Consider the following 43,829-nt stretch of genomic DNA (forward strand, 5'->3'; position numbering starts at 1 on the left):
CCCGGTTCGCCTTCAACAGCGTTTCCAGCTCCTCCTGCGACTGCGCAATCGCGGGAAAGCGTTCGCTCATCGGCCAACTCCGGTTGAGGTTGGCTCACAAAGATAAGCTAAGTGAACAATCCGTCAAGGGAATTGGTATGACCCCCAAGCATCGCAGGGTCTCACGCGGAGACGCGGAGACGCAGAGGAACTCCGTGCGGCGATGAGTTCTCTGCGTCTCCGCGTGAGATTGCGGTTAAGAAAGCGTGACACTCACGGCGGCGGCGGCTCCACGTGCGCGTTGCGGCGCGTGAGGCGCACCACGGTGCTGTCGCCCTTGCGCGCGGTGACGGGCACCTGCCACTCGAGCACCGCGTCCGGCAGCACGTAGCGCGACACCGCCCACCATTTCCCCGCGTCCACGCCGAAGCTGGCGCGGCCGGAGGTGTCGGTGGTGTCGGCGTGCTCGTCGCCGCTCCCCTTCACCGCCTCCTGGAAATCCTTGTCCACGTCGTGCAGCCACCTGTCGCGCGCGCGCCGGATGCTGTCGATCTGCGCGAGCAGCGCGCGGCGCTCGGCCTCGATCCTGCCTGTGGCGGTGTCGCCCCTCGCCTTGACGGCCGCTTCCTCGGCCTGCAAAGTGCGCAGGCGCTGCACCGAGGCGCCCGGGATCTTCGGCTCGGGCGTTCCGCTTTCGGTGGCGATTGAATCGAGCACGGCCTGGCGGTCGTACGGAAGCAGGCGGACGGGAAGGTCGCCCACGGGCTGGCCGTCGAGCGAGGCGCGCACCACCACGTTGTCGCCGCCGCCGCACGCACCGGCCGCGAGCAGGGCTGCCACCCACACGGATCGCTTCATCGCGAGTCTGAACCTGACGGGTCTGGAGGCTGGACTGAACCGGAGCACCGAACGTACCGGCGCCCCACGCGGCGCACAACGCATGCGAATCGCGCGCCGCCGGGGCCGGACCGCGCTCGCCGCGGCCATCGCCATCGCGGGCGTCGGCCTGCGCGCGCCTGCGGCCGCGCAGGGGCTGCAGCTGCCGCAGCCGGTGGGGTACGTGAACGACTTCGCCAACATCATCACCCCCGCCTACCGCGACAGCATCGACGCGGTGGTGCAGGACGTGGTGCAGAAGAGCGGCGGCGAGATCGTGGTGGTCACCCTTCCCTCGCTGCAGGGGCGCAGCCGCGACGAGGTGGCGCTGCAGATCGGGCGCGAGTGGAAGATCGGGCAGAAGGGCGGCCCCACCGACCGCAACCGCAACACGGGCACGGTGGTGCTGGTTTCCACGCAGGACCGCGAGTGGAAGGTGGAGACCGGCACCAACACCATGACCTTCATCCCCGCGGCCGAGGCCACCCGCCTGGGCCGCGAGCTGATGGTCCCCGAGCTCCGGGCCGGGAACGCGGGGCGCGGCATCTACCTGCTTGTCTCCGCGCTGGCGCAGGCGTACGCCGAGCACTTCGGCTTCCAGCTCTCGCCGGTGGTGGCCACGCCGGCGCCGCAGGCGGAGCGAGATCCGTACGCGGGCCAGCCGAGCGGCGAGTCGGGTGCCACCTTCTGGTTCACCATCGCCCTGATCGTCGTCTTCTTCGTCCTGTCGGGGATGGGCGGGCGGCGGCGCGGGTGCGGCGGCGGCGGGTGCATCCCCATCTTCCTCCCGTTCCCCATGGGCGGCGGCGGACGGCGCGGCGGCGGCTGGGGCGGCGGGGGATGGGGAGGCGGCGGCGGATTCGGGGGCGGCGGCGGGGGCGGGTTCGGGGGATTCGGGGGCGGCGGCGGGTTCAGCGGGGGCGGAGGAGGAGGCAGCTGGTGAGCACCCGAACCGGAGCGAGCATGGGGAAGGAAACCGAGCGGGCGCAGGCGTTCGCGCGCGACCTGGCGTCCGCGTACGGTGACGCGCTGCGCGGGGTGGTGCTGTACGGATCGGCCGCGCGCGGCGAGTACCGCGACGGGGTGAGCGACCTGAACCTGCTGGTGCTGCTGGCCGACACGCGCGCCGCCACGCTGCGCCGCGGCACGGCGCTGGCGCGCGCCTGGGCGGCGGAGAACAATCCGCCGCCGCTGGTGATGAGCGAGGCGGAGTTCCGCGACAGCGTGGACACCTTTCCCATCGAGCTCTCCGACATCCGCGACGCGCACGTGCTGCTGCACGGCGCCGACCCGTTCGCGGGGCTGCAGATCCGCCCGGCGGACCTGCGGCTGCAATTGGAGCGCGAGCTGAAGGGGGCGCAGATCCGGCTGCGCACGCACTACCTCACCCAGTCGGGCGAGGCGGCGAGGTTCGAGCCGGTGCTGCTGAAGTCGCTTTCCACCTTCCTGGTGATGTTCCGCACCGTCCTGCGCCTTTCCGGCGTGGAGGTTGCGCGGGACCCCGAGGCGGCCGTGCGCGCCACGGCCGAGCGGGTGGGGTTCGACCCGGCGCCGCTGCTGGAGATCCTGGCGGCGCGCGCGGGGCGGACGAAGCTGGACGTGCGGCCGGACTCGGCCGTGGTCACGGGGTACCTGGACGCGGTGGCGCGGGTGGTGGAGTTCGTGGACCGGTTCGAGGCGCGGGCCTGACCCCATCGTCGGGCACGCTTTTCCTGGACAAGACGGAGGATACGAGATGCGGCAGAAGCGGATGGCGGTTGCGGCGGCGGCCCTGTCGCTGGCCCTGGGCGGGTGCGGCTACAACCAGATCCAGCAGCTGGACGAGACGGCCGAGCAGGCCAAGTCCAACATCGGCGTGGAATTGACCGCGCGGAACCAGCTGATCCCCAACCTGGTGGCCACGGTGAAGGGCGCGGCGGGCTTCGAGCGCGGCACCTACACCGACGTGGCGCGCGCGCGGGCCGGGCAGCTGGCCAACGCCGAGGCGGGGCTGAACCAGGCCCGGGCGCAGACCCAGACCGCCGTGGAGAGCAAGGACGTGAACCAGCTGCAGCAGGCCGAGCAGGCGCAGACGCGGGCGATCGGCACCTACCTGAACATCGCGGTGGAGGCGTACCCCAACCTGCGGGCCACGCAGAACTTCACCGCGCTGCAGGACCAGCTGGCCGAGAGCGAGAACCGCATCGCCGTGGCCCGGCGCGACTACAACGAGGCGGTGCGCAACTACAACACGTACATCCGCCAGTTCCCGCAGGCCATCACGGCCAAGGTCACCGGCGCGCAGCGCAAGGTGCCGTACCAGGCTCCGGCAGGCAGCGAGCAGGCGCCCACCGTTAACTTCGGCGACAGCGCGAAGTAGCGCGGATCGGCCCGTCGGGGCGATCATGGACGGAGAACGACAGCGGGGCCGCATCTCGAACGAGGGGGTGCGGCCCCCGCTGCATTCCACCCCCGACTGGAAGTCGAGGGCAACAACAGCACAAAGTCCCTGCGGGACTGCGGCCTCACCATCGCCGTGACTCCGAGCGAATGGTGCTGGCAGGATGCTGCTCCTTCGCGCTGATGCATCTCTCCGCACGGAGTGCTCCCCTTCTCCTGCTGTCGGGAGAAGGGGGCCGGGGGAATGAGGGCTCCCGGCGCGCAGCGCCCCCGCCGTCGCACGAAAATGCACCGAGCCCCATCTCCCGTTTCAGGGAGATGGGGCTCGATCGGTGATAATCGTTCCTCTTGCGCTCACCCTCCGGCGCTGACGCCGACGCCAGATCCCATCCTCAATCCCACCAGCAGTACAGGATGCGCCGCTGCCGCATCTCCTCCGCCAGCGCGCGGACGCTGCCGGTGCCCTGCGACACCACGTCGGGGCAGAAGCGGGCGACGCGCGCCGCCAGCTCCATCGCCTCGTCGGCCGAGAGCGGGCGGCGGAAGCGCCCCTCCACGTAGTCGAAGCCCGCGCTGGTGAGTGTGAAGGGGTGATCGCGGTCCGTCTCCCGCAGCCAGTCCGCGATCTCCTTGGGGCCGATGCCGTAGTTGCCGCCGTTGGTGTTCAGCTTCAGCACCAGGCTGAACGGGTCGCGCGACGGGTACACGGCCAGCGCGTCGGGCTCGCCGTGCACGCCGTCGAACTCCTGCGTGTGGAAGAGCACGAACCCGTTCGCCGCGAACCAGGGCTGGGCGGCGGCGAGCAGCGCCTGCACCCGAGCGGTGTCCATCGGCACCATCATCGCGTCCGACGGCCCGCCGGAGAACCCGTCGTCCACCGTCAGCGGGCGCGCCCGCGCGCCGGCGAGCCGCTCCAGCGCCCGCACCGCGCCGGGAAAGTCGCCCGGCACCGCGAACCCGTCGGGGAGCCGCGCGGGCACGATGCTGTCCGCCCGCGCCGCGGCCATCACCGGGAGCATCGCCCCCAGCCCGCCGCGGCTGGCCAGCGCCGGCCACGCCAGCCCCAGCACCAGCAGCGCGGCCGCCCATGCCACGTTCATCCCCCCGAACGACAGCCACCACCCCACCGGCCCCGGCTCGGGTTCGCGCGGCGGAAGCGGAAGCCCCAGCCGCTCCAGCTCGCGGTCCTGCTCGCGGCGGCCGGCGCGCGCGTAGACCTGCCGCAGCGGGAACACGTGTTGCCAGGAGGAGAGCACGGCGCCGCGCGGCGTGTAGCGATATCCGTCGCCGGCGCGGCGGTACCACCCCGCGGCCACGAGCTGCTCCGCGGCCTCGCGCGCGCCGCGGGCGGTGATCTCCGCCGCCGTGGTGCCGGGGGGAAGCGAGCGCCGCTCCGCTCCCGGGGTGGTGCGGAGCAGCTTCCAGAACGCCGCCAGCACCCGAACAGGGTCGCGCACGTCCGGCAGCCGCAGGGCGACGACGCCGGGCATCCCGCGGAGGCCGCGCGTGCCGCCGCCGTTGCCGGCCACCACCCGCCTCCCGTCCGCCAGCACGGTCTGGAAGGTGACCTCGCCGTCCGCGGGCTCCAGCGCCGTGGCGGTTCCCGCCAGCACCACCGCGCGGACCGACTCGCCCGCGTGGTCCATCACCACCACCCGCAGGCTCCGGCCGCCGGCGGAGCGCATCGCCACGTCGTCCACGCGCGCGAAGCCCTCCGCCTCCAGCGCCTCCACCGTCCGCACGGCCCACTGCACGGTGCCCCGGGCCAGCGGGTGCCGCGCCGGATCGTACGGCTCGGACGGCGCCGCCGCTCCGGATACCGGCCTGCGCAGCGAAAGGAGCGGGCTCATCACCCACGGCCCCACCGCGACGGCCGCCAGCGGCAGCAGCAGCGCCCACCGCCACGGCGACGCGCCCAGGGTGACGAAGTACAGGTCGTTCCACAGCACCACCGCCAGCGCCGCGGCAAGCGCGGTGGGAACGCGCCTGCGCTTCAGCACCGGCGCGAACAGGAACCCCAGCAGCGCCACGAACAGGACCGGCAGCATGCGCGTGGCCTGCAGGATGAGCAGGATGAAGGATTCGAACATGGAGCGGGGAGGATGGACGCAGGCAGAGCAACCACGAAGAACGACGGGAGATGCGAAAAAGCTCGCCCCGCGCACGCATCCCGTCAACCCGGAGTGCACCCGGCCCCGCGGAAGGCCGAGATGCCACTCCTCACGCGGAGTGCTCCCCTTCTACGCGCGCGCTTCAAGAGCGGGTCCAGAAGTGTCACCGATGTCCCCGAACACTGGTAGATGCACCGAGCCCCATCTCCAGCGGTCAGAGATGGGGCTCGCATCGGTATCCATCACGCTACGGATCTAGGGGATGAGATGAGATCACCCCCGTCGACGCCATCACCGGCACGCCTTCCCTTCCCATACCTTCTGCCATCCCTTGTTGCGGTCGGCGGAGATGGCCTCGTACCACGAGTCGGTGGCGCCGAACACCTGGATCAGCAGCTCGTTGCCGCCCTTGCCGTCCCAGTTCAGGTAGTCCACCGCCTTGGGCGCGCGCTTGGGCGCCCGGCGGTAGTCCGCCACCTCGCTGTAGATGGGGTTGTAGCCGGTGCGCTGCTCGTAGCCCGCCACGTAGAACACGCTCCACCCCTCCTTGTCGCCCGCCCCCACCGCCAGGTTGTCGCCCGACAGGAAGGTGGTGGCCATCTCGGGGTTGCCGCCGCGCACCAGGTCCAGCGCCTGCAGGTCGCGCTGCGAGCGCGGCCAGCTTCCCGGCCGCGGCAGCCCCGAGGCCAGCACCTGCCGCTCGGCCACCAGCGGCGCGTAGCGGCGGATGGGCCCGTCGATCTGCGGCGGGCTGAACTCGCCCACCACCGGCGGCTCCAGCCCCTTGCGGAAGGCCAGGAACTCCTGGTCCGCCGCCGCGGCCGCCACCGTGGTGGCCTGGCCCGTGCCCATGGGAATGCCGCAGCTGGTGAGCCCCGCCGGCCCGGCCAGCGTGAACGTTCCCACGTTGGCGCCGCGGCGGAAGAGCACGAATTGCGCGTTGGGCGGGAGCACCGCCTGCCGGAAGCGCTGCTCGAAGGCCTGCGGCGACACGCCCGCCGGTCGCGAGAGCGAGCGCAGCGAATCGCCCGAGACCTCGGCCACGGGCACGATGCGGTCCTGCCCCTGGCTGCGCACCACGTGGAAGAGCACGGTGCCGCGGGGAAGGCCCAGGTTGGTCTGGTCCACCGCCGTGGGTGTGGCGGCGGCCACCCCCTCGGGCGGCGGCGGCTTCACCACGCGGACCTCGGCGCCGCCCCATTGTACCTTTTCGCAGGCGGAGAGACCGGTTAGAATCAGGGCGGCCGCGGCGCAAGCGGCGCGGGCTGGCTGAGCGCGCATGGACAATCCCGAAACGTGTTGGAGCGGACCGGGGCCGCGGGTGCGGCGCCGGTCCGCCGTATGCGTGGCCCGCACCAGCAAGGAACCGGCCAGCAACGGCGCCGATGGGCGTGTGGCCGAAGCTTACGGAAAATCCCCGATCCCTGCCAGATGATCGACACCAGCGAGTTCCGCCGCGTGATCGGCCACTTCGCCTCGGGCGTGACGGTGGTCACCACGCGGCGGCCCGACGGCGGCCCCTGCGGGCTGACCGCCAGCGCCGTCGCGAGCCTTTCGCTGGACCCCACGCTCCTGCTGGTGTGCGTGGAGAAGAGCGCCGACACGCACGACTGCATCGACGCCAGCGGCTTCTTCGCGGTGAACGTGCTGGCCGAGGGAAAGGGCGAGACGCTGGCGCGCCGCTTCGCCGCCAGCGACGCCGACGCCGAGACCAAGTTCACGGGGATCGCCTACCGCCCCGAGCGCACGGGCGCGCCGGTGCTCGACGAGTCGCTGGCGTGGCTGGACTGCGCCATCGTGCAGCGGGTGGACGCGGGCGACCACACCATCTTCATGGGCGAGGTGATGGCGGCGGAGGTGGCCGAGGGCACGCCGCTGCTGTACTACCGGGGAGGATACGGCCGCTTTGTCTCGTGACCTCCTGCGCCGGCTGAGCGCGTACCTGCGCCCGGTGCTGCTGGGCGCCGCGCTGGCCGTGGTCGCCTTCACCGGCGGCACCCTGATGCTGTACGAGGCCCGCGGCGCCCTTCCCGCGGCCGGCGGGCTGCTGGCCACCTTCGCCGCCGCGCTCGCGGCCGGGCTGTGGGCCGGCGCGGGTGCCGACGAGGGGGATGACGAGCCCGATCGCGCCCCGGCCGGGCGGTGGATCCTGGTCGGCATCGCCCTCGGCGTCGCGGGCGTCATCGCCACCGTCTGGCGCGTGTACGAGGGCGAGCGGATGGGCGGCGCGGCGCGCGCGCTGGGGCTCCTGTTCATCGTCGGCATCCCCGTCTACGCCATGGGATACCTCCTTCCCGGGCTGCAGGCGTGGGAGTCGCTGGCCGACGAGGACGCGGTTGACGGCGAGGCGGGGATGCCGGCCGCCTCGTTCGTGGTCGCCGTCCTGGCGGGGATCACGATCGGCGCGGCGCTGGCCGGGCTGGTGCTCCTCCCCCGCTTCTCGCCGGGGATCCTGCTGCTGGGCACGGCGGCGGTGGTCACCTTCCCGCTCGCCTATCCCCGCCGGGGGCAGGCCGCCGCGACCGAGCGGACCCTGCTGATGGAGGAGCAGACGCCCTTCGGCACGCTGCGGGTGGAGGAGATCGCGTATCCCGGCAAGCGCCAGCCCGAGCGGCGCCTCTCGCAGAACGGCGAGATCGAGTCCGGCGAGCTGGTGCGCACCGGCGCGCCGACCTTTGCCTACATCGCCGCGGCGGAATGGCTGTTCGGGCAGATGGAGGCGCCGGGGCTGGCGTACCTCTGCCTGGGCGGCGGCGCGTACACCCTTCCCCGCCGCATCGCCGAGCGCGATCCGCGGGCGCGGATCACCGTGGTGGAGCTGGACCCCGAGGTCACCCGCGCCGCCTACCGCTGGTTCGGGCTGCGGCCGGAGCACGGCGTGCACTCCATCCACGGCGACGCGCGGATGGTGGCCCAGGGGCTTCCCGACGCCGCGTTCGACCGCGTGTTCCTGGACGTGTACGACGGCACCGAGTCGGTCCCATACACCTTGGTGACGCTGGAGGCGCTGCGAGGCTTCAGCCGTCTCCTGCGCCCCGGCGGCGTGGTGGTGATGAACGTGATCGGCGTGGCCGAGGGCGAGGGTGACCGCCGCTTCTGGTCCACGGTGCGGACGGCGCGCGAGGCGTTCGGGAGCGTGCGGCTGTACCAGCACCTGGGGCGCGACTTTCCGGACCGGCAGAACTTCCTCATCGCCGCGTCGCCGGAAGCGGGGGTGCAGTTCCCGCCGGCCGCGGGCGTCTTCGAGCGCTGGGACGAGGCGGAGTGGCCGCGCCTGGCCGGCACCACCGTGTTCCGCGACCGCTACGCCGACCCGCAGGAGCGTCGCGCCCCCCTCCCCTCCGGCGACGGTCCCCGCCCCGCGCTCGCCGCCGACCGCGAGCCGCTGCAGGCCGAGGCCCGCCCGGCGGATACCCATCCGGCGGAAGCTCGCGAGCCGGGGGATTGATCCCGGATCCGCCCGAACCGTGGAGTGGATTCGACGATCGGAAAAGATGGGTATCATGAAGAGAAGCAGAGGAGCAGAGAGGAATTCTCTGTTTCTCTGCTTCTCTGCGTGAATCAGGTCGGGCGCAGGCTACGATGACAGGTGCGGCCTGCTCACGCCGCGGCGGGCTTCTCGTCCCCGGTGCCGCCGTACTTGGGAGTGAGGCGGCCATCCGCGGTGTAGATGCCCGCGCGGATGGCGAGTGCCCAGAGCTCGTCGTCCGTCATGCGGTTGATCGAATCCATCACCCGGTGAAAGGCCTCGACCCCGGGATTTTCGGGCGGAGGTGGTACGAGCGGGTATTTACGCATCACTGCCTCCTGAAGATGCGCCGGAGATGGGGCTGAATACGCCCACGATGCACTGCGCGTTCCGTACGGCGATCTGGATGTGCGTCTCCATGTGCAGACCCGATCCGGGATAGATGGGCTCACCCTCCACGAACGCCGCGCGGACCGAGTCGTAGACGATCCCCATCTCCTCCGCGTAAACCACCATCCCCTCGATTACCGAGCGATCCCTGAACCGCGCCTTTCCGCGGTTCTCGGGCACCCGGTCGCCGCGCGACTGCAGAAGCCACAACCACCGCGCGTAGTAGTCCTGCAGCTGGGCCGTGAACCGGGTGTCCAGCAGGTCGAAGCAGAGGCCCAGCTGGATCACCGCGCCGACCACGGCGGGCTTCCGCGCGTGCTGCATCTCCGCCCAGCGGAGCGCGCGGTCCGGTCCGTACTCCCAGAAGTATATCCCGCTGCCGAGCCAATCCCAAAGGTTCGAGCTCGGCACGAACCCCTCGCCGGCCAGGACGCGCGCGGCGACGGCATGGCTGCAGCCGTGGTATCCGTGGACCTGCCTGCTGTAGGCGGAGAGCGGCATCTCCTCCCGCGAGTCTGCGGGGTCTCGCGGGAGTTTCGGGCTCACGGGCGCTCCATGTCCGGGTCCGCGAACGATCGCGTGCGCAACGGGTGATCTGTACAGAGTGGGGGACAGGATGATATTCTCGTACTCCGTTTACGTCAAGATCATCTCAGGCCCTCGAATACCGAAGCCCCCGCCGAACGAATCAGCGAGGGCTTCGATCACTTCTTCCGGACGCAGTCGGCGTCAGCGTGCCTTGCCGGGACCTCCGCCGCCGCGCTTCTGCTGGCGCTTCTGCATCTTGCGCAGCTCGCCCTGCATGTAGTCCGCGGCCTTCTGGCGCTGCTCCAGGTGGCGCTTCATCTGCTCGCTCTGCTTCAGCTTGGCGCCCTCGGTGCCCTTGTAGCGCGTGCGGTTCATCAGCTTGTTGATGAAGCGCAGCACCGGGCCGGTCAGGTACTTCACGATGAACGCCTGCGTGCGCTTGCCCTCCTTCTGCAGGTGCTGCACGGCGTACGGCAGCGCCTGGACCTGGTCCTGCACGGTGCGGTGCATCTCGGCGGCGCTGCGCTTCTTCTTCTTTTTCTTCGGCTCGGCCATCTTTCCTGTTCCGTCGGGGCGAAGGTTCCGCCAGGGGTGCGGGCACACGCGCGGGAGGAGGATGGGTACCCCCGCCCGCGATCTCCGTTCTCCCCGTTGCCGGGGGCGCGCGCCGGAGGTACGATTCACCGCTCGCGCTCCCGATTGATCTAGCCGGTCGCGGTCCCGCGCGCCAGTTCCAACGCGGGGCCGCACCTCGTTTGCTTTCCCGGGTACAGGGGGAAAGCCCGCGACCGGGCGTCCGTTCATCCGCAGTCCCCGTTCCTGCAGCGACTCACGTGAAAATCGCCCATCTGGCCGACCTGCACCTGGGCTACCGTGCCTACCACCGCGTAACCAGCCGCGGCGTGAACCAGCGCGAGGCCGACGTGGCCGAAGCGTTCCGCCGCGCCGTGGCCCGCGTGGTGGAGATCCGGCCGGACCTGGTGGTGGTAGCCGGCGACGTGTTCCACACCGTGCGCCCGTCCAACACGGCCATCGCCGAGGCGTTCCGCCAGTTCTCGGTGCTCAGCGAGCGGCTGCCCGGCACGCCGGTGGTGATGATCGCCGGGAACCACGACTCGCCGCGCTCGGCCGACACGGGCAACATCCTCTCGCTCTTCCGCGAGATCGAGACGATGCACGTGGTCCACGAGGAGTGCCGCACCGTCTCCCTCCCGGCGATCGAGACCTCGGTCCTCTGCATGCCGCACGTTTCCCTCGCCGCCGACCACCAGACGTCGATGGAGCCGGACGCGAAGGCCAAGCACAACGTGCTGGTCCTCCACGCCGAGGTGATGGGGAACGACGGCGAGCCGCGCTACCGCACCGAGTTCGGCGGCGCGCAGGTGCCCGAGAGCGCCATCCGCCCGCGCGCGTGGAGCTACGTGGCCCTCGGCCACCACCACATCGCCGCGCCGCTGGCGCCCAACGTCTGGTACGCGGGGGCCACGGAGCGGACCAGCGCCTTCATCTGGCAGGAGAAGAGCGCGAAGGGCTTCCTGGTCTACGATACGGAGACGAAGCAGGCCGAGTTCGAGGCGGTGGAGACGCGGGCCATCCTCGATCTCCCGCGCATCGAAGCCAAGGGCCTGAGCCCCACGGAGATCGACGAGCGCATCCTGGCCGCCGTCGGCCGCATCGACGACGGGATCCGCAGCAAGATCATCCGCCTGGTGGTGCAGGACGTTCCCCGCGCGGTGGTCCGCGAGCTGAACCACCGCCGCATCCGCGAGTGGAAGGCCGAGGCGCTGCACTTCCACCTGGACGTGCGCCCCCCCGAGGTACGCCGCCGCGCGTCGTCGGGCGCGCCGGCGCGGCGCCTGACGCTGAAGGAGCAGGTGGAGAACCACCTGGGCCGCTGGAAGCCCACGCGCGCCGGCATCCAGCCCGAGCGGCTGGTGGAGATGGGCGGCGACTACATCGACCGCACGGCGGAAGGGAGCTGAGATGAAGCTCGTCTCGCTCCGGCTGCGGAACTTCCGCCAGCACGCCGACACGGAGATCCACTTCCGCGCCGGCCTGACGGGCATCATCGGCCCCAACGGCTCGGGGAAGTCCACCATCCTCGAGGCCATCGCCTGGGCCATCTACGGCTCGCAGGCGGCGCGGGGAACCAACGACACCATCCGCTTCGCCCGCGCGCAGCCGCGCTCGCGCGTGGAGGTGGAGCTGCGCTTCGCGCTGGGCGAGCAGGAGTACCGCGTCGTCCGCTCGCTGCACAGCGCGGAAGTCTATCTGGACGGCGGCGCGCAGCCGGTGGCGGCCACCCTCGCGGGCGCCAGCGTGTACCTCCAGCAGCGGCTGGGGATGACGCGCGAGGAGTTCTTCAACACCTACTTCACCGGGCAGAAGGAGCTGCAGTTCCTGGCGGCGATGGGCCCGGCCGAGCGCGGGCGCTTCCTCTCCCAGGTCCTGGGCTACGAGCGCCTGCGCCGCGCGCAGGACCTGGTGCGCGAGCGCAAGTCCGAGCTGCGCGCCGAGATCCGCGGGCTCAAGTCCTCCCTGGGCGACCTGACCGAGCTGGTGGACGCGCGCATCGGCGCCCAGCAGCGCAGCCAGGCGGCGCTGGACGGCTGGAAGGCGGCGAAGGACGAGACGGCCCGGGCCGAGGTCGAGCGCAAGGCGTTCGAGCCGAAGTGGAAGGCCGCGCAGGAGGCGCGCGACCGCCACCGCGAGCTGGCGCACGCGCTGGACGGCGCCGAGCGCGACCGGGCCGCCGCCCGCCGCGACGTGGACCGCGCAGACACGGGGCTGCAGTCCGTGGCCACGGCCGAGGCCGAGCTGGAGCCGCTGCGCGCGCAGCTGGAGCCGCTCCCCGCGATGGACGACGAGTGCAAGCGGTGGGAGCAGCTGGCGCGGGAAGAGGAGAAGCGGAAGGCGCTCGCCCGGCAGCTGAAGGAGGCCGACGCGGAGCTGGAGCGCGGCCGCGAGCGGATGGAGAAGCTGGAGAGCGCGCCGGAGCTGGAGAAGAAGTTCGCGTCCGAGCTGGAGCAGCTGCGCGCCGCGCGCGACGAGGCGGCCGCCGAGGCGGACGAGAAGAAGACGTCGTGGCTGGCCGACCGGCAGGACGCCTTCACCAAGCTGCAGAGCTACCGCGACCGCGCGCGCGAGCTGAAGGAGCAGATCGACAACATCGAGGAGCTGGGCCCCGAGGGCACCTGCCCCACCTGCGGCCGCCCCGTGGGCGCCGACTACGAGCGGCTGCTGGAGGAGCTCAAGGACCAGTGGATCACGCTGGTGCAGGACGGGAAGTGGTGGGCCAGCCGCCACGAGCAGCTGGAGGAGAAGCCCGAGGACGTGGCGTCTCTCGAAGAGCGCGAGAAGCAGCTCGCGGCGGCGATCGACGACCGCGCGAACAAGCACACCCGCTGCCAGGCCGCGGTGCAGGAGCTGGAGACGATGCGCGCCGAGCGCACCCGCCGCGAACGTGCGCGCGACGTGCTTGCCGGGGAGCTGGCGGCCATCCCCGGCGGGTACGACCGCGAGCTGCACCGCCAGGTCGAGGCCGCGCTCCGCCACCTGCGCGGGCTGGAGAAGCAGGCCGCGCGGCTGGAAGAGACGGTGGGCCGCCGCGAGGCGTGGGAGGCCGAGCTGGCCGAGGCGACGGCGCGCGAGGCCGCGGCGATGGAACGCCACGCCGGAGTCGCGGCGGAGATCGCGAAGCTTGGCTTCAGCGATGCCGACTTCGCGGGGGTGAAGGCGGAGTACGACGCGGTGGTGGAGCGCCACCGCTCCTTCGAGCTGCGCGAGACGGAGATGAAGGGCGGGGTGCAGATCGCCGAGCAGGCGCTGCAGGCCGCCCAGCGCGCCGAGGCGCAGTACCACGAGCGCGCGAAGGCGCTGGGCGAGCAGCAGGGCGAGCTGGACCACCTGGACGAGCTCGACGAGGCATACACCGAGCTCCGCACCGAGCTGAACGACCAGGTACGTCCCGAGCTGTCGGAGATCGCGTCGATGTTCCTGGCGCAGCTCACCGACGGGCGCTACACGGCCATGGAGATCGACGAGGGCTACAACATCCTGGTGCTGGACGAGGGCGAGGAGAAGCCGGTGATCTCGGGGGGCGAGGAGGACGTGGCCAATCTCGTCCTCCGCCTCTCGCTCTCGCAGATGATCGCGGAGCGCGCCGGGCACCCGCTCTCGCTGCTGATCCTGGACGAGGTGTTCGGCTCGCTGGACGTGGCGCGGCGCGACAACGTGGTCCAGCTCCTCCACAACCTGGAGGACCGCTTCGAGCAGGTGATCCTCATCACCCACATCGAAGGCATCCGCGAGAGCCTGGACCAGGTGCTGCGCGTGGAGTACGACGAGCGCACCGGCACCAGCATGGTCCGCGAGGAAGACGTCACCAGCGACGCGCCGACGCCTCTCCTGGCCGCCTGACGAAGAGAGCAGTTTCACCCAGAGACGCAGAGCCGCGGAGAACGACGGTCGTTCTCCGCGGCTCTGTGTCTCTGCGTAAACCCGCTGTTTTCAGCCTGCGCGCTTGCGGAAGCGCAGCCACACGCCGCCGGCGATCACGACGCCCATCCCCAGGATCCACGGCGCTTGGCGGCCCTGCTGCTCGGGCGTCTGGAGCGGGTTCAGCACCCACGGGTCTAACGCGAGCTTCACCCCCTGCTCCTCCATGTAGCGCCGCACCGGCGCCTCCATCGACCGCCACACCAGCCCGCGGATGGTCACCGAGCCGTCCATGTTCCGGCGCACCCGGTCCGCCAGCTCCTCCGGCCGCCCCTCGACGAAGACGGGGACCAGCGCGTCGTCCGCCGCGTCGCGCGCCGAGCGCAGGCCGAAGTACACGTGCTCGTCGCCGTTCTTGGTCTCGGTTACGCTGCGGGTGTCGGGCCAGCCGGTGATCTCCACCCAGCGGCTGGCGACGGGGCCGGCCATGTCGTCGGCCGTAACCTGCCGCAGCACGCCGTACGACGCCGCCTCGTTGCGGACGTGCAGCGCCAGCCCCGCGAACAGCAGGAAGATCGCCGCGGCGCCGGCCTTCGCACCCAGCAGTCCGTCGAAGCGCTCCACCAGCGTCCGCGCGCCCGCCGATGCGTCGCCCGCGTGGAGGCGCGCGGGAAGGACCCGGCGCAGCACCAGCGCGGTCGCGCCCCATCCCGCCAGCAGCGGCACGCCCATCGACACGAACTGCAGGTAGTGGCCGAATTGCCGCATCTGCCATTCCGAAAGCCAGCGGTACGGCCCGGAGTAGGTGATCGCCCAGTACAGCGTGACCGCCATCCACACCACGAGGGCGGCGGCTTCCGGCCAGCTGAGCTTGTGATCGGGCCTCGGCGAGACCGCGGAAGGAACGGGCGTGCTCATGCTGGGATCCGGGGGGATGGAGATCGGGGGAACGCGAAGCGAGGTGCAGCGAGCGGGCTGCGATGCATCAACCGCTGAATTGCCGTGTGGACTCGAACATTATCTCCATCCTCCATTTCCGACAACAGTTTCCTTCGCGGCGGTTTATCATCTCCACCCGCTGCTGTTCGTGATCCGGTGGACGGGCGCGCGACGAACGGCATTGATCCGCACCACCCTCGCGCGAACGGCGGGCGGCGAGCACTATTCGGGAAACGGGGAGATGCGCGGGCGCGCTCACGAACCAGCGAAGGGACGGGGGATGACCAAGGGGCGGATGGAGGCGTTCAGCGATGGGGTGATCGCGATCCTCATCACCATCATGGTGCTGGAGCTGAAGGTGCCGGAGGGGGCCGACGCGCACGCGCTGCGGGGGATGCTGCCGGGGTTCCTGAGCTACCTGCTCAGCTTCATCTACCTCGGCATCTACTGGGTGAACCACCACCACATGGTGCATACCGCCGACCACATCAACGGCAGGATCCTGTGGGCCAACCTGCACCTGCTGTTCTGGCTGTCGCTGGTGCCGTCGGCCACCGCGTGGATGGGCGACAACCACACCCTGCCGATCCCCACCGCGGTGTACGGCGCCGTGCTGCTGATGCCGGCCATCGCGTACTACGTGCTGCAGCAGTCGATCATCGCCGCGCAGGGGCCGCACTCCCGGCTGCACGACGCCATCGGCCGCGACTACAAGGGGAAGCTCTCGCCCGTGCTCTACGCGTCGTCCATCGGCCTGGCGTTCGTCCGCCCCTGGATGGCCGACGTGATCTTCGTCCTGGTCGCGCTCATGTGGCTGGTCCCCGACCCGCGCATCGAGTCGCGGCTGGGGTAGCACCCCGGCGTCGCGTGCGGCTGACGGCGCGCCGCGCTACCGGCCCGGCGGACGGGATGGCGGCGTGCCGCGAAGCTGCCGGAGCGCCTGCTCGGCGTGCGCCGCGGCCGTGGTCCCCGCGTGGCGGACGCGCATCCGCTCCAACTCGCTCGCGGCGCGCGCGGGATCGTCCAGCGCGCCCATGTACAGGTCGATGAGCCGGTTCGTGGCCGTGTAGTCCTGCGCCGGCGAGACGCCGCGAATCTCCCGCACGTGCAGGTACAGCCGCTCGGCCTTCGCGGCGTCGCCCGCCTCGCGCGCGTACACGTCCGCCGCGAACAGGCAGAGCGCCGCGTCGTGGGGCCGGTTCGCCAGGCGCGCCTCGATCTCCGCCAGCGCCGTCTCGACATCGCCGCGCGCGATCAGCGCCTTCTCGCGCGAGTAGTCGTCCGCCGACGGCGTGCTGGATCCCGACGGCGCCACGAAGCTGGCCGCGCCGCGCGCCGCCGAGTCCGCGGTCCACAGGATGGCCAGCGGCAGCAGGAACAGCGTCCCCCCGAACGCCAGCAGCGCGCCCAGGATGGCCACCAGCGTCCCGTACCCGCGCAGCGCCGATCCCGCGAACCCGCCCGCCACGACCGCCACCGCGAACGACGTCGTGAACGCCCGGATGTTGCGCGGATTGTCGAAGTCGAACAGCTGCGCGAAATGGATCTTGATGTTGATCTTCATGAATGGGACTGATGGACGGGATGGCTGAGAGCGGCGGACAACTCTAAACGAATACGAAGTTGCTGCCAACTGCTTACGTCGTTGGTGGATGCACACGCCAAGGCCCGTCGCCTGAGCGGCAGCCGGGCCTCTGTAATCCACGGAGAAGCTACTCCAGATCAGCAGTCCTCCGTCACCTCGCCGCACATCTCCGGTTCCGAGCAGTCGAAGGTGTCGCAGTCGGGAGCGGCGGTTTCGCAGTCGGGCGGACCGCTCTCGGTGTCGCAGTCCGCGTCGTCGGTGTCGGCGGCGAGGCGGAACGGCTGGATGCCGCGAAGAGGAGCGGTGGTGAACGTCTCCACCTCGAGCATGTCCGGGTTCAGCGTGAGCATCCGCATGGGATTGACCGCCTTTCGGTAAGATGATCGGCCTGCGCTACATTGAAGTCCGCGAAGGCGGACTGCGTGCCGTTGTAGCCGCCACTTCAGTGGCATTTTTCCCAATCTCGAATCGGATCGCCCTCACAACGTGAGCACATTCGAACGCGCACGCCAGCTTCTTCGCCGGCGTGCGCGTCTGTCGTGGGAGCGGTCCGGATTTCCGCCCTACGCCGCCACCGCCTGCGTGACGTACGCCTCCAGCTCCTCCGCGCGGTGCTCGGCCGTGTGCGCGGCCAGGATGCGGGCGCGGGCGGCGGCGCCGATGGCGCGGCGATCGTCGGCGTGCGTGGCGCGCAGGATCTCGACGACTTCCTCCGTCGACTCCGGGAGCAGGATCTCGGTGCCGGGGGTGAAGAAGTGGTCCAGGCCGTCCCACCGGTCGCTGATCATGGCCGCGCCGCACGCCGCCGCCTCGAACAGCCGCACGCTGGGCGACCAGCCCGCCGCCACCATGTCGGCCCGCGTGGCGTTCAGCTGCCAGGCCGCGCTGCTGTAGAACGTGGGATGCCGCTGCGGCGGGAGATGGTGGATGTGGCGCACGTTTCCCGGCCAGAGCGTCTCCGCCGGATACTGCGGCCCGGCCACGATGAAGCGCTTCCCCGGCATCCGCCCGGCGACGTCCAGCAGGAATCTTTCTACTACCGGCTGCCGGTCCGCCGCGTAGGTGCCCATGTACGCCAGCTCGCAGGCCAGATCGAGATCGGGCGCCGTGGGATGGTAGCGCTCCCCATCCACCGAGCAGTACAGCGGCACCGCCTCGCGCGCGCCCAGCTCGCCCTCCACCACCTCGCACAGGAACGGGCCGCCGGTGAACGACAGGTAGCGGGTGAAGAGCGGCACCTGGTCGGTGCGCAGGTACTCCGCGCCGCCGCCGCGCAGCGCGGCCACGGTCACCGGCGTGTCGATGTCGTAGAAGAACAGCGGGTCCACGCCGGCCCCGGCCAGGTCGTCGATCACCCGCGGGCCGCCGTTCACGTAGCTCCCCACGATGGTCGCGTCCGCCTCACGCGCCTCGGCCAGGGCCTCGGCGCGGACGTCCTCCCACTCGTTCCACAGCTTCAGGGTAACGTAGCCCGGCGCGGGGTGGTCGCGGTTGTCGGCGTACCAGGGCGCGTTCCACTCGTAGAACACCACGTCGTGGCCGCGCGCCGCGAAGGCGCGGAGGAGGGCGCGATACGTCGTCGCGTGCCCGTTCCCCCAGCTGGACGAGATGGAGAGGCCGAAGACGACCAGCTTCATGCGACGCTCCCCACCGCGGCGTTCAGCACGGCGTCCATCCGCTCGGCGCGCTGGGCGTAGGTGTGGTCGGCCAGCGCCCGCCGCCGCCCCGCCTCGCCGATGCGGCGCGCGTCGGCGTCGGTCGTCTCGGCGACGATGCGGGCGACCGCGGCGCCGTCGCCGGCCACCAGGATCTCCGTCCCGGGCGTGAAGAAGTCCTCGATCCCGCGCATGGCGTCCGTCACCTGGCAGCTGCCGGCGCCCGCGGCCTCGAACATCCGCGTGGCCGGGCTCCACCCGTTCTCGATCATCGATTCGCGGTGGATGTTCAGAACGAGCCGGGCCGAGGCGTTCACCGCGTTGTGCCGGTGCGTGGGCACGTGGCCCAGGTAGGTGACGTTCGCCGGCATCGCCTTGTCCCCCCACCCCTCGCCGCCCAGGACGAACTTGCGATCGGGCGACAGCGACGCGGCGCGGAAGAAGAACTCGTCCACGCGCGCCTCGCGGTCCGGCAGGCGGTTGCCCATGAACAGCAGGTCGAACTCGGGGTGCGCGGCCATCTCCAGCGGCCGGTGCTCCTCGGGATCGAGGCCGTTGTAGATGCAGGTGCACCCCTGCGAACCCCACGCCGCGTAGGCGTCGATCACCGGCGGTCCGCCGCCGTAGGTGAACACGTGGTCGTAGCGGGGGATGTGCGCGCGGAACGGGTCGCCCGCGTCGGCGGCGATGCGGGCCAGCGTGGCGGGCGCGTCCACGTCCAGGAACGCGGTGCGCGCGCCGCCGCCGGAGCGTTCGGCCACGGCAGCTTCGAGCTCCGCGTCCCACACGCCCACGCCGCTGCACTTGATCACCCAGTCGCTCTCCGCGAACGCCTGCTCGAGCAGCGCGTCGCGCTCCTCGGGCGTGCGGTAGACGATGACGCGCGCGTAGTCCGGATCTTCCGCCATGTCGCGGTTCTGCTGGCGGTTGTACGCGTCCGGCTCGCAGAAGGTGATGCTGTGGCCGCGCGCGTGCAGGGCGCGGATCAGCCCGCGGTAGTAGGTCGCCGCGCCGTTCCAGTAGCTGGAAACGAGGGACGATCCGAAGAAGGTCAGCTCCACGCGGCCTCCTCAGCCGTGGGGGTGATGTGGATCCTGCGCATCCGAAGACACCCGAAAATGCCACTGAAGTGGCGGCTACAACGGCACGCAGTCCGCGTTCGCGGACTTCCCGCACGGCTATTTCCGCTCGTGAGAGAGACGTCATCCTGAGGCCGGCCACGCCGTCGGCGCGGAGTGCGCCATCATCGGCAGGCCGAAGGATCCATAGCCCGCACTCGGTAGTCAGCCGGGGTGGCGCGCCGAATCCCCGCGCGTCCATCCGGCAGACGTGCGGGTCAGGCTATCGATCCTTCGGCCTGCGACCACTCGTGTGCGGCCGAGCTCGGTGTGGGCGGCCTCAGGATGACGTCTTCCTGTCTCGCGGCAGATCCGAAAGCGCTTCCCGCGGCGCCGAGCCCGGCGATGATGTCCAGCAGCTGCGCGGCGCGGTGGTCGCAGGTGTGGCGGGCCAGGATCGTCTCCAGGCCGCGCTCGGCCTGCGCGCGCGCGGCATCTTCATCTCTCGAAAGCCGCAGGAGCGCGTCGCGCATCTCCGCCGGGGTTTCGGCGACAGCGTAGTCGCCGGCGCGGAACAGGCCCTCGGCGTCGCTCCACGGCGCGGAGACCAGGGGGATGCCGCAGGCCAGCGCCTCGAACACGCGGATCGTGGGGATCCCCGCCAGCGCCTGCACGTACGCGCGCCGCGGCACGTGCAGCGTCACCCGGCTGCGCGCGAACACCTCGGGCACCTGCACCGACGGCGCCCAGCCGCGGAACTCCACCCCCGCGTCCGCCAGCTCGGCCAGCGCGTACTCCGGGTACCGCACGCCGTGGGCGACGAACCTCAACTCCGGCAGCGCGCGCGCCGAATCCAGCCAGAAGCCGCGCAGCTCCTGCGTCCGCTCCTCGTCGCCCCAGTTGCCGATCCACACCACGTCCTGCTCCTTCGGCCGGTCCAGCGGGCGGAAGCGGACGTGGTCGGCGGCCTCGTGGAAGGTCCACGCGCGCCGCACCCCGAAGCGCGTGCGATAGATCTCCGTCAGCACCTCGCCGAAGGCCAGCACGCCGTCGTACGCGCGCAGGTCGAAGCGGGCGATGGCCTCGGGCTGGCTCCACGGGCGGTGGTGCGTGTCGTGGAAGATGGCCAGCGCGCCGACCCGTCTCGCGACGGACGGGAGGAGATTCACGACGTGGGGATCGTTCCACTCGTGCACCATCACCACGTCCGCGCCCGCGCAGGCCGCCGCGAGGTCGTCCGCCAGCGAGGGAGACGCGGGGTCGTAGGAGCGGACGTCGATCTCGGGGTACGCGCGGGCGAACGCCACGATCGGCGCCACGCCGTGGTCGGCCAGCAGGTTCTGCAGCGACCAGGCATCGCGCGGCTCGTACGACGCGACCGCGTGGCCGCCGCGCACCAGCGCGCTCATCAGCCCGCGGATGAAGTGCGCGTTTCCGTGGTTCCAGTCGCTGACGGCGCTGTGGATGAAGAAGACGAAGCGCATCTCAGGCCACCGAGCGGTTGGTTTCGGGCGCCGCCACGACGTCGCGGTACAGGGCCACGTACTCCTCCGCCATCCGCCGGGCCGTGTAGCGCCGCAGCGCCCGCTTGCGCGCGCCCTCGGCCAGCCGCTGGACGCGCACGGGGTCGCGCGCCAGGCGATCGAGCACCGCCGCCAGCGCCTCCGCGTCGCCGCTGGGAAAGAAATCCGCGCACCCGTTCCACAGCTCGCCGAAGGTGCCGATGTCGCTGAGCAACAGCGCGCAGCCGTGCAGCGCGGCCTCCAGCGGCGCCAGCCCGAACGGCTCGTAGCGCGACGGGGCGACGTAGATCGTCGCGCGCCGCATCCACGCATCGACTTCCGCGCGCTCCACGCGGCCGTGCATCGCCAGGTTGCGCGCCCGGAAGACGCTGCCGTGCGGCGCCACCGTCTCGCCCAGCACGTGCACGGGCGGCGCATCCGCGCCCAGCATCCCCACCGCCTCGTCGAGCACGTCCACGCCCTTCCCCTGGTCCCACGCGCGGCCGACGCAGAGCACCAGCGGCTCCGTGCGCGCCGGCGGCTCATCTCCCGACGTTTCCACGCCGTTGTGGATGACGTGGGTGGCGTGCAGGCCGTAGTGCCGCCAGAGGAGCGCGGACTGGTACTGCGTGGGCGTCACCACCGCGTCGGAGGCGCGGATGCCGTCGCTCACCCAGCGCGCGTACGGCGCCCACTCCGGCGGCGCCTCGCACTCGTGGATGTGCGTCCACCAGCTCAGCACGTCGCTGTGCACGGCGGTCACCACGGGGCAGGGGAAGCCGAACGCCGCGTAGGCCAGCTGGTTGAGATGGACCACGTCCGCCGCCCAGAGCTGCGCCAGCTCGCGCAGCCACTTCGCGGCGGCGCGCACGTCCTCTTCCGCGCCGGCCATCCACTCCAGCCGGTACGTCCGCCACGTCACCTGCACGCCGGCGGGGATGCGCGCCAGCCGCTCGTCGCGCGGCTCGCCGATGGCGGCGATCAGCACCTCGCACCCCATGGCGTCCAGCTGCCGCGCCAGCGTCACGGTGTAGTCCCACACGCCGCCGACGGTGTCGGTGCTCAGGAGGATCTTCATCGCCCGTAGATGCGGTCCAGGACCCGCGCGACCTCCACCAGCCGCTCGCAGGCGGGGTCGAACCGCTCGCCCTCGGCCAGCCGCCGCGCCCAGTCCGCCGCCGCGCGCCCGCCCCACGCGTCCGGCGGGCTGGCCAGCGTCTCGCGCGCGGTGCCGTGGTACAGCTCGGCGGTGAAGTCGTAGAACGAGCCGCCCACGTTCCTCAGCGCCGCGCCGCCGCCGGTGCCGTAGAACGCGGCCCCGATCACCGCGTCCTGCCCGGCCGAGACGCGCCACGAGCAGGTGAGGTTCACCGCCGCCCCGCCGTCCACCCCCACCGCCGCCGTCGCGTAGTCCTCGCAGACGTCGGGAGATGCGGGGAGCGCGGTGCCCTCCCGGAACAGGCGGCTGGAGACGGACTCGACCGTCGGCCAGCCGAGCGTCCACAGCGCGAGGTCGACGAGATGGACGCCCAGGTCCATCACGCACCCGCCGCCGGAGAGCGCGGGATCGTAGAACCACGGCTTGTCGGGGCCATAGGCGTTGTGGAAGACGAGATCGACCGCGAACACCTTCCCCAGCTCGCCGGCGCGTATGCGCTCGCGGATCTCCCGCATCCCCTCGGTGAAGCGGTAGCTGAAGTCGACGGACAGGAGACGGTCGGCCGCGCGCGCGGCGTCCACCACCCGGCGGGCCTCGGCGGCGGTGCGGCCGAGCGGCTTCTGGCAAAACACCGCGGCGCCGCTCTCCAGCGCGCGCACCGACTGCTCGGCGTGCAGCGCGCTGGGCGTGGCGATGACGATGCCGTCCAGCCCCATCGCCAGCAGCTCGTCCAGCCCGGAGGCGACCTCGGCCGCGGGCGCCGCCTCCTTCGCGGCTGCGATCATCCCGGGTGAGGTGTCGGCGATGGCGGCGATCTCGGCCACGCCGGTGTTGGCGATGGCCTCCATGCGGTGGCGGCCGATCCACCCCACGCCCAGGAAGCCCAGGCGCGGCGTGGACAGCTCGGTGGCGCCGGAGTGGGCCAGCTCGTCCGCGGAAGTCGGCGCGGTCAGAAGGTCGGTCACGGGTCGATTCGGTGCGTGTATTCAGCTCTCATGGATCTTCACGCAGAGGCACGGAGCCACGGAGGCACGGAGAACTGCGAACGGTCAACCGGATTCCTCTGTGGCTCCGCGTCTCTGTGCCTCTGTGTGAAATCTTCTTTTTCCTTCCTACATCGTGATCAGCGCCTTCAGGAAGCCGTCGGGCCGGTCGCGGGTGGCGTCCAGCGCGTCGCCCAGGCGGTCGAGCGGGAAGGTGTGCGTGTAGAGCGGCGTGGGATCGAGACGCCCGCTGGCGACCGCGTCCACCGCGGCGCGGATGCCGTCCACGTACACCCGCGGGTCGCGCTCGTGGGCGTTGATCACGTCCAGCCCGCGCCAGTTCCACATCTGCATGTTCACCTGGCGCGGCCCGTCCTGATGGTACCCGGCGATCACCAGCCGCCCCCGCTCGCGCGTCAGCTCGGCCGAGAGGTCCAGCGGCCACTGCTTGCCGACGGCCTCGATCACCCGGTCGCAGAACACGCCGCCGGTCAGCTCCTTCACCCGCTCGATGATCCGCCAGTGGTCGTCCATGGGGACCAGCTCGTCGGCCCCCATCTCCCGCGCCACCTCCAGCGAAAAGGGGCGCCGGGAGATGGCGATCACGCGCGCCCCGGCCTCCTTCGCCAGCCGCGTCAGCAGCGCGCCCAAGAACCCGATGCCCACGATCGCGACCGTCTGCCCGGACGAGATGCCGCTCCTGCGGTAGATGTTCATCGCGCACCCCAGCGGCTCGCCGGGAAACGGCTTCCCCTCGAGCGACGCGGGGAGCGGCACCACCGCGGAGGCGTCGGCCAGGTCGTACTGCGCGTAGGCGTTGTACGTCAGCGCGGCGACCCGCATCCCCTCCACCAAGCCCTCGACGCCCTCGCCCACGGCGTCGATCACCCCCCATCCCTCGTGCCCCAGCGCGCCGGGGTCGGTGGGGTACTTCATCCACTCCGCCCCGCCCCAGGGGGTCAGGTTGCTGGCGCAGACGCCGCATCCCTCCAGCCGGATGCGCACCTGCCCGGCGCCGGGCTCCGGCAGCGGAACGTCCTCCAGCACCACCTGCCCCGGGCCCGCCAGGCGGGCGGCCTTCATCGTGTCGGTCGCGGTCAGCATCCGTGCGTCGTGTCGGTCGGAAAAGGAATGGGGGAGATGGAGATTCAGTCGCCGGCCGAGGCCTCGGCGAGCACCGCCACCGATGGCCCGGGGACCGCGGAGCGCGGCACGGCGGGGGTGTCGAGGTTGGCCTCGTGCAGCCACCCGGCCAGCTTCTCCAAGCCCTCCTGCCAGCTCGTCTCCGCGCGCCACCCCAGCACCGCCTCGGCGTGGCGGGTGTCGGAGACGTAGACCTTCTGGTCGCCCGGGCGCCAGTCGGCGTAGGTCACGGGCACGCTCGCGCCGGTGATCTCGCGCAGGCGGTCGATGACCCCCGTCACCGACACCGCGTTGCGATGCCCGCCGCCCACGTTGAACACCTCGCCCGCCACCGTGTCGATCCGGTCGGTCGCCAGCCGCATGGCGCGCACGAGGTCGTCGATCCACAGGATGTCGCGCACCTGGCAGCCGTCGCCGTAGATGGTCAGCGGCTCGCCGCGCAGCAGGGCGCGGCCGAAGTGTGCCACCCACCCCTGGTCCTCGGTGCCGAACTGCCGCGTCCCGTAGATGCAGCTCATGCGGAAGACCACCGTGGGCAGCCCGTAGATGCGGGCGTAGTCGTGCACGTACTGGTCGGCCGCGCCCTTGCTGCACCCGTAGGGCGAGTGGAAGTCCAGCCGCGCGTCCTCGCCGATCCCCCGGCGCCCGTCGCCGTACACGTAGCGGTCGCCGTCCAGCGCCACCGGCACCTCCTCCATCTCGCCGTAGACCTTGTTGGTCGAGGTGAAGAGGACCGACGGGGGGTTCAGCATCGCCCGCGCGGCCTCGAGCACGTTGAAGGTGCCCAGGATGTTCGTCTCCAGGTCCGTGGCCGGGTCGGTGAGCGAGGTCGTGACCGCGACCTGCGCCGCCAGGTGGAACACGTGCCTGCTCTCGCGCACCAGCGGGCCGATGCGGGCGCCGTCGCGCACGTCCACCGTCTCGATGCGCACCCGCTCGCCGTGGCGCCGCTTCAGCCAGGCGGCGTTCATGCGCACCCCCTCGCGGCTGAAGTTGTCGGCCACGATCACCCTGTGGCCGTCGCGCAGCAGCGCGTCGGCCAGGTTGGAGCCGACGAACCCGGCGCCCCCGGTCACCAGCACGTAATCGCGCTTGCCCATCATCGTCGTCCCCTCCCTCACAGCGTCAGTCCGCGTGCGGCAAGCTCGGCGGCGTGCGCCTCGACCGTGCTCTCGGGCCGCTCCTGTTCGCGCAGCCACCCCACCAGCTCCTCCATCCCCTCCCGGAACGACACCCGCGGCTCGTAGCCCAGCACCTCGCGGGCGAGCGAGATGTCCGCGTAGCAGTTCCGGATGTCGCCCACCCGGTACTTCCCCGTCACCTCGGGCTTCACCTCGCTCCCCAGCACCGAGGCCAGCGTCCCGGCCACCTCGCGCACCGTCACCGCCCGGCCCGAGCCCACGTTGAAGGCCTTCCCCACCGCCGCCTCCTCCTCGGCCGAGAGCAGCAGCGCCTGCACGATGTCGTGCACGCTCACGAAGTCGCGCCGCTGCTCACCGTCCTCGTAGACCAGCGGCGGCTGGCCGTTCAGCAGGCGCGACGAGAAGATGGCCGCCACGCCGGTATAGGGGTTGGAAAGGGCCTGCCGCGGCCCGTAGATGTTGAAGAAGCGCAGCGCCACGCTGGGGATGCCGTACGCGGCGCCGATCATCAGCACCATGCGCTCCTGGTCGGCCTTGGTCAGCGCGTAGATGCTGGTGGAGTCCAGCGCCTTCCCCTCGTCGGTGGGCACGGGGGAAAGCTCCACGCCGTCGGGGTCGCACAGCTCCCACTCGTGCTGCCTGAGCTGCTCCAGCGAGCGGGTGCTCACGCGCGGCTCGCGCCCGTCGGGGCGGGTGTAGCGCCCTTCGCCGTAGATGGACATCGACGAGGCCACCACCAGCCGCTCCACCGCGCCGCGCTCGTCCACCAGCGCCTGCAGGAGGTTGGCGGTGCCCAGCGTGTTCACGGCCGTGTAGTCGGCCACCTGGTACATCGACTGGCCCACACCCACCGCGGCGGCCAGGTGGTAGACGGTGTCGATGCCGGCCAGCGAGCGGCGGACGGCGTCGGCGTCGCGCACGTCGGCCTGCACGAACTCGGCGTCGGCGGCCAGCCACGCGGGCCTGCGCCGCGCGGGGCCGTGCACCTGCGGGTCCAGGTTGTCGAAGATGCGCACCGTGTCGCCCCGGGCGAGCAGCGCGTCCACCAGGTGGCTCCCCACGAACCCCGCACCCCCCGTCACCAGAACTCTGCGAGCCACTGAAGCTCCTCCGCTGTTCACGTAAAACGTGCCCGCCCACCGGGCGCGTCCCGCCCAACCCTACCCGGATCCCCTCAAGAAAAGGCGGCTTCGCATCGCACCCGAATTCGCTTTCACTCCTCGCTCCCCGGGATAAAAGGGAGCAAGGTGATGGCGAGAATCGGACCAGACGTGTAGCACACCGTCCCACAACGACTTCGGTCACCTTCCGTGGCTTGGCGGGGGCGCCGTGCACCCGACGGCCAAGCCCCGGCGGCGCGATTACCCCGCGGCGGCGGCCGGCGGCGGTGCCAGCCGGGCGTCGTACTCCGCCGCCCAGCGCTGCAGCCGCAGGTTCACCTCGTCGGCCCACACGCCGGCCACCAGGCGCTGGGCCAGCCGCACGCCCAGACGCTGCTCCTGCACCCGCCCCGCCTGCTCCCCGCGCCCGCGCTCCAGCAGCTCCGCGGCCTCCATCTCCAGGGCGAAGGCCAGCCTGTCCAGGTCCGTGAAGATCCGCCCTCGGAGGTCCGCCGCTTCCGGGGCCTCTACGGGTGGAGGGGTGCTGAGCATTTGCAGGAGCCGCGGGTGCGGGGCGATCTACCCTCCGTACGCTTCCGTCCGGAATCGCCCGCGTACCTGGCGCAACATGTATGCCGTGTACTCATTCCCGTTACGACGCGGATCGGCTCGGAATTCGCGGCCTGTTCATCCAAGTACCGCACCCACAGAAGTTTGCAGGTGCCGATGGAAGTGGACGGACGGATGGAGAAGAGGATTTGCAGAAGGCGTACAGAGAGATGCGCCGGAGCGCGAACGGTCCGCGCGGGCTCCGGTAGATTCAGAGCCGTCGGACGACGGAGGCGGGCGACGCCACCGGAACCGCGACCCCGGCGAAGTCTTTCTCGTCGCGCGTAACGATGAAGTCGGCTTCCGCCTTCAGGGCGCATGCGGCCTGCACCCCGTCTTCGTAGTCGCGCAGCCCGAGCGCCAGCGCGCGGACGAGATCGCCCTTCTCGACGGGTACGATCTCGACGATCGGAAGCAGGTCCGAGATCACCTCGGCGGCCGTGACGCGGCCCATCTGTTTCGCCGCCAAGTAATGGATGGTCGTGATCGTATGCCCCGCCACGAGCACGATCGCGCGCCCGTGGGCTGCGGCCGCGAGAATCTCACCCGCATCGTCGGCCCATGGAGCCCGGTCGAGGATCGCGTCCAGGAGCACGTTGATGTCCAGGAGCAGCCTCACCGGAGGTACTTCTCCTCAAGGTGCCTGTGATAGTCCTCGATGTCGACATCGCCCTTCACGGAGCCCATCAGCCGCTGCACGACGGGCGGGAAGTGCTCGCGCCGCGGCCGGTCGAGCGGCAACGAGGCGAGAAACTCGTCCACCAGCTTCGAGATGCTGGTGCCGTGCTGCTCGCTGTAGCGCCGCGCCCGCTCGATCGATGCGCGCTCGACCGACAGGTTCAGGCTTTCCTTGGGCATGACTTCCTTCCGAGTAATGCGCATGCTTCTTGGAGAAGTATGCGCATACACTGGGCGGGCGTCAACTGCTCCAGCCTCGCGCGAAGCGCGGCCAGCTTCGTTTCCTGTTCTCGACATTGTGACAGGCTGAGGTTGGAGTGTGTGTCGGGATCTCTTGTGGTTGTGCGCCGCCCTCGGCAGAGGCGAATCTGCGGAGCGGTGAGTTCGTTACGGCGCGCATCGGGAACGCCGCCAACCATAAAGTGAGCGCGGATCGTTGTCCAGATGCTTCCGTCCACGGCGGGTTGAATACGCCACCGGTCTAACGTTTTGTTCGAGCGGTGCCCGTCCACTTGCGTGGGGGCGGCCCTTGGATCGTGTTGTAGACAACTCACTGGACACGATGATCCTGCGTGCGGATCGGCGTCGCGTGGGGGATGAGGCGAGAGTAGATTGCGGCCCGCGCGGCGCTCGTGACCGGCCACGAATCCGGCGTTTCCGATGTATCCGCCGCGTAGCAAAATGACGAGCGCTGAAACTTCCCCGGCCGGTTCGGCGTGGAGCATGCGTGATTCCTGAACGCGCAGGCTGACCGGGAGAGAGCCCGAACGTGACCGAACCCAGCTTCCACCGACGCCACGACGATCCGTCCCTGCTCGCCGACGAGCCGGAGCTGGAGCGCTGGCAGCAGGAAGTGGCCGAGGCCGAGGAAGAGGCCAAGTCCGCCAAGCCGCTGGCGTGGGTGCGCTGGCTGGTGGTGCTGGCGCTGCTCGCGCTGGCCGTGCACCTCATCATCCCGCAGCTGGGAAGCCTGCAGGAATCGGCCAAGGTGCTGAAGACCATGCGCCCGTGGGCGGTGGCGCTGGCCATCCTTTCCGAGATCCTGAGCTACGTGGCGCTGGGCTACATGATGAAGCGCATCGTGGGCCTTACCGGGCAGGTGCTGACGCTGAACCGCGCCTTCGCGGTCACGCTGGCGTCCGGCAGCGTGGGGCTGATCGCGGGCGGGCTGGTGGGGATCGGCGGGAGCAGCTTCCGCTGGCTGCGCGACGCCGGGATCCGCGCGGAGGGCGCGCTGCTGGCCGGGTGGCTGCCCACGCTGCTGAACGCCGCGACCATCGCCGTGTTCGCGCTGATCGGGATGGTGGAGCTGGTCATCTTCCAGGACCTGTCGCCGGCGCTGTGGATCGCGTTCAGTCTGTCGCTGGCGCTGCTGATCGTCGTGGCGGTGGCGCTCTTCTGGGGGTCGAGCCACCGCGAGGCGGCCAAGGACAAGCTTTGCCGGCTGCAGGCGCGGTGGGCCCGGCTGCGGAAGAAGGAGCCCACTCCCGAGAAGCTGATGGGCACGGTGGACCGCCTGTTCGACGCCTTCCACATCCTGAAGACGCGTGGGTGGAAGGCACCGGTGGCGGCGGCGGCGCTGGGCGTGGTGCTGGACATGGGCGCCATGTTCTGGCTCTTCATCGCCGCCGGGCGGCCGGTGACGCCGGGGAAGCTGCTTTCCGGCTACGCGCTGCCGCTGCTGATCGGCAAGGTGGCGGTGATCCCCGGCGGCATCGGGCTGGTGGAGGGGACGATGATCGCGCTGTACCACGGCTTCGCGGTGCCGACGGCCACGGCGGTGCTGGTGGTGCTGGCCTACCGCGTGATCGCGTTCTGGATGCCGAACCTGATCGGCCTGGGGATGATCCCCCTGCTGCACATCCCCACCAAGCGCAGCGGGCGCGACCTCCAGCATCCCCACTGGAGGCGGCGCCAGACGGACAAGGAGCGCGCCGAGGGAACGCCCGCGGCGGATTGATCGCGATCTTCCCATCCCTCATCGCGAAATCCACATCTCCAATCTCCCATCCACTACCGGATTCGGAGATCGATCGTGCGATCCGGAAGCGCACCGGTCACCGGCGACTGAAGTCGCAGCGTCGCAGCAACAACTACGGGAAGCCTCGCAAACTGCGCGAGGCTGATCCGCTCATTCCCTGGCGTCGGCGCTCACGATCCCATCTCCCCAGGGTACTTCGTTCGGATCGCCGGCTGGAACGCCGCCGGGCCCGGGCCACAGGGCTTCTTCCTGCGGCGGGCCACCGCTGGAGCGCGGCGGCGAGATCGCCAACTACGTCATCGGAAGATGGTGGGGCGCAGACGGGCGTTGGCGTGCGCCCGCCGATATCGCACCGCGACGGTGTGATGGCCCTCTCATTCGTCCCAATCGATATGTCGGAAATTTCCGACATATCGATCCGGCGCCAGAATGGAAGCCCGCTCTCTCTCCGCGATTGGATCAGCGGTTTTGGCCTCTGGCGCGGGTACGCACTGGCGGCTCGTCGCTCACCAGATCCATCTGATAAACGCAGTTGAGAGCGTATCCACCCGCGCTGCAGCTGCGGGGCTGAACGTGGACAGTCTCACCGCTGGCTGAATAGATAGACAAATACGGGAGCATCATCCCATCGCCAATCTCCTCATCTTCCATCTCCCCCTTCCTTCTTTCATCGTCTGCTCATCGTAAGTCGTTCTGCCGCAACGGTCGTGGCCGCGCGGTGGCACGGGGCTGGCGCTGGCGCGGGTAGCCCGCCGACCCTCGGCGGCATCCACCGCCCGCGCCTTCCGGATCCGTTGCAGCAGCCCGCGCTCGACCCCGAAGCCGTCCTTCCCCCGCTGACGCCGCCGGGCGCCGCGACCGGCGCGGAGCTGGCGCACGAGGCGCAGGAGCTGGCGCGCGCGGCGGAGAAGCCGAAGCGCCGGCCGTGGCTGCGCTACCTGCTGATGGCAGCGTTCCTGGCGCTGGCGGTGAAGCTGGTGCTGCCGCAGCTGGGGCCGCTGCAGGACTCGGCGGTGCTGCTGCGGACCATGGTGCCGGGGTTTCTGGCGCTCGCAGCGCTGGTGCAGGTAGGGAGCTACGTGTGGAGCGGGGTGATGCTGCGCGACATCGTGCGGCTGACGGGCGACGAGCTGTCGGTGGGGCGGGGGACGGCGGTGTCGGTGGCGTCGGGGAGCGTGGGGCTGGTCGCCGCGGGGGCGATCGGGACGGCGGGGTCGACGTTTCGCTGGCTGCGCGACGCGGGGGTGAGCCCCGAGGGCGCGCTGCTGGCCAGCTGGCTGCCGACGATGCTGAACGCGGCGGTGATGGTGGCGTTCGGGCTGGTGGGGACGGCGGAGCTGCTGCTGCAGGGCGGGATGTCGGTGGCGGAGGGAACGGCGCTGGCGGTGGCGTTCTCGCTCGTCGCCGCCGCGTGCGGGTTCCTGTGGTGGGCGGCGGGGCACCCCGCGCCGGCGGAGCGGAGGATCGTGGCGCTGGAGGCGCGGTGGGCGCGGCTGCGGAAGCGGCCCGCGCGCGAGGCCGCGGTGCGCGACCGCGTGCAGGCGACCTACGCCGCGCTGGAGCTGCTGAAGCGGAAGGGGTGGAAGCGCCCCGCGCTGGACTCGGCGCTGATGATCGCCTTCGACGCGCTGACGCTGTGGCTGGTGTTCGTGGCCATGCTGGACGTGGTGAGCCCGCACGTGTTCTTCGCGGGGTACGCCATCCCCCTGCTGATCAGCAAGTTCGGGGTGGTGCCGGGCGGGGTGGGGCTGGTGGAGGGGATGATGGTGGCCGTCTTCCACCACGTGGGCGAGCAGACCTCCGTCGCCGCGCTCGCAGTGGTGGGATACCGGCTGCTGGCGTTCTGGCTGCCGAACCTGATCGGCTTCGGCGTGGTGCCCTTCCTCCAGGCCGGGCCGCGCGGCGCGAGACGGAAGAGCTCACCCATAGACGCGTAAGAAAAAGCCGGTCTGTGGACGCTCAGGCGGTGGGGACGGGCGACGGCGCTTCGGTCTCGACGGGACGGCCCTCGCGCGACCAGCCGGCGAAGTCGCCCTGGAGGTGGACGACGTCGCTGAAGCCGCGGGCCTTGAGGAGGGAGATGGCCACGCCGGCGCGGGCCCCGCCCTGGCAGTGGACGACGAGGGTGCGGTCGCGCGGGAGCTCGCCCAGGTGCTCGGCCAGGCGCCCCAGCGGGACATTGGCCGCGCCGGGAAGGTGCCCCGCGGTGTACTCGGACGAGTTGCGCACGTCCACCGTCTCCACCGCGCCGGCCAGGGCGCGCCCGGCCAGCTCGTCGGCGGTGACGCCGTCCACCGAGCCGGCGCGCCCCGTCGCCCGCACGGCGGCGTCCACCGCCTCGGGGGGGAAGCAGCCCGCGACGTCGTCCAGCCCGATCATCGCCAGGTCGCGAATGGTGCCTGCGGCGCACTCCTCCTCCACGACCAGCCAGAGCGGGCGCCCGTAGGGGACGATGGAGCCCGCCCAGGTGAGGAACGAGCGGCCGAGCGGAACGCTGAGCGTGCCGGGAACGTGCCGCGCGGCGAAGGCGTCGCCGCGGCGGGTGTCGACCACCGTTTCGCCGGAGGCGGCGAGCGCGGCCAGCTGCTCGGACGGAAGGCGGCGGGGTGCGCGGAAGCCGCCCAGCACGCGCGGGCCGTCGCGGTTCACCCGCTTCATCTCCGCGAAGTACATGGGCGGCTCGGGCTGCCCCGCCAGCACGTCGCGCACGAAGGCGTCCTCGTCGCCCTCCGCCAGTCCCCGGTTGAACAGCTTCTCGTAGCCCAGCGTGGTGGACGGCACCGCGCCGAGCGACTTGCCGCACGCCGAGCCGGCGCCGTGCGCGGGCCAGAGCTGCACCCAGTCGGGGAGCGCGGCCTTGAAGCGCTGCAGCGAGCGGAAAAGGGCGCGCGCTCCGGCCTCCATCGTCCCCGCGTACTGGGCGGCGCGCTCCAGCAGGTCGGGGCGGCCCACGTCGCCCACGAACACGAAGTCGCCGGTGAACACGCCCATGGGGCGATCCGCGCCGGCGGTGTCGGTGACGATGAAGCAGACGTGCTCGGGGGTGTGCCCCGGCGTGTGCATCACGTCGACGCGCACGTTGCCAACCATGAAGCGGCTGCCGTCCTTCACCCGCACGGCCCCCGCCTCGTCCGCCCATCCGTATCGCCACTCGTCGCCCCCCTCGTCCGAGAGGTACGGCATGGCGCCGGTGCGCTGGGCCAGCTCGCGCGCGCCGGAGACGAAGTCGGCGTGGATGTGCGTCTCGGCCACGTGGGTGATGCGCAGCCCCTCGCGGGCCGCGGCGTCGACGTAGGGCTCGGCGTCGCGGTTGGGGTCCACCACCAGCGCCTCGCCCGTGGCGGCGCACCCCACCAGCCAGCTCGCGTGGGCCAGCTTGTCGTCGTAAAAGCGTTTCAGGATCATGGGATGGAAAGCTTCTCAAGCGGGCGGACGGCGTCAAGGGAGGGGGGTAAAAAAAGTGCGAAGGTGCGAAGGTGCGAAGGTGCGTGAGTGCGTGAGTGGTTCGCTGTTACTCTCGCACTTTCGCACTCTCGCACTTCGCCCCTGTCACGTCATCGCGAACGCCCGCTCCACCGCCACCTTCGGCACGGCGACGGCGGCGCGCGGAACCACCAGCACGTTGCAGCCGGCGCCGCGCAGCGTGGCCGCCGCGGTGCTCCCCAGCGCCAGGCGCGAGAAGCCGGAGCGGCCGTGCGTGCCCAGCACGAGCAGGTCGGCGGGCCACTCCTCGGCCTCGCGCACCACCTCGCGCGGCACCTCGCCGAAGCGCACGCGCGGCTGGATGCGGTCCGCGCGCGGGCGCTGGGCGACGAACTCGCGCAGCTCGCCCGCGGCCGCCTCGCGGAGCCCCTCTTCGCTCAGCGGCGGGGGAAGGAGCACGTCGAACCACACCACCATCAGCGTGCGCAGCTCCAGCGCGCCGCCGAAGAGCGCGGCGGCGGTGTCGGCGCCGCGGTCGTGCAGCCGCGCGCTCTCGTGCGACAGGTCGGTGGTCAGCAGCACGCGGCGCACGGGCGCGCCGAACGGCTGGTGCAGAACGAGGACGGGCACCGGCGAGCCGCGGATCACCCGGTCGGCCGTGGTGCCCAGCAGGTTGCGCCAGAAGCGGCCGCGGCGGGTGGCGCCCACCACCACCACCTGCGCCTTCTCGCGCGCGGCGACCTCCACCAGCGTGCGCCCGGCCGAGCCCTCGGCCGCGTGGCAGCGGATGCGCTCGTAGCCGAATCGCGTGACCTGCTGCCGCAGCCGGTCCAGCAGGTCGTGGCCGTACCGCGCACAGAGCCCGCCACCGGCATACGGCATGGACTGCGCGTACGCGGCCAGCACCGGCGCGGGCTTCTCGTACACGTGCACCACGTGCAGCGTGGCGCCCAGGCCGCGCGCCAGCTCCACCGCGGGCGCAAGCACCGGGTCTTCGCCCGCGTGCGGCTGGGCCGGGTCGTCGTGCGCCAGCGTGGCAACGCCCACCACGAGGGTGCGGATGGGTTCGGTCATGGGTCCTCCCGCGTGCGGCGGTCCGGACGGGCGCGCGCGGCACCCGCCTCCACCGGAAGCATGCGCGCGAGGGGAGGATGGGAATGTCGGGGGGACGGCGCCTGTCGTGTCGGGGAGCTCCCCATCCAATCAAAGTGCGAAAGTGCGTTGGTTCACTCTCGCACTTTCGCACTTTCGCACCATTCCCTTCAGGGAGAGAGCGGGAGGGTCAGCGAAAAGACGGAGCCCTTCCCCTCGGTGCTCACGGCCGTCAGGTCGCCGCCCATGCCGCGCGCCAGGTCGCGGGAGATGGCGAGGCCGAGGCCGGTGCCCTCGGCGGGGTGCGTGAGGGAGCGGCCCACCTGCACGAACGGCTCGAACACCGCCTCCAGCTTGTCGGCGGGAATGCCGATGCCGGTGTCGCGCACGCGGATGGCCACGCGGCCGTCCTCCACGCCGTGCTCCAGCGTCACGCGGCCGCCGGGCTCGGTGAACTTGATGGCGTTGGAGAGCAGGTTCAGCAGGATCTGGTCGAGCTTGGGGCGGTCGCCCAGCACGGTGGCCGGGGCGCCGGGGCGCACCTCCAGCGCGACCCCCCGCGTCTTCGCGGAAACGGCCACGATCTCCGAGGCCGCCTCGACCGCGTCCTGCACGGGGATGGGGTCGGCGGCGTAGGTGACCTCGCCCGCCTCCATCCGGCTGAAGTTCAGGATGTCGTTGATCAGCCCCAGCAGGTGCTGCTGGCTGCGCTGGATGCGGTGGAGCGCGGCCTCCTGCTCCTCGTTCACGGGGCCCTGGATCCCCATCGCCAGGAGCTGGGCGTAGCCGCCGATGGCGTTCAGCGGCGTGCGCAGCTCGTGCGACATGGCGGCCAGGAACTCGCTCTTCACCCGGTTGGCCTGCTCGGCCTCGCGGCGGCGCTGCTCCAGCTCCTCGGCCTGGGTGCGGAGCTGCTCGTTCAGCGCGCCCAGCTCCTGCGCGCGCGACTCGGCCATGGCGCGCGCGGTCTCCTCGGCGGCAAGGCGGCGCGCGTCGGCCAGCTCGCGCTGCATGGAGGCGCGGCGCTCGGTGAGGTCGCGGGTGACCTTGGTGAAGCCGAGCAGCTCGCCGCCGGGGGCCCGCAGCGCGGTGATCACCACGTTGGCCCAGAAGCGCTCGCCGTTCTTGCGGATGCGCCACCCCTCCTCCTCGAAGCGGCCCTCGCTCGTGGCCACCTCCAGCTCCCAGGGCGGCTTCCCCCAGCCGATGTCTTCGTCGGGGTAGAAGATGGAGAAGTGGCGCCCCAGGATCTCGGCTTCGCTGTAGCCGTTGATGTGCTGGGCGCCCTCGTTCCAGCTGATGATGTGGCCGCCGGGGTCCAGCATGAAGATGGCGTAGTCGCGCACGTTCTGAACGAGCAGCCGGAAGCGCTGCTCGCTCTGGCGCAGCTCCTCCTCGGCGGCGCGGCGCTCGGTCAGGTCGCGCGTGACCTTGGCGAAGCCCACCAGCTCGCCCATCTCATCGCGCAGCGCGGTGATCACCACGTTGGCCCAGAAGCGCGAGCCGTCCTTGCGGAGGCGCCACCCCTCGTCCTCGAAACGGCCCTCGCGCGTGGCCACCTCCAGCTCCCACGCCGGCTTGTTCCAGGCCAGGTCCTCGGCGGGGTAGAAGGTGGAGAAGTGCCGGCCGATGATCTCGTCGGCGGTGTACCCCTTCAGCCGCTCCACGCCGGGGTTCCACGTGAGCACGTGGCCGGTGCGGTCCAGCACGAAGATGGCGTAGTCGCGGACGCTCTCCACCAGCAGCCGGTGCAGGTCCGTGGTGTCGGCGGACAAGTCCGCGCCACCCCGGGCGGAGCGCGAGGGGTCGAAGCCCCCGTCCCGGGGGGAGGGGGTCCATCCGGGAGGCGAGTCCCCGGGATCGGCGGGCGATTTGCTCGGCATCACATCCGTTCCGAACCGGCGAGAGCATCGTGCAACCACCCCCGTCCTGCGACTCACGTGCCACATCGCCGGTTCGCGTAACCTTATCGTGATGCAAACCTTGCGCATCCGCGTGGAAACAGGCATCCCCGTGCATCACCATGACCCGCTGCGGCCGTGAACGCCGTTTACCTGCCGAACGGGGTGCAATGGTGGTGTGCAGCGGGCGATGCATTTCACCGCATCGCATTGCAACGGCAGGGGCCACGCGGGGTCAGCGGAAGCCGATCGAGGGCACCGAAGCTCCTCCGCTGACTCGTGACTCCGTGTGACCTCGACCCGATCGGGGGGATTCAGGCGCCGTACTTCTTCAGGCGATGCGCGTGGGCGAGAAGGACGGGCATCAGGTCCTTCGCCAGCAGCTGGCCCAGGCCGCCGCGCATGCACGGCCGCTCGCCGAATGTGGTGACCTCGTCCGGACGCATGGACGCGGGCGCCCAGAGGAGGAGGGGAACGGGGTGGAAGGAGTGCGCGCGCATCCGCGCCGGGGTGGAGTGGTCGCCGGTGACGCAGAGCACGTCCGGGCTCAGCTCCAGGATGGCGGGAAGCGCGGCGTCCAGCGCCTCGATCGCGGCGCACTTCCGCGCGAAGTCTCCATCTTCCCCGCTGCTGTCGGTGGGCTTGTGGTGCACGAAGAAGAAGTCGTGTGCGCCCCAGTGCCGCTTCAGCGCCCCCATCTGCTCGCCGATCGTGCTCCCCGCGTCCAGCACCGTCATCCCCACCAGCCGCGCGAGCCCGCGGTACGTGGGGTAGAGCGCCAGCGCGGCGGCGTTCAGCCCGTACGCGTCGGCGAACGAGGGGAAGTGCGGGAGGGCGCTGAAGCCGCGCAGGAGGAGATAGTTGGCCGGGTGCGCGCCGCGCAGCACCTCGCGCACCTGCCGCAGCATCTCGGCGGCGGCGCGGGCGGTGCGCTGCGAGGGCGGGTCGTCGCCCTGCGGATCGACCGGGCGGAGGGCGGTTTCCAGCGGGTCGGTGTCGTTCACCCGGTCGCCCAGCCCCGTCCCGCGGAAGCGCACGGCCATCCGGTAGTCGCGCACCGGCTCCAGCGTCAGCTCCACGCCGGGAACGGAGACGCGCTCGCGCAGCATCTCCACCAGCCGACGGCACTCGTCGGTGGAGATGCGGCCGGCGCGGCGGTCGGCCACGGTGCCGTCGTCGCCCAGCGTGCAGAAGTTGCCGCGCACCGCCACGTCGCCGGGGCCCACCTCCATCCCGATCCCCAGCGCCTCCAGGATGCCGCGGCCCACGGGGTGGGCCACGGGGTCGTAGCCGAAGAGCGCCAGGTGGCCCACCCCCGACCCGGGCGTGATCCCCGGCGCCACGGGAATGCTGAGACCCACCGTGCCCTGCGCGGCCAGGCGGTCCAGGTTGGGGGTGCGGGCCGCCTCCAGCTCCGTCTTGCCGCCGGGCGCCATGGGAAGTCCGCCCAGCCCGTCCATCACCACCAGCACGATCTTCGTTGGCGCGGGCTCCAGCAGCCCGTGCAGCAGCGCCTGCCCCGGCGTGAGGGGCACCCGTTCGTCGCTCACGCAGCCGTCTCCGTTCGTGGTCCGGCCGCCGCGGTCGCGAAAACCGCGCCGGAGGGTGCGGAAGTGCGTGAGTGCGGGAGTGCGGGAGCGCGGGAGTGCGCCGCCATCGTGTGCCGGGCTTCCGGCGCGCTTCGGCTACCTCGCGCCCTCCCCCGATGTTTCACACGCCGGCCAGCTCGGGCTCGGCGATCTGCTGGAGGACCGCCTCCACCAGCTCGGGCGCGAGGCGCTGCTCGCGCGACAGGATATCGGCGGCGGAGACGACGCCGACCAGGCGACCGGCGTCCACCACCAGCACGCGGCGCACGCGGTGGCGGGCCATGCGGTGCATCACCTCGGCCAGCGGCGTGTCGGGCGCCACGGCCACCAGCGGCCCGCGCGACATCACCTGCGCGCAGGTGCACGAGGTCAGGTGCCCGGCCGCCACGTGCCGCACCACGATGTCGCGGTCGGTGATGACCCCCACGGGGCGCATCTCCTCGCGGCTGCCCACCACCGGCACCATCCCCACCTCCAGGTCGCGCATGGCGACGGCGGCGCGGAGGAGCGGGTCTCCGGGCGTGACCGCCACCGGGTCGCGGCTCATCAGGTCTCGCGCGTTCATCGGGCCTCCTCCCGCGCCGCCCGCGCGGCGCCGTGAAAGGGCCGCCGGGCCCAGTGGATTGGGAGGGGCCCGGCGGCGGGCGACTGCGCCACGGCACGATGCCGCGGGTGCAAGACGGCGGCGACACGTTCCGCCGCCTGCCTCCGCATGATGCGCCTCCGCCGCCGCGCCGGGCGTCCGGTTCCGCTCGCCCGCCGCTGTCCGGACTTTGCGGACGGACCGTGCCGGACGAGGGGATCGCACGCGCGGGAACGACGAACCCCGCGAAGCTGTTGCGGCTACGCGGGGTGTTTTCTGCAGATCGACGCGCCTGCTCAGCGCATCGAGGCCAGGAGATCAGACACGGTCTGGGTCTCGGGATCGAACGTGCGTAGCCCCTCCCGCGCGGCAATCCTGCGCAGTGCAGCGTCGACCACCGCGAACACGACCGGCCGCGGATGCGAAGCAGCTTTCACGTCCAGCGCGCAGGCAAGGTGCAGGATGTCGAGCGCGCCGACGCCGGCTTTGCGGTGCGTTTCGATCAGAGCACGCGCGTTCGTGCGGATCCGCTGCTCCACGAGCACCTCCACGAAGTTGCCGGAATAGTCCTTGTGGAATTCTCCACGCGCGGAGCGGTACTCCGAGGCGGAGAACGTGCCGGTACGGAGCAGCTTGGCGAACACGGAAAGCGTCTCCAGGGCGACGAAGTCGGAAACCGCGGCGCGCCGGGAAGGCACGGCCTTGAGCGCCGCCTGCGCGGTGGCACTCCCGGGTTCCGTGGCGTACGCCTTGATGAGCGCGCTCGTGTCCCAGAACACCACTTCAGTCCCGCCCCTGCATCAGCGAGTAGAGGAACGCGAGCCACCGCGGACGTTTCTTGGCCAGGCGTCGCGGCCGGTTGAGAGAACCGGTCGGCATCCGGTACCCGGCGGCGATGAGGCGCGCATCCAGCGCACGCTCCTCGTCCGGATCCAGCCCTGTGCCGGGGGTGTTCGAAGCGTCGATGTGCGTGACCATACGCTCCTTTCACGGTAAGCAGAGTGGTGCTGGTCCAAATCTCGACACTTGTATCCCCCGGTCAAGGTCTCCATGCGGCCGCTTTGTGGCGGTGCGACGATCGCCAGCGCCGAAGACGCCAGCGATCGGAGCAGGATCTCACCAGATGCACGAAAGAGGCGGTCTTCGGCTCCAGCCATCCGCCGCCGTTGATCCGCGCTACCTCGCGCGGTATCGTACTCCGCGCCGCTCGGCGCACTCGCCGCCGGTCCTCCCACCTCCCCGCGCTCGTCTCCCGCCCGATGACCGAGCTGACGGACCGTTTCGCCGGCCTTTCCCGCGCCAAGCGCGCGCTCCTGGAAGCCATGCTCCGGCGCCCCGCCGCAGGCGCCATCCCCCGCGCGGCGGACGGGCCGGTGCCGCTGACGTGGGAGCAGCGGCGCCTCTGGTTCCTGCACCGCCTGGCGCCGGATGCGGCCGTCTACACCATCCCCATCGGCTACCGCCTGCATGGCGGCGTCGACGCGGCGGCGCTGGAGTCGGCGCTGCGTGCGCTGGCCGCGCGGCACGACGTGCTGCGGATGACGTTCGGGGAGACGGACGGCGAGCCGGTGGCGGCCACCAGCCCCGAGCCGCACGTCGGCTGGGAGACGGCGGACGTCACCGACCTCCCCGAAGCGGAGCGCGAGGCGGATGCGCGGCGGCAGGTGCGCGCCTTCCTCGCGCGCACGTTCGACCTGGCGCGCGGGCCGCTGATGCGCGCGCTGCTCGTCCGTGTCGCGCCGCGCGAGCACGTCCTGGTCATCGCCCTGCACCACGTCGCGGGGGACGGGTGGTCGACGGGAATCCTGCGACGCGAGCTGGGCGCGCTCTACGCGGCGGCGCGGGGTGGTACCGATGCCAGTCTCCCCCCGCCGGCGGCGCGGTTCCGCGACTTCGCGGCGTGGCAGCGGAAGGCGCTGGACGAGCGGACGCTCGCCGCGGACGCCGAGTTCTGGCGCCGCGAATTGGAGGCAGCGCCGCACGTCTTCGAGATCATCCCCGACCGCGCGCGGCCGCCGCTGCAGGGGCTCGGTGGCGCGAAAGCGGCGGCGGAGCTTGCGCCCGCGCTGACGGCGGAGGTGCGCGCGCTGGCGCGGCGCGAGGGGACCACGCCCTTCGCCGTCTTCGCGGCGGCGTGGGCGGCGGTGCTGCATCGCCACGCCGGCGCGGACGACTTCCTCCTGGGCACCCTGGACGCGAACCGGTGGATGCCCGAGACGGAGGGGACGATCGGCTTCTTCGCCAATACCGTCCCCCTGCGCTTCCGGTTCGATGGCAATCCGACCGTGCGCGAGGCGATCCGGCGCGCGCACCGCACCGTGGTCGGCGCGCGGGAGCACGCGCGGCTCCCGTTCGACCGCACGGTGGAGATCGCGGGCGTCCGGCGCGATCCGGCGCGGCCACCGCTCGTGCAGTCGCTCCTGGTCTACGGCGACAACGCCGCCGCGTACCCCTCGTTCCCGGGGATCGAAGCGTCGTACGAGGTGGTGGACACCGGCACCTCCGCGTTCGACATGGCGCTGGTGGCCGAGGAGATGGGCGGCCGTCTGCACCTGGAGCTGCAGTTCTCCACCGATCTTTACGAGCCGGCCACGGCGCACCGCCTCCTCCGCCGCCTCCGGGTGATGCTGGAGGGCTTCGCGAGGGATGTGGATCGCCCCCTCGCCGCTGTCCCCCTCGCGGACGCGGAGGAGGTGCGGCGGGTGACGATGGATTGGAACCGCACCGATCTCCCCATCCCCGCGCTCTGCATCCACCAGGCCTTCGAGCGGCATGCGCGCGAGCGGCCCGATCGGATCGCCATCGAGGCCGACGGCGATGGGGGGACGACGTACGGCGAGCTGAACGCGCGCGCCAACCGCATCGCCCACCGCCTCCGCCGCCTCGGCGCGCGGCCGGAGGCGCGCGTGGGCGTCTGCATGCGGCGCACGCCGGAGCTGGTCGCGGCGATGCTGGGCGTGCTGAAGTCCGGCGCCGCCTACGTCCCGCTCGATCCCGCGCATCCGCCGGCCCGCATCGCCGCGGTGCTGCGCGCGGCGGGGGCGCAGGCGGTGCTGACCGACGACGCGTCACGCGGCGCGCTGGAGGAGGCGGGCAGGGTGATGGCCATCTCCCTCAACTCCGCCGACTTCTCCGCGGAGAGCGACGCCGATCTGGCCGCGGCGGCGGCGCCGGGGAACCTCGCGTACGTCATCTCCACCTCCGGCTCCAGCGGCGTCCCCAAGGGGGTGGAGATCGAGCACCGGGGCGCGGCCGCGCTGCTGGAGTGGGTTCGGCGGACGGTGGCCGAGGAGGAGCGGGAGAGCGTCCTCGCCGCGTCCTCCGTCACCTTCGACCCGACGCTGATGGAGATCTGGGGACCGCTCTCGTGGGGCGGCCGGGTGGTGCTCACCGGTGGCCCGCTCGACGCGGTGCCCGACGGGAGCGCGCCCACGCTCGCCTTCATGGTTCCCTCCATCGCCGCGGAGCTGCTGCGCGAGCGCCGCTTTCCCGCCACGCTGCGCACGCTGATGATCGGCGGCGAGCCGGTGCCGCCGGCGCTCGCGCGTGACCTGTACGGAGCGGGGACGCTGCAGCGCGTCGTCAACGTCTACGGGCCGACGGAGGATACGACCTACTCCACGGCGTGGGAGGTCCCGCGCGACGTGCGGCGGATGGCGATCGGCGCTCCCCTCGCCAACGGCCGTGCGTACGTCCTCGACGCGGCGATGCGGCCGGCGGCGATCGGCGTCCCCGGTGAGATCTGGCTGGGCGGCGCGGGGGTGGCGCGGGGATACGCCGGGCGCCCCGCGCTCACCGCCGAGAGCTTCGTCCCCGACCCATGCGGAGCGCCGGGATCGCGGATGTACCGCACGCTGGACGCGGGGCGGTGGCTGGAGGACGGCACCATCGAGCACCTGGGCCGCCGCGACGCGCAGGTGAAGGTGCGCGGCGTCCGCATCGAGACGGGCGAGGTGGAGACGGCGCTCGCCGCGCATCCCGCCGTCGCCGGGGCGGCGGTGGACGCGCGGGGCGCGATGGAGGCGCGGCGGCTGGTCGCCTGGCTGGTGTCGCGCGACGGCGAGGCGCGGCCCACCTCGGCGGAGCTGCGGCAGCACCTCCGCGGCCGCCTGCCCGACGCGATGGTCCCCGCCGCGTTCGCGTGGGTGGACGCGCTCCCGCGGACGTCGAGCGGGAAGACGGACCGCCGCGCGCTTCCCGATCCCCCCGCGGACGAGGCGGCGGCGACGGGCCGCGCCACGCAGCCGCGCTCGCCGATCGAGGCGAAGCTGGCGGCGATCTGGGCGGAGGTGCTGGGGCTGGAGCGCGTGGGGATCCACGACGACTTCTTCGACCTGGGCGGGCACTCCATCATCGCCGCGCGGCTGGCCGCAAGGGTGCGCGCGGAGCTGGGGCGCGAGCTCCCGCTGGCCGCCATCCTCCGCGCGCCGACCGTGGCCCGGCTGGCCGGGGTGCTGGCGGGCGAGCGCGCGGCGGTGCATCCCCCGCTCATTCCCCTGCAGCCGCACGGCGGGCGCCCGCCGCTCTTCCTGGCACCGCCGGGCGGGGGCCACGTGGTGTGCTATCACCCGCTCGGCGGGCTGCTGGGCCCGGACCAGCCCGTTTACGGCCTGCAGGCGCGCGGCATCGACGACGGGCACCTGCCGCTGGAGACGGTGGAGGAGGTGGCCGCGTACTTCGCGTCGGCCGTGCGCGAGCTGCAGCCGGAGGGGCCGTACCTGCTGGGGGGATGGTCGTTCGGCGGGCTGGTGGCGTGGGAGATGGGGCGGCAGATGCGCGCCGCCGGGCACGACGTGGCGCTGGTGGCGCTCCTCGACACCGGCATCCCCACGCCGCGCGAGCGCATCGTTGACGACACGCTGGACCACGCGCGGGTGCTGCAGCGCATCGTGGCCGACCTGATCGGCTGGGCGGGCGCGTCGCTGGTGCGGGTGGAGAAGATCACGCATCTCCCCCCGCGCCAGCAGGCCGTCGAGGCGGTGCGGCAGGTGAATTCGCCGCGCGCGCTCCCCGAGTCGCGGGTGGACGAGATCCTGACGCTCACGCGCGTGCGGCTGGCCAACCTGTGCGCGCTGGTGAGCTACGACCCGCCGGTGTACGACGGCCACCTGACGTACGTCCGCACCGCCGCCAGCGACCGCGCGCTCCCGGTGGACGGCGCGATCGAGTTCTGGAGCTCGCGCGCGCTCGGCGGCGCCACCGTGCACCGCATCGCGGGGAGCCACGGCACGCTGCTGCAGCCGCCGTTCGTGGAGGACCTGGCCGCGCGCCTCACCCAGTCCCTCGCCGCCGCTCTGGCGCCGGCGTCCGACATCGCCGCCGGCGGGTGATCACTTATTCCGGATTCGGGGGGGATCGATCGTGCAAGCCGGCAGCGTACGTGCGACCTCGCCTGTAGATCCTTCGGCCTGCAACCACTCGTGCTGCGCAAAGATGGTGTGGTCGGCCTCAGGATGACGTCTCTCTGTGCATCTGCAATGCACGGTTGATTGCCGGATCTCGTACGATATCAGAGACGCGGAGCCGCGGAGAACGACG

At 71.6% G+C, this 43,829-nt stretch carries 36 protein-coding genes and 1 pseudogene; 11 read left to right on the plus strand and 26 right to left on the minus strand.

The features are described from left to right. Positions 1-252 precede the first annotated feature (252 nt). Entirely contained in the window at positions 253-837 is a 585-nt protein-coding gene (locus VLK66_RS20040) for a hypothetical protein (RefSeq protein ID WP_325311248.1), read from the minus strand. Positions 838-919: 82 nt separating this feature from the next. On the opposite strand from VLK66_RS20040, the gene VLK66_RS20045 reads away from it, so the two are divergent. From VLK66_RS20045 to VLK66_RS20055, 3 genes are read left to right on the plus strand one after another with little or no spacing between them, the layout of a single operon-like run. Then, a complete protein-coding gene (locus VLK66_RS20045) occupies positions 920-1,798 on the plus strand; it encodes a TPM domain-containing protein (RefSeq protein WP_325311249.1) in 879 nt (292 codons plus the stop codon). Next, the gene (locus VLK66_RS20050; protein WP_325311250.1) at positions 1,795-2,544 is read left to right on the plus strand and encodes a nucleotidyltransferase domain-containing protein; all 750 of its coding nucleotides are present in this window, start codon (positions 1,795-1,797) and stop codon (positions 2,542-2,544) included. Before VLK66_RS20045 ends, VLK66_RS20050 begins: the two co-directional genes overlap by 4 nt. Before the next feature lie 46 nt (positions 2,545-2,590). Beyond that, on the plus strand, positions 2,591-3,214 hold the full coding sequence (locus VLK66_RS20055) for a LemA family protein (RefSeq protein ID WP_325311251.1): 624 nt from the start codon (positions 2,591-2,593) through the stop codon (positions 3,212-3,214). 412 nt (positions 3,215-3,626) lie between these two features. Here VLK66_RS20055 and VLK66_RS20060 read toward each other — a convergent pair whose 3' ends face one another. Together VLK66_RS20060 and VLK66_RS20065 are read right to left on the minus strand one after the other, a co-directional pair. Then, entirely contained in the window at positions 3,627-5,324 is a 1,698-nt protein-coding gene (locus VLK66_RS20060; protein WP_325311252.1) for a DUF4253 domain-containing protein, read from the minus strand. 312 nt (positions 5,325-5,636) lie between these two features. Beyond that, positions 5,637-6,524 carry a hypothetical protein gene (locus tag VLK66_RS20065; protein WP_325311253.1) on the minus strand — a complete coding sequence of 296 codons (888 nt, stop codon included), beginning with the start codon at positions 6,522-6,524 and terminating at the stop codon, positions 5,637-5,639. A 252-nt stretch (positions 6,525-6,776) separates the two neighbouring features. Here VLK66_RS20065 and VLK66_RS20070 point away from each other — a divergent pair, with 252 nt between their 5' ends. Together VLK66_RS20070 and VLK66_RS20075 are read left to right on the plus strand one after the other, a co-directional pair. Then, complete coding sequence (locus tag VLK66_RS20070) at positions 6,777-7,262, plus strand: flavin reductase family protein (protein WP_325311254.1); 486 nt, start codon at positions 6,777-6,779, stop codon at positions 7,260-7,262. Then, positions 7,252-8,793, plus strand: a complete 1,542-nt coding sequence (locus VLK66_RS20075; RefSeq protein ID WP_325311255.1) for a fused MFS/spermidine synthase — start codon at positions 7,252-7,254, stop codon at positions 8,791-8,793. The genes VLK66_RS20070 and VLK66_RS20075 overlap by 11 nt, the downstream gene beginning before the upstream one ends. 342 nt (positions 8,794-9,135) lie before the next feature. Here the strand turns inward: VLK66_RS20075 and VLK66_RS20080 are convergent, their stop codons facing one another. Together VLK66_RS20080 and VLK66_RS20085 are read right to left on the minus strand one after the other, a co-directional pair. Next, positions 9,136-9,705: a hypothetical protein gene (locus VLK66_RS20080; protein WP_325311256.1), complete on the minus strand. Its 570-nt coding sequence runs from the start codon at positions 9,703-9,705 to the stop codon at positions 9,136-9,138. A 228-nt stretch (positions 9,706-9,933) separates the two neighbouring features. Then, a complete protein-coding gene (locus VLK66_RS20085) occupies positions 9,934-10,287 on the minus strand; it encodes a hypothetical protein (protein ID WP_325311257.1) in 354 nt (117 codons plus the stop codon). A 278-nt stretch (positions 10,288-10,565) separates the two neighbouring features. Here VLK66_RS20085 and VLK66_RS20090 point away from each other — a divergent pair, with 278 nt between their 5' ends. Both VLK66_RS20090 and VLK66_RS20095 read left to right on the plus strand, forming a co-directional pair. Further along, a complete protein-coding gene (locus VLK66_RS20090) occupies positions 10,566-11,714 on the plus strand; it encodes an exonuclease SbcCD subunit D (RefSeq protein WP_325311258.1) in 1,149 nt (382 codons plus the stop codon). A gap of 1 nt (position 11,715) precedes the next feature. Beyond that, positions 11,716-14,151 carry an SMC family ATPase gene (locus VLK66_RS20095; protein ID WP_325311259.1) on the plus strand — a complete coding sequence of 812 codons (2,436 nt, stop codon included), beginning with the start codon at positions 11,716-11,718 and terminating at the stop codon, positions 14,149-14,151. Between the two features lie 90 nt (positions 14,152-14,241). On the opposite strand, the gene VLK66_RS20100 is transcribed toward VLK66_RS20095, so the two are convergent. Then, a complete protein-coding gene (locus tag VLK66_RS20100) occupies positions 14,242-15,087 on the minus strand; it encodes a hypothetical protein (protein ID WP_325311260.1) in 846 nt (281 codons plus the stop codon). 301 nt (positions 15,088-15,388) lie between these two features. On the opposite strand from VLK66_RS20100, the gene VLK66_RS20105 reads away from it, so the two are divergent. Beyond that, positions 15,389-15,961, plus strand: a complete 573-nt coding sequence (locus VLK66_RS20105) for a TMEM175 family protein (protein WP_325311261.1) — start codon at positions 15,389-15,391, stop codon at positions 15,959-15,961. A gap of 36 nt (positions 15,962-15,997) precedes the next feature. On the opposite strand, the gene VLK66_RS20110 is transcribed toward VLK66_RS20105, so the two are convergent. From VLK66_RS20110 to VLK66_RS20170, 13 genes are all read right to left on the minus strand, one after another. Next, entirely contained in the window at positions 15,998-16,672 is a 675-nt protein-coding gene (locus tag VLK66_RS20110) for a hypothetical protein (protein WP_325311262.1), read from the minus strand. A gap of 158 nt (positions 16,673-16,830) precedes the next feature. Beyond that, the gene (locus VLK66_RS20115; protein ID WP_325311263.1) at positions 16,831-17,049 is read right to left on the minus strand and encodes a hypothetical protein; all 219 of its coding nucleotides are present in this window, start codon (positions 17,047-17,049) and stop codon (positions 16,831-16,833) included. A 207-nt stretch (positions 17,050-17,256) separates the two neighbouring features. Further along, the gene (locus tag VLK66_RS20120; RefSeq protein ID WP_325311264.1) at positions 17,257-18,330 is read right to left on the minus strand and encodes a CgeB family protein; all 1,074 of its coding nucleotides are present in this window, start codon (positions 18,328-18,330) and stop codon (positions 17,257-17,259) included. Continuing rightward, positions 18,327-19,409 carry a CgeB family protein gene (locus VLK66_RS20125; protein WP_325311265.1) on the minus strand — a complete coding sequence of 361 codons (1,083 nt, stop codon included), beginning with the start codon at positions 19,407-19,409 and terminating at the stop codon, positions 18,327-18,329. The genes VLK66_RS20120 and VLK66_RS20125 overlap by 4 nt, the downstream gene beginning before the upstream one ends. Before the next feature lie 275 nt (positions 19,410-19,684). Further along, positions 19,685-20,890 carry a CgeB family protein gene (locus VLK66_RS20130; RefSeq protein WP_325311266.1) on the minus strand — a complete coding sequence of 402 codons (1,206 nt, stop codon included), beginning with the start codon at positions 20,888-20,890 and terminating at the stop codon, positions 19,685-19,687. Position 20,891: 1 nt separating this feature from the next. Beyond that, a complete protein-coding gene (locus tag VLK66_RS20135; RefSeq protein WP_325311267.1) occupies positions 20,892-21,986 on the minus strand; it encodes a glycosyltransferase family 4 protein in 1,095 nt (364 codons plus the stop codon). Next, complete coding sequence (locus tag VLK66_RS20140; RefSeq protein ID WP_414676514.1) at positions 21,983-22,915, minus strand: Gfo/Idh/MocA family protein; 933 nt, start codon at positions 22,913-22,915, stop codon at positions 21,983-21,985. The genes VLK66_RS20135 and VLK66_RS20140 overlap by 4 nt, the downstream gene beginning before the upstream one ends. Positions 22,916-23,179: 264 nt before the next feature. Further along, positions 23,180-24,154 (minus strand): MDR/zinc-dependent alcohol dehydrogenase-like family protein, encoded by a 975-nt coding sequence (locus VLK66_RS20145; protein WP_325311269.1) that lies wholly within the window; start codon positions 24,152-24,154, stop codon positions 23,180-23,182. A gap of 44 nt (positions 24,155-24,198) precedes the next feature. Beyond that, positions 24,199-25,296 (minus strand): GDP-mannose 4,6-dehydratase, encoded by a 1,098-nt coding sequence (locus VLK66_RS20150; RefSeq protein ID WP_325311270.1) that lies wholly within the window; start codon positions 25,294-25,296, stop codon positions 24,199-24,201. 14 nt (positions 25,297-25,310) lie between these two features. Next, positions 25,311-26,435 (minus strand): NAD-dependent epimerase/dehydratase family protein, encoded by a 1,125-nt coding sequence (locus tag VLK66_RS20155; RefSeq protein WP_325311271.1) that lies wholly within the window; start codon positions 26,433-26,435, stop codon positions 25,311-25,313. Positions 26,436-26,696: 261 nt separating this feature from the next. Continuing rightward, positions 26,697-26,987, minus strand: a complete 291-nt coding sequence (locus VLK66_RS20160) for a hypothetical protein (protein WP_325311272.1) — start codon at positions 26,985-26,987, stop codon at positions 26,697-26,699. A gap of 268 nt (positions 26,988-27,255) precedes the next feature. Continuing rightward, positions 27,256-27,663, minus strand: a complete 408-nt coding sequence (locus tag VLK66_RS20165) for a PIN domain-containing protein (protein ID WP_325311273.1) — start codon at positions 27,661-27,663, stop codon at positions 27,256-27,258. After that, entirely contained in the window at positions 27,660-27,902 is a 243-nt protein-coding gene (locus VLK66_RS20170; RefSeq protein ID WP_325311274.1) for a DUF6364 family protein, read from the minus strand. The genes VLK66_RS20165 and VLK66_RS20170 overlap by 4 nt, the downstream gene beginning before the upstream one ends. A 589-nt stretch (positions 27,903-28,491) precedes the next feature. On the opposite strand from VLK66_RS20170, the gene VLK66_RS20175 reads away from it, so the two are divergent. Then, positions 28,492-29,682, plus strand: a complete 1,191-nt coding sequence (locus VLK66_RS20175; RefSeq protein WP_325311275.1) for a lysylphosphatidylglycerol synthase transmembrane domain-containing protein — start codon at positions 28,492-28,494, stop codon at positions 29,680-29,682. An 815-nt stretch (positions 29,683-30,497) separates the two neighbouring features. Then, complete coding sequence (locus VLK66_RS20180; protein ID WP_325311276.1) at positions 30,498-31,640, plus strand: YbhN family protein; 1,143 nt, start codon at positions 30,498-30,500, stop codon at positions 31,638-31,640. A 22-nt stretch (positions 31,641-31,662) separates the two neighbouring features. On the opposite strand, the gene VLK66_RS20185 is transcribed toward VLK66_RS20180, so the two are convergent. The 7 genes and pseudogenes from VLK66_RS20185 to VLK66_RS20215 all read right to left on the minus strand — a co-directional run bounded on the left by VLK66_RS20185 (position 31,663) and on the right by VLK66_RS20215 (position 39,269). Continuing rightward, positions 31,663-33,108 carry an MBL fold metallo-hydrolase gene (locus VLK66_RS20185; protein ID WP_325311277.1) on the minus strand — a complete coding sequence of 482 codons (1,446 nt, stop codon included), beginning with the start codon at positions 33,106-33,108 and terminating at the stop codon, positions 31,663-31,665. 144 nt (positions 33,109-33,252) lie between these two features. Next, entirely contained in the window at positions 33,253-34,200 is a 948-nt protein-coding gene (locus tag VLK66_RS20190; protein ID WP_325311278.1) for a universal stress protein, read from the minus strand. 206 nt (positions 34,201-34,406) lie between these two features. Continuing rightward, a pseudogene (locus tag VLK66_RS20195) lies at positions 34,407-36,101 on the minus strand (PAS domain-containing sensor histidine kinase); the annotation flags it as partial. 332 nt (positions 36,102-36,433) lie between these two features. Continuing rightward, complete coding sequence (locus VLK66_RS20200) at positions 36,434-37,669, minus strand: 2,3-bisphosphoglycerate-independent phosphoglycerate mutase (protein WP_325311280.1); 1,236 nt, start codon at positions 37,667-37,669, stop codon at positions 36,434-36,436. A gap of 160 nt (positions 37,670-37,829) precedes the next feature. Next, positions 37,830-38,273, minus strand: coding sequence for a CBS domain-containing protein (locus VLK66_RS20205; RefSeq protein ID WP_325311281.1), 444 nt, complete (start codon positions 38,271-38,273; stop codon positions 37,830-37,832). Between the two features lie 314 nt (positions 38,274-38,587). Then, entirely contained in the window at positions 38,588-39,070 is a 483-nt protein-coding gene (locus tag VLK66_RS20210) for a type II toxin-antitoxin system VapC family toxin (RefSeq protein WP_325311282.1), read from the minus strand. Positions 39,071-39,074: 4 nt separating this feature from the next. After that, a complete protein-coding gene (locus tag VLK66_RS20215; protein WP_325311283.1) occupies positions 39,075-39,269 on the minus strand; it encodes a hypothetical protein in 195 nt (64 codons plus the stop codon). Positions 39,270-39,550: 281 nt separating this feature from the next. Between VLK66_RS20215 and VLK66_RS20220 the strand changes: the two genes are divergently transcribed. Further along, positions 39,551-43,621: an amino acid adenylation domain-containing protein gene (locus VLK66_RS20220; protein ID WP_325311284.1), complete on the plus strand. Its 4,071-nt coding sequence runs from the start codon at positions 39,551-39,553 to the stop codon at positions 43,619-43,621. Positions 43,622-43,829 lie beyond the last annotated feature (208 nt).

Source organism: Longimicrobium sp., assembly GCF_035474595.1.
Taxonomy (GTDB): Bacteria; Gemmatimonadota; Gemmatimonadetes; order Longimicrobiales; family Longimicrobiaceae; genus Longimicrobium.

Bases quoted from the DNA above. Each gene is read 5' to 3' on its own strand.
- VLK66_RS20040 (WP_325311248.1), bottom strand. From the start codon at position 837: ATGAAGCGATCCGTGTGGGTGGCAGCCCTGCTCGCGGCCGGTGCGTGC.
- VLK66_RS20045 (WP_325311249.1), top strand. From the start codon at position 920: ATGCGAATCGCGCGCCGCCGGGGCCGGACCGCGCTCGCCGCGGCCATC.
- VLK66_RS20055 (WP_325311251.1), top strand. From the start codon at position 2,591: ATGCGGCAGAAGCGGATGGCGGTTGCGGCGGCGGCCCTGTCGCTGGCC.
- VLK66_RS20060 (WP_325311252.1), bottom strand. From the start codon at position 5,324: ATGTTCGAATCCTTCATCCTGCTCATCCTGCAGGCCACGCGCATGCTG.
- VLK66_RS20070 (WP_325311254.1), top strand. From the start codon at position 6,777: ATGATCGACACCAGCGAGTTCCGCCGCGTGATCGGCCACTTCGCCTCG.
- VLK66_RS20080 (WP_325311256.1), bottom strand. From the start codon at position 9,705: ATGCCGCTCTCCGCCTACAGCAGGCAGGTCCACGGATACCACGGCTGC.
- VLK66_RS20085 (WP_325311257.1), bottom strand. From the start codon at position 10,287: ATGGCCGAGCCGAAGAAAAAGAAGAAGAAGCGCAGCGCCGCCGAGATG.
- VLK66_RS20095 (WP_325311259.1), top strand. From the start codon at position 11,716: ATGAAGCTCGTCTCGCTCCGGCTGCGGAACTTCCGCCAGCACGCCGAC.
- VLK66_RS20100 (WP_325311260.1), bottom strand. From the start codon at position 15,087: ATGAGCACGCCCGTTCCTTCCGCGGTCTCGCCGAGGCCCGATCACAAG.
- VLK66_RS20105 (WP_325311261.1), top strand. From the start codon at position 15,389: ATGACCAAGGGGCGGATGGAGGCGTTCAGCGATGGGGTGATCGCGATC.
- VLK66_RS20110 (WP_325311262.1), bottom strand. From the start codon at position 16,672: ATGAAGATCAACATCAAGATCCATTTCGCGCAGCTGTTCGACTTCGAC.
- VLK66_RS20115 (WP_325311263.1), bottom strand. From the start codon at position 17,049: ATGCGGATGCTCACGCTGAACCCGGACATGCTCGAGGTGGAGACGTTC.
- VLK66_RS20120 (WP_325311264.1), bottom strand. From the start codon at position 18,330: ATGAAGCTGGTCGTCTTCGGCCTCTCCATCTCGTCCAGCTGGGGGAAC.
- VLK66_RS20130 (WP_325311266.1), bottom strand. From the start codon at position 20,890: ATGCGCTTCGTCTTCTTCATCCACAGCGCCGTCAGCGACTGGAACCAC.
- VLK66_RS20135 (WP_325311267.1), bottom strand. From the start codon at position 21,986: ATGAAGATCCTCCTGAGCACCGACACCGTCGGCGGCGTGTGGGACTAC.
- VLK66_RS20140 (WP_414676514.1), bottom strand. From the start codon at position 22,915: ATGGAGGCCATCGCCAACACCGGCGTGGCCGAGATCGCCGCCATCGCC.
- VLK66_RS20145 (WP_325311269.1), bottom strand. From the start codon at position 24,154: ATGCTGACCGCGACCGACACGATGAAGGCCGCCCGCCTGGCGGGCCCG.
- VLK66_RS20150 (WP_325311270.1), bottom strand. From the start codon at position 25,296: ATGATGGGCAAGCGCGATTACGTGCTGGTGACCGGGGGCGCCGGGTTC.
- VLK66_RS20160 (WP_325311272.1), bottom strand. From the start codon at position 26,987: ATGCTCAGCACCCCTCCACCCGTAGAGGCCCCGGAAGCGGCGGACCTC.
- VLK66_RS20170 (WP_325311274.1), bottom strand. From the start codon at position 27,902: ATGCCCAAGGAAAGCCTGAACCTGTCGGTCGAGCGCGCATCGATCGAG.
- VLK66_RS20185 (WP_325311277.1), bottom strand. From the start codon at position 33,108: ATGATCCTGAAACGCTTTTACGACGACAAGCTGGCCCACGCGAGCTGG.
- VLK66_RS20190 (WP_325311278.1), bottom strand. From the start codon at position 34,200: ATGACCGAACCCATCCGCACCCTCGTGGTGGGCGTTGCCACGCTGGCG.
- VLK66_RS20205 (WP_325311281.1), bottom strand. From the start codon at position 38,273: ATGAACGCGCGAGACCTGATGAGCCGCGACCCGGTGGCGGTCACGCCC.
- VLK66_RS20215 (WP_325311283.1), bottom strand. From the start codon at position 39,269: ATGGTCACGCACATCGACGCTTCGAACACCCCCGGCACAGGGCTGGAT.
- VLK66_RS20220 (WP_325311284.1), top strand. From the start codon at position 39,551: ATGACCGAGCTGACGGACCGTTTCGCCGGCCTTTCCCGCGCCAAGCGC.